The sequence below is a fragment of the Flavobacterium sp. HBTb2-11-1 genome, assembly GCF_009826975.1.
GTDB lineage: Bacteria > Bacteroidota > Bacteroidia > Flavobacteriales > Flavobacteriaceae > Flavobacterium.
Genome location: NZ_WUMO01000008.1, coordinates 1 through 57,671, shown reverse-complemented (window position 1 = coordinate 57,671; position 57,671 = coordinate 1). Strand labels below are relative to the sequence as shown.

The window sequence follows — 57,671 nt, the reverse complement described above, 5'->3', positions numbered from 1 at the left end:
TCGTCAGTTTGAAATCTGGAACTATCAAAGCTTGGAAAGACGGAAATTGGAGCAACGAATATAATGTTGATGTCGTATTAGATCAGGCAAATGAAGCCGATTACGATGCTTTGGTTCTGCCTGGAGGAGTAATAAATCCTGATTTATTAAGAAGGGAAGAAGCTGCGGTAAATTTTGTACGTTCCTTTTTTGAAAGTAAAAAACCGGTAGCCGCAATTTGTCACGGACCTCAAATTCTGGTGGATGCTGATGTTTTAGAGGGTCGAAAAGTAACATCGTTCTTTTCTGTTAAAAACGATTTGAAAAATGCCGGAGCACAATGGGAAGACTCAGAAGTAGTTGTGGACAACGGACTAGTTACCAGCCGAAACCCAAATGATTTACCCGCTTTTAATAAAAAAATGGTGGAAGAAATTAAAGAAGGCATACACGAGCGTCAGAGAGCGTAAAAAGTTGTTTTCTTTTAGATTTATCAAATTATAAAAAATGCAGGATCATATTTTGGTCTTGCATTTTTTTATAATGGCTAGTTTAATTTCTTATCCCCAATTTTGTCATTTCGAGGAACGAGAAATCTTCGCAAGTAGCTCTACAAAGATTGTAGATTTAGATTGCGGGCTTCGACTTCGCTAAGCCAGACAAATCTTTGTAATTTTTTTTCATGCAGTTTGTCATTGCGAGGAACGAAGCAACCACATTTACAAAATCAGACTTTGTGTCTTATGATTAGCGAGATTACTTCGTTCCTCGCAATGAGAAAACTGCGATAAATGCCTGCTGAAATATAGATTTCTTATATTTGATAAAAGGAATATAATAATTGAAAGAAAAATCTTTCTTTTTAAAAAGTTTTCTTACATTTGAAGTTCTTAAATCTTCACATTAAGACAACATAAAATTTGCCCTCGTGCTATGTAGTAAAGATCCGAAAGGACTTTGACGCCGTGAAGAAGCGTAAGACTGCTAAGGTATGAGGGTTTTTTCTTAAATTCTTCACTTTATGAAAAACAACACCCTTTCCAAAGAAGCCGAAACAAGGCTGATTGATTTTTTTAACCATATTATAGATCCCGAAGATATGGCTAAAATCTTAAGACAAGTAAATTGCATTTTAGCTCTCGGCGTGATGCGACAACACGAAACCCTCCAAATTGGACTTTTAAATTTTGAAGACAATTATTATTGGCTCAATGAATTGGCGGAGATTTTGAATCCCTATTTGAGTGAGGAGTAAGGTTTATAAAATGGAAAACCTCGATTTTTTTTAAAATCGAGGTTTTATTTTTTAATATAATCTGTTAGTTACTTTGCGGGCACGGATTGCAAATCCGCGCTATCGTTGCGGAGATATATCTGCGCAATCGGGTACAATCCACGCTATCGGGTTTATGACTAAATTAAGTCCATTTTATGGATTTGCCAAAATCATTTAAATGCAAACTATTTTCCATTAAGGCAATTGCCCAAGTCATTTGTAGTAGCTGTTAGTTACCGTTTTTATTTTTTGTTTTTTCCAGAAATTCTTTTACTTTTTCTAAAGATTCTTTTGTTTTTGTTAGGTCTAACAGAATTGGATAAAAAGTCTTTTTAAATTTTATATCGATTTTTCTTAAATAATCAGTAATTATAAACTTACTTAGCATCATAGTTGGAGGTGTTAAACCTAGGAAAAGAACTAAGAATAGTGCTAATGTTTCTTCCTTGCTATTGGTTTCAAAATGAGTAAAAACATATTCTCCGTAGATTGGTTTTAATTCATCAGGAAGCTGTTTCGAAATTGAATTAGAAGAAAAATCAGGTGTATACATTAATATCCCATTATCCAGACTAACAATTAAATCGGGAAGTTCGTCACTTTTGTATTCACCGTTTTCAACTTTTTTTCGTATAAATTCAATTGTTTTTTTGGGATCAGCAGATTTATGACTAAAAATTATAGATGGAATCTTTTTATAATAATCAGATTTTTTTTGTTTATTAGTCAATTGGCTTAAGTCCAAGATGTCAGTTTCTCGAGATAAATTTTTAACGGATCGAATTTGAGACAGACCTCTATTAAATTCACCTTTATCTGTTAATACTGTTATATCTGGTTTTACCTCGATAGCCGCATAAACCCCTTCAGCAAGCATAACTTCACGCACTGGAGTATTAAGTGCTGGATGATTTGGAGCCAGAACAACACAATCTATATTATTTGATTGACTATCTAATGAATAAATGATTCCTTTCCTAACTTTGTAATCGGATGGTAAATATCTTTCAATAAATTGACTAACGGTTAGTTCTTTAGAATCGCCTGTGTTGGTTCGATCTTTCTTAAAAACATCAATAGTTGGAGTTTCAACTATTTCTATTGCACGAAGATTTTCTAAAATTGTTCCAAAGACTGCGTTCATAGTTTCTTGTGTTTAAATGATAACTGACTTATATACACTCGCTATAAAGTAGCAACAATTTATTCAAATTTGTTTGTATTAGCGAATGTTTATTTCTTACTTATAGTTTTTCAAAAATATTAATTTATCAATTCAAACAGCCAAGTATTTTTACCCAATTTATAAAACAAAAAAAGGACAGCTCCCCACAAATCAGAGGGAACTGTCCTAAGGCAAATTTTTAGATTTGCATTCCTAAGAATGCGTACAGTTTTTGGTAATCACTAAATTGAAGACTAAAACGCAGGTTATCAATGCCGATATAGTATGAAAACAGTCTAATTTTTATTTGACTGTATTGAATACATAATCGGTATTATTCGTTTATTACATCGCCTTCCTTAGTTTCTTCGCTGGCAATTTTTACCAGTTTATCATTTGGAGTCAAATCGCCGAAAATTTCAATTTTATCTTCGATTTCTCTTCCTTTTTTAATGTCAACTCTTGTCGCTTTGTGGTTTACAACTTTTACTACATATAAACCTTCCGCAGAATTCACTACTGCCGATTTTGGTACTACAAATGTGCTGTCTTTCGCGTTAAGCGGTAACAAAACTTCGGCAACCATTCCTGGCAATAAATTTCCTTTGGTGTTGTGCACGTCCATTTCGACTCTTTCAGAACGTAATTTTAAATCTAAAGCGCCAGACATTCTGGTAATTTTTGCTGTAAAAGTTTCTGGTAACGATTTTACATTAAAACTCATTTCGTCGCCCGGGTGCAAATATCCTGTGTACAATTCTGGTACAGAAACCGCCAAACGTAATTTACTTTGCTCCTGAATCGTCAATAAAGGTAAATCTGAACCTTTTCCTTGCGGACCAACAAATGTTCCTAAATTGACATTTCTTGCTGCTACAACACCGTCAAAAGGAGCACGGATTTCTAGATAACCTCTCATAATCGAGATTTCTTTGTGAGCCGCAATGGCAGCTTGATATTGTGCGTAATCAGAATTCTTTTTTCCGCTTGCCATTTCTAAATCGTTTTTAGAAATCGTTCCTTCCACTTTGCTGGTTTCGTACAAACGGTTGTAAGTGCTTTTGCTGGTTGCATAAATCGCTTCCATCGATTTCAATCTCGATTCGGCTGCAGCCAATTGCGAACTGATTTCTGGCGCTTCTAAAACAATTAAAAGCTGTCCTTTTTTTACTTTAGAACCAATATCAACTTTTAAGGTTTTTACGAAACTGCTCACTTTTGCATACAAATCAACTTGTTGGAAACCTGTTAATTCGGCAGGCAAACGCAATTCTGTTGTTAGTTTTTCTTTCGCTAAAAGGAAAGTTTCTACTTTAGGTTCAATTTCTGCTTTAACAGGTTCTTCTTTTTTAGAATTACAGCTGTTAAGGAAAAATACTGCTGCTAGAAACAGCGGGCTATATTTTATAATTTTAGTGTTCATTTTTTGGTTTTATATAATGAATATGTTTTTAATTCTTTGGGAGTAATTATTTTATCACATAGAAACATAGCTTTTCTTTGTGCATAAAAGGCGTTTCACTTTTTTAAATGCATCCCGATAGCTATCGGGACTATGTGTGAAAACTAGTTTTTTCTTTTACCTTTTTTTAAAAACTAAAATCTATGTTTCTATGTGTTAAAAAAATAATTACACTCAACGAGTTAGGACTTTCCAACTTTCGACTTACTCAATGATGAGATATAATGGATGCTTTCTTCGTCTTCAGGATCTAAAGAAACAGATTGTGTCGATGTTTTTTCTTGTGCCCACGCAAATATCTGCGGAAGGATCAATAATACGGCAAAAGTAGAAAATAATAATCCACCAATAACCGCTCTTCCTAACGGAGAAACCTGATCGCCTCCTTCGCCGTGTCCAATTGCCATTGGCAACATACCCATAATCATCGCAACAGAAGTCATGATAATCGGACGAAGACGCAACGCAGCAGCTTCACGAGCCGATTCTAAAGCGTTTCCGTTTATTTTTCGGAGCTGTTCGGCATTGGTAACCAATAAAACGGCATTTGCAATAGAAACCCCAACCGACATGATGATTCCCATATACGATTGTAAGTTCAATGTTGAACCAGTTAAAGTCAGCATTAATAAAGATCCTAAAACTACGGCAGGAACTGTTGTTAAGATTACCAGCGAAACCTTGAACGATTGGAAATTAGCGGCCAGCATTAAGAAGATTACAAACACAGCGACCAATAATCCTGTTTGTAAGCTGCTTAATGTCTCTGTCAATACAGTACTTAGTCCGATTGGCGTGATAAACAAACCACGAGGTAATTCGCCCAATGAACTAATTGTTTTGCTCACATCTTTTGATGCCGTCCCCAAATCGGTTTTATAGATGTTTGCCGTAACGGTAATGTATGGCATGGCCCCTAAATTGTCATTTTCTCCGCTTACAAATCCCGGTGTAATTTTGGCAACGTCACTTAAAACCGGACGGAGCGAATTTTTCAGAACCGGAATTTCTCCAATATCGGTTTTGCTTTTCATTTTATTTAATGGCACTTGAACCTGAACAGAATATGATAATCCTGCTTTTTCGTCTACCCAGTTATTTTTTTCTGTATAACGTGAAGATGAGGTCGAAGCAACAAGCGAACGAGAAATATCATTCATATCAACTCCCAATTCGGCAGCACGGGTTCTGTCAATATCAATATTCATTGCTGGATAATGAATTGGCTGACCAATTTGAACGTCTCTGAAATACGAAATCGCTTTTAGTTTATCTACGATTTGAGTCGCGTACAATTCGTTTTTCTTTTTGTCTTTTCCAGCCACACGAATCTCAATTGGAGTAGGAGAACCTTGGCTTAAAACTTTATCCGTCAATTCGATTGGCTCAAAAGAAAGTTTAGTATCTGGAAGCAATTTTTTAAGTCTTGCTCTAAATTCATCTTTAAAGTCATCCATATCTGCCTCATAATCTTTTAAACTCACTAGGAAAACTGCTTCGTGAGAACCAGCCATGAACAGGTAAATCGGGTTGATCGAGAATAGAGAAGGGTGCTGTCCCACATAAACAGATGAGATTCCGATATGCTCTTTTCCGACCATTTTCTCCAATTCTTTTAAAACAATTCTAGCTTGTTCTTCTGTTCTTTCTAGACGCGTTCCGTCAACAGCACGCATTCTCAATTGAAACTGACTTGAATTGGTTCTCGGGAAAACGTCTTTTCCGATAAAAGTAATAAATACAATAGCCAGTGCAGTTGCAGAAATCAGATATGTGATACTCGTTATTTTTTTGTGAACAAACAAACGGTCTAATGTTCGCATGAAACGAATTTTGAAGCGTTCGAAAGCGCTGATTTTTCCGTTGTTATTGGTATCTTCTCTTTCTACATATACTTTTTTCTGAGTAATCAGATTTTGTTCAGATTCTGGTGTTAAACCGCAGTCATTGAACTCCGCTTCATCGTCTGTAATTTCTGGTCCGTGATCGTGTTTTTCATGTCCTTTCATCATCCAGTTGGCCATTACAGGCACAAAAGTTTGAGATAATAAGAACGAAATCACCATTGAGAAACCAATTGCTAAAGCCAAAGGCAAGAACAACGCTCCCGGAATACCCACCATGGTAAATGCTGGAGCAAATACGGCAAGGATACAAAGTAAGATCAATAATTTCGGTAAGGCGATTTCTTTACAGGCGTCCCAAATGGCGAGTGCTTTTGGTTTTCCCATATCGAGATGCTGGTGAATGTTTTCGATCGTTACGGTACTTTCGTCAACCAAAATACCAATTGCCAAAGCCAATCCCGAAAGAGACATTAAGTTAATCGTCTGTCCGAATAATTTAAGGAATAAAACTCCCGAAATAACCGAAATCGGAATGGTCATAATTACGATTAAAGCCGCACGACGGTCACCCAAGAATAATAAAACCATTAAACCTGTTAAAACCGCACCAATGATTCCCTCAGTAATCAAACTTTTAACCGAGTTGATTACATAAACGGATTGGTCAAATTCATAAGATAATTTTACGTCTTCAGGAAGCGTGCTTTGAATTTTAGGCAATTCTGATTTTAATTTCTGAACCACATCCCAAGTCGAAGCGTCTCCTGCTTTTGCAATACTAATGTAAACCGAACGTTTTCCGTTTACCAATGCATAACCCGCTGTAATATCGGCACCGTCTTTTACCGATGCAACATCGCCTAATTTTAAGTTTTGAACACCGCCTTTGAATAACGGAATCTGTTCAAAATCTTTAATTTCTTTAATCGTATTATTGGTTGGCGTAATATAGTTTTTGTCGCCCATACGAACGTTTCCTGATGGAGCCGTCTGGTTGTTTAAACGAATCGCTTCTACGATTTGGTCTGGCGTCATATTGTGCGAACGCAATAAATCTGGATCTACGTTGATCTCAATAGTTCTCGGGCTTCCTCCAAATGGTGCTGGAGATAATAAACCAGGAATCGAAGTAAACGAAGCACGAACATAAACGTTGGCCAAATCTTGCAATTCGTTGTTTGATCTGATTTTACTGCTCAAAACCAATTGTCCGATTGGCAATGAAGAAGCATCAAAACGAATGATAAACGGAGGTTGTGTTCCTGGAGGGAACACCGCTTGGATTCTGTTTGAAAGCGCACTTAACTCGGCAGCTGCCTGCGCCATGTTGGTTCCTTCATAATAGGTTAATTTCATAATCATTAACCCCTGAATATTTTTAGTTTCTACCGATTTGATACCGTTTGAGAAAGGTAAAACGTTTACGTAGTTTTTGGCAAAATAAGCTTCCATCTGGTCTGGCGTATAACCTCCAAACGGGTGCGCGATGTAGATAACCGGCAAATTCATTTTTGGCAAGATATCTACCTTAATGTCTTTGATGGCACCAATTCCGAAGAAAAATAGACCCGCAACCAGTACTAATATGGAAATGGGTTTGCGGAGTGCAAAACGTATTAAATTCATTAGGATTTATAATTAAAATTCATTTATAAATAAGTCAAAATTTCCTGTTGCAGCTACTTTCAATAAGTACGACTGCCACACATTATTATTGACAATATCTCGATCGATTTCAGCTCGGTTCAGCGTGTAAATGGTTTGCGTTAAATCGGTTAGATCGGTTAAACCATTTTTATATAATGCCGATTTCTGAATGTAAGCTCTTTGTGCGGCATCAACCTGAATCGGCGCTTCGGCATAATTCTCCAAAGTGATTCTGATTTTATCTTCGGCGAAAGCCAGTTGAGACTTCAATTCTCTATCAGCTTGATTGTATTCTTCCTGCAGAGCTTGAGATACAAATTTCTGAGCGCTTACCTGTTTGCTTGAACGGAAAGGTGTGGTTAAATTCCACGTAATTCCAACTCCAACTAAATAGTTCGTGCGGTCTGGATTTACGCCATCCCAATAATTTCTCGTAAAGGCGTTTTGATTGGTGGCATAAGAAGAATCAAATCCTGAGGCTCTGGTTTGCAAAACTCCAAAAGCGCTCATCGTTGGATAATAAAATCTCTTATACAATTTAACCTGCTGATTGCTGTAATCGATTTTGGTTTTATAGAATTGTAACAATGGGTGAAGGCTATCTGTTGCCGTTTCTTTGGTCACCAATTCTTTCGGAATCTGTGTTACAAATAAGGTGTCTGTAACGAAATCCTGTGGTGCAACGCCCATTAAATCGACTAATTTGTTGTTTTGTTCTTTAACAAAGTTTCTAGCTAAGTTTAAAGCAATTTTAGCTTTAGAAACTTCGGCTGTAGCCAAGGTAGAATCGACTCCGGCCAATAAGCCGTTTTTAACTCTTGCAACAGCTGTCTTTTTGAAAACTTCTGCACGAGAAAGGTTTTTTTCTTGCGAAATCAACAATCTTTGGCTCGCCAATAAATTCAAATAAGCAGCTGAGATTTTGATTTCCTGCTGGAATTTTTCCTGTGCTAAATCTTTTTCTTTAGCCTGAACATCAATTTTAGATAAATTGATTTTTTCCTGTGTTTTTCCAAAAGTGAAAAAATCCCAGTTCATATTGACTAAATAAAGCGCACCAAATGCCGAATTCCAGTTTTGTTCTGGCAACGGAAGTCCTGATGAAGCAACTCCTAAACCTCCAAATCCGTAAAGCGGTCCGTTTTGTCCGTTTACGGTTCCGTAATCCTGCTGAGCCGATAAATTTAAGTTAGGCAGATAATCGCGTCGAGATTGTTTTAGAGTTTCTTTTGATGCATTGGCGTAATTGTTTTTTGCTCGGATAGAACCGTAGTTTTCAAGTCCTATCTTTATGGCTTCTTTTAAAGACAGGGTTTGAGCGTAGCCGGCTGAGGCAAAAATCAATAAAAATAATAAGGTAATTTTTTTGAAATACATAAACTCAAGTGTGATATAAATATGTTTTTGATACAACAAATTTATTTCTCTTGTACTGATAAAAGTCAGGTTAAGTGATGTACTGCACTAGTAAATGACGAATTGAATTGGTCATTTTTTGAAAAAATTAATTAAATATTTGTTCGTACTTTGTAAACTATTTCACAATTAAGAATGAACAAAAAAATTGATAACATATTGGATAACAGATGGTGGCAGGAGGTTGCCGTTGTCCTTTTTTCATTTACAATTTATACCCTAAAAAATGACTGGATGCTCTTTAGTTCCTTCGTTTCTATTTTGATGGGGATATTTTTTTATTGCATTTTATACATGCATGCGCAGTTTAACCGCTTTTTTTTACTTCCAATTTTATTCAAAGCCAATAAACCTTTCACTTATATTATCCTGACGCTTTTTGGTGTTTTTGTATTCTCGGTCATTTTGTATGAAATTACCATGCTGGATATGTTTGCCAAATGTCATTTGTACCAAAATTCGCATCAGAGAAGTTATGTGTACCAATTGGCGAGTGTTTTAGGAACTTTGGTCTGCATTCTCAGTCCGATTATTGTATTTAAGTTTTATCGTATTCACAGGAAACAAACCGATGCGGCTTTATTGTTCAATCAAATGCAATTAAATTCATTGAAAGGACAATTAAATCCGCATTTTTTGTTTAATACTTTTAATACACTTTACGGCATTAGCCTTCAGTTTCCAGACAGAACACCCGATTTAATTATGAAGGTTTCGCAGTTAATGCGCTATCAATTGGAAAGCAATAGCAAACAATGTGTATCTTTAGAAGACGAATTGGAGTTTATAAACAGCTATGTTCAGCTTGAAAAAGAACGTGTTGGCTATAGATGTGATATTACTTTTGAAAATAAAGTAGATAACGAATACACCTATAAAATTTCTCCGATGCTTCTAATTGCATTTATTGAAAATGCTTTTAAACACGGAACCTGCGCTATTGAAAAGTGTTTTGTGACAATTGCAATTTCTGTAGAAAACGGATTGCTGCATCTTCATGTTGCCAATTCAATTCCGAAGAAAAATGATGTGGTTTCTACCAAAATTGGTTTAAAAAATACTATTGAACGTCTGAATTTAATTTATGGAAAAGACTATAAATTAGATATAAAAGACGATAAACAGACTTATATTGTAGATTTGGAAATACAGCTTAAAAAGTTTGTAGGATGAAAGAAACGAAAAGATGTATTATTGTAGACGATGAACCTGCTGCGCATTATGTTCTGGCTAATTATATCAAACAGAATCCGCAGTTAGAATTGGTTTTTCAAGGATACAACGGCATTGAAGCGATGAATTATCTCAGAGAGAATCCAGTCGATTTAATGTTTTTGGATATCAATATGCCTGAGATTTCTGGAATGGAACTGCTTAAAATTCTTCCGACACATCCTAAAACCATTTTGACTACAGCGTATTCTGAATTTGCTCTAGAAAGCTACGATTACGGTGTAATTGATTATTTGCTGAAGCCCATTTATTTTCCAAGATTTCTAAAAGCAATTGACCGATTTTTTGCAACCGAAAGTGTAAAACAAAAGGCAGAAGAAACGGTAAATTCGGTTAGTGTAAAAGTAGATGGTTATTTGATGGATATTGAATTAGACCAGCTTTTATATGCTCAAAGTTTTGGCAATTATGTAAAACTTCACACGACAAAAAGAACGTATCTGGCTTCGATAACTACAACAGAATTTGAGAAATGCCTTCCAGAAAAGAGTTTTATGCGTATTCACAAATCTTATATCGTGGCGTTGGATAAAATCGATGCAACCGAAAAAGATTTTGTAGTTATTAAAAACGAAAGGATTCCAATCGGAATTACGTACAAAAGAGAGTTGACCGATAGACTAAAAAAGCTCGAATTGTAATTGCAACCATTGATTTTAGAGCGATTTTAGTGCTTAAAAAAAATGTTAAAATCTTCATGTTATCTTAATAAAAAAGTAGTACTTTTAATACGTTATTAAAGTTTAATTTTAAAAAATGAAACTATGAAAAACGTGTTTTTATCTTTTACTTTTTTATGCAGTAGTTTTTTAATAGCTCAAGAGGGAACCAATATGAAAAAAGTAATTACACCGCCAGAAAAGGTTCGATTTGCTTTTGAGAGAGAATATCCCGGAAAAGTGCCGGTCTGGTCTGAAGAATATGTGGGAGATGATGCAGACGAAATTCGATTTGAAGCAAGATACAATGTAAACGATACCACAAAAGCAGTAGCGATTTACGATAATCTGGGAAACATGAAAGCATATGAGCTGCAGATTCCGTTTAAACAGCTTCCGATAAAAGCACAGTCTTATCTAAAAAAGAATTATAAAGCAAAAGCCATTAAAGAAATTGCAATGGTGGTAGACGATAAGAAAAAAACAACCTACGAAGTAGGAGTAACAAAAGACACTAAATTTTATGATATAGTTTTTGACGCAGAAGGAGATTTTGAAGTCTCTGTCGAAAAGAACTAAAAACGCTTACTAATTCAAATATTATTTGAAATGACAAACCCGATGAGTTTTTAATGCTTATCGGGTTTTGTTTTTTTAGTTATTTTGTTTCATGTTTCAGGTTTTAAGTTTAAGCGCAAAGAGCGCTAAGGTTTACGCAAGGTTCGCAAAGTTTTTTACATATAGCTTTGCGAACTTTGCGTTTGTATAACATAAAGCTTAGAAAAAACCTTGCGCTCTTTGCGGTTAAAACACACAAAGAATAATCAACCTGAAACTTGGAATTTGGAATTTCAACTTTAGATTTTTGAAATTTTTACAACATCATTCCACCAGAAGCTTCGATTCTTTGAGCGTTTATCCAGCGAGCATCTTCAGTGCATAAAAAGGCAACCACACCGCCGATATCATCAGGAAGACCAACTCTTCCTAAAGCGGTTACAGAAGCAATCTGCTGATTCATTTGTTCATTATCGCGAACAACTCCTCCGCCAAAATCAGTTTCAATAGCGCCTGGCGCCACGATATTGGCTCTAATTTTTCTTGCACCCAACTCTTTTGCCTGATATTTTGTCAAAGTTTCCATTGCGCCTTTCATAGAAGCATAAGCTGCATAACCTGGGAAAGAGAATCTTGCCAAACCAGTTGAAATATTTATAATTCCGCCACCGTCATTCATTACATTAAGTCCTTTTTGAGTCAAGAAAAACGGACCTTTAAATTGAATATTAGTCAATTGATCAAATTCAGCTTCAGTTGTTCCAATGAACGAATTATGAATTCCGATTCCAGCATTATTAACTAAAAAGTCAAATTTGTCTGTTTTAAAAGTGTCTTTCAAAACTGTTTTTACATTTTCGAAAAAAGAATCAAAAGTTCCTGATTCTGCAACGTTCAATTGTAATGCAGCCGCTTTTTGACCTAAATTTTCAATTTCCAAAACTACAGCGTCAGCTTCTTCTTTTTTGCTGTTGTAGGTAATAATTACGTCAAGTCCTTTTTTTGCAATCGCAATTGCCATATTTTTTCCTAAACCTCTGCTACCGCCTGTAACTAGAGCTATTTTTGTGTTTACTGCCATTTTTTTAAATTATGAGTTATGAGTTATGAATTATGAATTATGAATTATGAATTATGAATTATGAATTATGAATTATGATTTAGTAATTATGAGTTGAAAAAGAAAATGACATTTATAACTCATAATTCCTAACTCATAATTAAGAATGCATTGCATTAAAATGATTTTTCAACTCTTCTGCACTTGCATTTAATCTCGTTTCGCTTGTGCCGAAAGTGAGTTCTTGTTTTCCTTCTTTCAATTGTTCGAAAATAGCTTCGATAAAACTGCTTACGCTCGGATGTGCATCGTGCAAACCTATTCCACCTAAATCTGTGTTTAAGGCTGGCGGGATAATTTCGACTACTTCAATATTTTTTTCTTTTAATAAATGACGAAGCGAAAGTGTAAATGATCTGAAAAATGCTTTTGTAGCTGAATAAACCGGGACTTTTGCAAAAGGAGAAAATGCCAGTCCAGAAGTTACATTCATCACTGTTTTTAAAGAAGGCAACTTAATAAATAACGAAGTTAAATGCAGTGGAGCTTCTATGTTTGTGGCAAGCTCACTTTTCATGTTGTGGTAGAAGTCAGCATCCGTTATGTTCATCCAGTTTTGAATACCAGCATTATTGACTAAAACATTTAAGTCCGGATGATTTGCTGCAATCCATTGATAAAGCGCAATGCGTTCTTCTTCTAAAGACAAGTCACATACTTTAGCAATAATCGACGGAAATTTAGCTTTTACTTCTTCTAGAAGAGAAGCTCTTCTTCCGCAGATAATTACGGTATTGTTTTCTTGAATAAATCGTTCGGCAAGTCCAAGTCCGATACCGCTTGCACCGCCAGTTATTAAAATTTTGTTGTCTGATAAATTCATCTTTTCGTTCTTTTAATTTGATAAGACAAAGGTAGGAGCGAAGTAGATTTAAGGAGTTGTAAATATCAAACCGATGTTTGCGAAATTCAAATCAGGATAGTGAAATTCCAATTTTTAAAATTCCAAATTCCAAAATCTCAGTTTATGTCTTCCTGAGCGAAGTCGAAGGACAGGCTCCGTAAAACATACTGTATGGATTTTGCATGCGATCCTTCGACTTCGCTCAGGAGGACAAGCTTTGAGATAACTATTGGCAACAATCTAAAATCTGCAATCTAAAATCTAAAATATCTAACTCCTAAAAGCAATCGGCGTAAAGGACGTTTGTTTTTTAAAGAAATTAGAAAAATGCGCTAATTCTTCAAAACCAAGTGAATAGGCAATTTCAGAAATATTCCAATCGGTTTGTTTTAAAAGAATTTTGGCTTCGTTTGTTAATCGGTTACTGATTAATTCTGTTGTGGTTTTTCCGGTGCTTTCCTTTAAAACTTTATTTAAATGATTGACATGAACAGATAATCGCTCTGCAAAATCTTTTGCTGTTCTCAATTCTAATCTTTGATTTGGAGATTCTATCGGGAATTGTCTTTCTAACAATTCAGCAAATAAAGATGAAACTCTTGCTGCCGAATTGTGTTTGGAATATAACGCGGTAATAGGCTGTAGTTTTTGTCCGAAGTGAATTAACTCTGCAACATAATTTCGAATTAAATCGTATTTGAAGATATAATCAGAGTTGATTTCTTTTTGTATTTTATTGAAAATCAATTCTACTTCTGAAACTTCTTCGTCTGAAAGCTGAAAAATAGGATAACCAGCGGAGGCAAAAATCGGAAGTTCGTCTAGATCGATTCCGCTTTTGCTTTTAGATAAAAACTCGCTTGTAAAAACACAAAAATGACCGCCTTGATTCGTGTCTTGCGGTAAATAGTTATACGGAATTTTTGGTGTTGCAAATAACAATCCCTGTTTTTCTATTTCGATAACTTTATCTGCGTATTCGGCTCTATTATGGCCTTTTATCAAACTTATTTTGTAGTAGGCTCTTCTGTCATAAGGCATTCCAGGCTTTCCTTTCATGCGTTCGAGAAGTTCTTTTATATCAAAGACATTAAAGTGTCCGATTTCTTTCTGGATGTCGTTTGGCAATAATGAAGTAGGATCAACTGTAGAACCTTCGGTAATATCGTGGTAAAATGAATCTAGGGATTTCATATTGTGATGAATTGCGAAATTCAAATATACGAAAAAATAAGCTTTGTGAGTTTAACCGCAAAGGGTGCAAGTTTTTTTTGATTTAGACAGTCTATAAAAACGCAAAGTTCGCAAAGGTTTGTGTAAAATATTTGCGAACCTCGCGAAAAAACTTTGCGCTCTTTGCGGTTAAAACAAACTCCCCTGTACGAACTCTGGCTTAGGATTGCTTCCGAAAGGAAAAGCATCAATTACAAAAAACTGTTTTACTTTGGGATCGAATTCCCTTAAAACAATTTCATTGCATTCAAATTCAAGATCAATTGTGGTAAAAAGCTCAGAAGCTATTTTAAGGTTTTCGGGTGTTAATCTTCTTCCGATTGACAAGTGCGGATTATCACTTTTTTTGAGTTTTAAAAACTTAAAGGCTTCATGAATCTTTTTCATGATAGGCACTAGATTATTTTTTGAATCTTCGGTTACACCTATAAAAAAAGCGCCGCTATTTTGGAAAGCATCAAAATGATTTAATGATACGGGGAAAGGGAAAAAAGTATCTGAAATTTTAGAAAGCTTTTGTTTAATTGAATCGAACTCAGATTCGTCGATTGTAAATTCACAAATCGTAATATGAGCTTCAGAATTGCAGCTGTTGTACCAATCAATTTTGCTTCTTAAAAAATCTTTCAGCTTTTTAACGGGTTCAACTAAATCTTTTGAATAAAATACAACCGAATATGTTTTTTCCATTTTTAGGATTTTGAATTACACAAATTTAAAATTTAAATTGTGCTGTCAATGCGGCGTAAAAATAATCTTTTCCAGACCCCACTTCTTTTAAAAAGCTGCCCGCATTAAACCAACCCGTTTCTAGTGTAAATCCTAAATGATTATTCATGTCGTAGTTTACATTCGAAATTAATTGCGAACCAATAAAACGTTCCGTTGTGTTTTTTCCGGAATATAAAAGCTGCATGTTAGGGGCGTATATACCGTCACTTAAGGTTTGTCTCCAGAAAATATCGTAATCAATTCCAAGTGTCCATTTTTCCGATAAACTAAAATTAATTGAAGGATGAACATCTATTAAATTAGAAGGGCCAATTAAGGCAACTAATCCAAAATAAGCGCCTCTTGGATATAACGGATTAAAAGTTTGTAAGTGAGCATCTCCCGAACTTTTATCGCCAGAAATGATTTCTGTTTTCAATCCGATTTCAGGCGTATATTTTATGTTTTCGAAGGTATAACAGGCAAAAGATGAAAGTGTCCAGCCTGAAATTGTCTTTTGATTGATGTTTCCAAATTGGTAAACGCCTTCAAAATCGTATTTCCATGTTCCTTTATTTTTCCAGATTCGGGTTCCAATAGATTGTCTGTTTTCTTCACCAATGGCATCATCAAAAACAGATCGGCTTTTCCATAAACCTAAATAATACAGATCGATGTTCTGAATGAAAGGCACTTTGTGAATTACAGTATAACTTCCCCAAAATTTAGCGTTTTCATTAAAACTATCATTAAAAGTTCCTTGTTTATTGGCAATAGGATGCGTGAAAAATGCGTCTGATTGCCAGTTGTTTTTTTTATAAAATAGTTTTACTGCATCAAAAGCAAGTCGACTGTTTGGACCTTCACGCACTGCAATTAAACGCTGTGAACCGTACATCATTTCTTGTCTTCCAGAACGCAGTGTTAATTGCTCATTTTCTTCTTTAATAAAATCAATATCGAGAAAAGCCTGATGAATGTCTAGCTGATTTTCGTCAACTGGACTGGGATCTGTTTTGCCATTTGCTAAACTGCTTTGCAATTCAAAAAAGGTTCTGAAAACTCCTAATTGAACATTTGCATGAAACAGATATCGGGAAAGTAAATAGCCATCGTCATCAGCTTCGTCTCCCCATTTATTATTGACGGTATAAGTGTACTGAAGCCTTGCTTCACCGCCAATTGAGGCATAATATTTATCGTTTTTTCCTAACGGAATATATTTGATTCTCTCGTATAAAGTTTTGGTCGAATCTGCTTTTAGATAAGTGAAATCATCCTCATATCGCAGCCTTTGGAAAACTGGTTTTTGTTGTGCATTTGCAGAAAAAATGATTCCCAAAAGCAACAATAAGAAGAATGTGTTTTTCATTTGAATTAGTTTTTTTGATAACCTCCAAAGTAATTTACTGGACTCCAGTCTGGAATTGCTTTTGGTTTTTCGTTGGCAAAGGTTCTAAAGTCATTATCAGCGTAAACTACTTTTCCGTTTACTACTGTAAGTTTTGATTCGATATTTAAGATTTTTTCTTCAGAAGTCGAGAAGTAATCATCAGAAAGAATAGCGAAATCGGCCAATTTTCCAGATGCCAGCATTCCTCGGTCTTTTTCAATATTGATTAATTGGGCGCTTCCGTACGTGAATAGTTTTAAAGCAGTGTTTCTGTCAACAATATTTTCATCATTCATATATTTTAAGCCACCTAAAGTTTTTCCTGTTGTGAGCCAATATAAACCAACCCAAGGATTGTAGCTTGCTACGCGTGTTCCGTCAGTTCCCATTCCGACTTTAATTCCTAGCTCGAACATTTTCTTTAATGGAACTGTGTTTGAAGCAGCTTTTTTTCCATATCTTTTAATGAAACTTTCTCCTTGATACGCCATCCTATGCTGGATTGCGATTCCGCCATTTAAAGCTTTAATTCGTTTTAAATTTTCTGTAGATACCGTTTCAGCATGATCAAAGAACCATAAAAGTCCGTTTAAAGGTGTTTCTTTGTTGATGTCTTCTATTACGTTTAAAAATCTAGTGATGCTTTCATTATAAGTAGCGTGAATTCTGAAAGGCCATCTATTTTTCACTAATAAAGATAACACTTCTTTTAATTGTCCTTCCATCGCTGGACTTAATTCCGGTCTTGGTTTGTCAAAGTTTTCAAAATCTCCTGCGCTCATTACCAAATTTTCTCCAGCACCCTGAACGTGATATTCTACTTTATCCGAATGATGATCATCATCACAGCCTTCGCCAATTTCAACGGTTTGCATCCATTTGGTGTAATCGTTTAATTCTGTACCTGCTTTTTGCGCAAACAAATAATAAGGCATTCTAACAGTTAAATCGCTGTCTTTGCATAAACCATTGGTTACACCATAATCATCAGGAAAATTTTGAAATCCGCCTCCAGCATCCATAATTGCAGTTACGCCAAGACGATTCATTTCGGTCATAAATTGTTTAGTCGAATTGAATTTTTCTTCTTGCGTCAATTCGGGAAGTTTGGCAAGAGTCGAATATAGAATGAAAGCATTTGGTTCTGCCACCAATAATCCTGTTGGATTTCCGTTTGGATCTTTTTCAATCAATCCTGCATTTGGATTTGGCGTGTTGGAATCAATTTTCAAAGCTTCTAAACCTGCTTTGTTCAAATAAGCATGTCCATATAAATGAAGAATAAATGTTGGAACCTCGCCCGTTGCGTCATTGATTTCTGCTAAAGTTGGAAGTCTTTTTTCTTCAAATTGATAAGCATTCCACCCGCCAACAACACGCACCCATTGTCCTTTTGGCGTTCTCTGTGCCTGTTCTTTCAACATAGCTAAAGCTCTTTTTAGAGAACGAACACCGTCCCAACGCAATTCTGTATTGTAGAACCTTCCGCCTCGGATAATATGCATATGAGAATCGAATATGCCAGGAATAATCGTTCTTCCTTTGGCATCGATTATTGTTGTTTTTTTGTCTTTTAATTTTAAGATTTCACTGCTTTTGCCCGTTTTTAGGATTTTTCCATCTGCAACAGCCATAGCTTCAACAACTGTATTTTTATTGTCCAGAGTATGAATTATGGCATTATGAACAATGAGTGTAGCTTTTTTATTTTGCCCAAAAACAGGGAGGGAAATGATTAAAAGAAAAGCTATTAGTTTGAAAGAGAGTTTCATGATTGTGGTATTTTTGGTTTGGTAGATTTAATTAAAATTGAGAATTAAAAATTATAGGTTAAGTGAAATATCTTTAAAAAAGAGATTCAAACTTTTAGTTTTTCACGCAGGTTTAGCGGATCTAGAAGATTTTTTTAATTTTTAATTCTCAATTTTTTAATTTCTGAAATTATTAGTGTTTCAACATTTCGTGTGCATATTGAACACCTACACCATAAGCTCCGCCGTATTTTTTAACTAAATCGGTTACAGGTACATAAGTTTCCTGACGAGCCCAGTCACGCTGTAATTCTAATAAATATTGCAATGAGGTTATAGGATGTGCACCAGCCTGAACCATACGAGTTACAGCCATTTCATGAGCTTCTTTAGAAACGTCACCGCTTGCATCTGTAATTACATAAACATCATATCCTTCGTTGATAGCTGATAAAACTGGTCCAACAATACAAACACTTGTCCATAAACCGCCAAATACGATTTTCTTTTTACCAGTTGCAATGATTGCTTTGCGTGCAGGAGCGTCTTCCCAAGTATTCATTGTGGTACGGTCAATATAGTTTGAAGTTTTTTGTGGGTAGAATTCTTCAATTTCTCTAAAAACAGGTCCGCTAAAAGATTTTTCGGCAACAGTTGTAACGATAGTCGGTACTTTGAATATTTTTGAAGCCCCAGCTACTAGAGCAGTGTTGTTGCGCAATTGGTCGATTGGAATGTTGCTTACTGCAAATGCCATTTGGCTTTCGTAATCTATTAAAACTAGACTGTGATTTGTAGGGTCTAAAAGTGACGGACTTGGTTTTTGAGCGAATCCGATAAATGTTACTAAAGACAAAACTGCTGTAAGGATTAATTTTTTCATGATAATTTGATTTTGTTGTTAAATAAAGGTTTTAAATATTTTGTATTTGATTTTCAGTGTCTTGCATTCAAAATAAATGCCTTGTTTGTAATGTATTGATTTTAAAAGGTTTTTCAGAAAAGGCAATAGTGATCCTAGCGATATATCGTTATTAAAAATTGGATATTCGTTAAATGATATTCGTTAAGCTTTTAATGAATTTTTAAAAGAGAAAAATAGGGTACCTAAATTTTTCCTTTTAGATGCAATCGATGAAGGATTTCGGACTTTAATAATCCGCTTCCGCCACCAAAATGTTCAATTACTTCTACGTCTGGCTGTTGTTGTAAGCAAAATAAAGTAAATTCTTTTTCGACATGGTCTTCGATTCCGGAGCTCAATAGCACAACGTCGATTTTGTGATTCTGAAAATAGTCCTGAGCTTCTATTTCGTTGCTAAATGCGACTGCATTCCAGTCTTCATAAGCATTTACAAGGCGAAGTAAAATGGCCAGAATCGCTTCGTTTTTTCCAAGTAATAAGAATTCAAGTGTTTTCATTTTCTTTTTAGTTTCTGAGGTTCTGAGGTACTAAGATTCTAAGTTTTTTTATTTTAGAACTTCAGTTTCACAGACCTTGTGATTTTACTTTACAAATTTATTGCTTTCATTATTGCTTCAACTTAATCTAGAACAAGAAAAGATTTTTTTTAAGTTTCTAAGATGCTAAGATGTTCAGATACTAAGTTTTCTTCTTGTTTTTGATTTCAGTTTTTGACAGAACTTGTAATTTATATTGCAAATGTATTAGTTCCCATTTTGCTTCAACTTAATCTAGAATAAGAAAAGATTTTTTTAAGTTTCCAAGATGCTAAGATGCTCAGATACTGAATTTTCTTCTTGTTTTTGATTTCAGTTTTTGACAGAACTTGTAATTTATATTGCAAATGTATTAGTTCCCATTTTGCTTCAACTTAATCTAGAATAAGAAAGATTTTTTTAAGTTTCTAAGACACTAAGATGCTCAGATACTGAGTTTTCTTCTTGTTTTTGATTTCAGTTTTTGACAGAACTTGTAATTTATATTGCAAATGTATTAGTTGCCATTTTGCTTCAACTTAATCTAGAATAAGAAAAGATTTTTTTTAAGTTCTAAGATGCTCAGATACTAAGTTTTCTTGTTTTCGATTTCAGTTTTTAATAGAACTTGTAATTTATATTGCAAATGTATGCGATGAAGACAAAGAGAGCTCTTAATCTAGAATAAGAAATATAATTTTAGAGGCCATCTAGTTTAGAAACTAGTATTTTATTTGACAAATTTACGTTAAATAGAATTTTGTCAATGTTTTGCGGTACAGTAACTTAAGCTTTTAAGTTAAAGTTAAGAATGTTAATTTTTTCACACAATGAGGAAAACCGTAAGGTTATCTATTTTGCGAATTTTAATTTTGGTTTGTAGAAATTTGAAAACGGTGATGGCCTTTACCTTTTTGGGAATCATTTAATTTCTATAAAAAACTGTTTTTGGAGAAACGTTTTTACATTGAAATTTTGACATATTCATTTGATCGTGGGTATTTGTATATAAGTTTGCAATATACATTAATGTCTAATTTTTTTAGGGTTTTAAGATTAAGTCGACGGACGTAATTTTAAGACCCTTTTTTTTACCACAATAATGAAAAGCCAATTAGCCAAAATTGAATACTATCGGTATTGATTTTGAACTTTTGAGGCGAGAAACCGTAATAGCTTTTAAATGCTGCCGAAAAATGCGAAACGTCTTTGTAGCCGCATTTATAGGCCGCTTCGCTTACCGTAGCGGTTTTGCTTTGAAACAATTCTTTAGCATGTTCCATTCTCAATTTTATGATATAGCTTTTGACAGTTGTTCCAAAACAAGCTTTAAAACCTTTTTTGAGCTTGAATTCGTTTAACGAAATAAGTCTCGAAAGTTCAGGTAGAGTAGGTGTATTTCTATAATCGTTTTCTAATATTTCTTTGGCTACCAAAAGTTTGCCGTATTCTTCTTGGTTTATATTTTCGGTTTGCAAAGGTTTAAGAGTTAGAGCCTCAATTTGATGAATAAGAAGTTCCTTGATTTTACTTTCGATATAAATTCTTTTTAATAAGCCTTCGCGAGAACAGTTTTTTATTTCGGATGTTACCCACTGAATTGCAGGTGTAAAAGGAAGGTATTTTGAGGTTAAATAAGTAGATTGTTTATTGAGTATTTTTTTTGAGAATTTCTCATGAAGCTGCCAATCTTCATTAATTATATTATAATAAAATTCTTTGGAAAGAATAATAGACATGTAATTGATGTTTGTGAGGGCTGGTATTGTAAAGAAACCTTTAAAATTATTGGTATAAAAAATATTATGCGTGTTTTTTTTAGAATACTTTTCACTTTCCAATTGATCAATATGAGTTTCAACATTACTGCTATAAATAAAATTCATCACAACCGATTCTTCATCGATTTCAAACATTACGGTTCTAGGAGTTGAATAATACATCTGAGTATCAAGGAGAACTAATCCTTCGGTGATGAGATGACGGCTTATAATTTTTTCAGAATTTCCATTTTGAATGTTGATGTTTTCTTCTTTTAAAATACTTTTTGGATAATAGTTATCTCCAATTTGAATTTTAATGATTGGCGTTTCTGACGTTAAAAGTGTGGCTTTGATTTTCAAAATATAATCCGTTTTTACAAAATAATAATCCGTTTTTCCCTATCTTTTTTCAAGACGTTGATGGTATTTTTGCAGCAAAGTTATTTATAATTAGTCTAATTAAATATATGTCGACTCAAAAATTTTTATTTGCCACTTTATTTTTTCTAACTACGTTCTTATCATTTTCCCAGCAAAATCAAGATTTTACGGTAACTGGCAAGGTGGTCGAAAATTCTGGAGAAACAATACCGTTTGCAACAGTCATTATCGAAAAAACTGGCTTGAGTGTTATTTCGGATGAAAACGGAAATTATATTTTAAAAAATGTACCATCAGGAAAACATACACTGAAAATCTCTGCAATGGGATTTGCGGTTCAGAAAAAACAAATTGAAGTCTCAGGTAATTTAGAGGTTTCAATTACAATGGACAGCCAATTGCAAGAGTTAGAAAGTGTAACAGTTCTAGGAAGATCGCAAACTGACAAGGTAAATAAACAAGCTTACAGTGTAACAGCTATTGATGCTAAAAAACTTCATAATTCAACTCTAGATTTATCGCATGCTTTAGACCGTGTTTCTGGTGTTCGCAACCGTGAAGCGGGCGGAGTGGGTTCAAGATCAGAACTTTCTATTAACGGATTCTCAGGAAATCAGATTAAGGTTTTTATTGACGGAGTTCCGATGGATAATTTTGGTTCTTCTTTTCAAATGAATAACATTCCGATCAATCTAGCCGATCGTGTAGAAGTGTACAAAGGCGTTGTGCCAATTTGGCTTGGCGGAGATGCTTTGGGAGGAGCGATAAACATTGTTACGAACAGCAAACCAAGAACTTTTGTAGATGCTTCGTATTCTTTCGGATCTTTTAATACGCATCGTTCAAGCATCAACGCTGGTTATACTGCTAAGAGTGGTTTTACTACAGAAATTAATGCCTTTCAGAACTACTCTGATAATGATTATTGGGTAAATGTTGATGTGGCCGATTTAAATACGGGAGCTTATTTTCCGAATCAGAGAGTGCGACGTTTTCATGATAAATACCGCAACGAAACAGTGATTTTAAATGTCGGAATAACTGGGAAAAAATATGCCGATAAATTGATGATTGGTTTTACGGGAGGGGAAAATAAAGCCGATATACAAACAGGTGCCAGAATGGTTAGCGTGTTCGGACAGATTTATAGAAAAGGAAGCATTGTGATGCCAACTTTAAAATATCAGGTTAAAGATTTATTTACTAAAGGACTGAATGTTAATGTAACGGGGAATTACAATTTTGGTTACGAACAGAATATCGATACCGTTTTTAGAAGATACAATTGGTTTGGCGATTACAAACAGTATGAAGGGGCTGGGGGAGAAAGAAGCCGTACGCTTCGTAAGTTCTATAACAACAATGGTATTGCAACGGCCAATGCAACTTATTCACTTAACGAGAGACATTCTTTTATGGTCAATAACACGTTTAATACGTTCGATCGTAAAGAAAGTGACGAGTTGGTTCCAGAATCTTTGGTTTATAAACAGCCTAAAAAAACACAAAAAAATGTTTTAGGATTGGGGTATAAATTAGATTATAATGATAAATGGAGCACTTCTGTATTCTTAAAAGATTATTCATTAAAAACTACCTATTCAAGAAGTTATAATCCGTCTGGAAACGCTGGAGATATTGCCTATCAGAAATATGTAGACCATACTTCTACAACGGGTTACGGTGCAGCTACGAGTTATTACTGGAGACGTAATCTGCAGATAAAGGCTTCTTATGAAAAGACTTATAGATTGCCAACTCCAGAGGAAATATTTGGTAATGTAAATGATAATTTAGAAGGAAACCTTTCCTTAAAACCAGAATCAAGCAACAACTATAATTTAGGAGCGAGTTATCAGACTAGTTTCCGCGAAAAAAATGCTTTATCATTTGATGTGAATCTTTTGCATAGAAATGCAGTCGATTTTATTCGTCCGACATTGAATAATAATCAGACGATGACTACCAATGTCAATCAGGGAAAAGTGACCAATTATGGTATCGATGGTGAGATTAGATACTCGTATGGAAGTCGTTTTACGGCTGGTTTCAACGCAACGTACCAGAATATTAGGAACAAAACAATGTACGAGCCAAATCAAAATTATGTGTCTCCTTTTTATAATGACCGAATTCCAAACATGCCATACCTTTTTGGAAATGCAGATGCGACAGTGTTCTTTAATAATGTTTGGAAAAAAGGAAATAATCTGTCTGTTGGCTATAATCTGCTTTATGTCCATACGTATTATTTGTCTTGGCCAAGTATGGGAAGTAAGGACAGTAAACTAGAAATTCCGCAGCAGTTCAGCCACGATTTAAATGCTGTTTATACCATGGCAAATGGGAAATACAATATTGCTTTTGAATGCAAAAACTTTCTTGACAACAAGCTTTATGACAATTTCTCATTACAAAAACCTAGCAGAGCTTTTTACATCAAGTTGAGATATTATTTCAGCAAATCAAATAATTAAATTTTTAATACAAACACCATAATACAATGAAAAAAAGTACAACATTAGCTTTATTATCAGCTGTTTTAGCCTTTACAGCTTTTTCTTGCAGCAGTGATTCAGATAAATCAGGAGGAGAAACTGGCGGCGGAACTGATACAGGAAAAACGAAATATATTATTACTGCAACAACTGGAGCAGCGGGAATTGCAGATTATTTATTAACTGCAGATGATGTGTCTACAGGTTCTATTACCACCACAGGAAACGGATTGGAGCAGGATGGAACATATCGTTATTACATTACAGCGCAAAATAACTTCTTTAGTTTGCTTTACGGACAAGGAAATCCAGGAGCTGTAACAACTTATAATTTAAACGGTGAAGGAAAATTGGTTAAAAAATCTGATTTCCAAGCAGAAACAGTACACGTATTTGCTGCTGTAAACAAAGATATTTTGACGATTAAAGTTCCAAGGAGCGGTGCCTCTATCGCTTCTATGTACAAAATCGACGCTGAAAAATCGCTTATTACTGGCGAAGCACAGCAAGACACTAAAAAATTGGCCGGAAACGGAGAAAGAGCTTTCTTTACTTGGGCGACTCAGGTGGGAGATAAAGTCTATATGCCTTACATGAGTATCAAAGGAGACGGAGTAGACAATTTTGGTACTGCAAATCCAGATAGTACATGGGTTGCAGTTTACAATTACCCAGAATTGAAATTAGAAAAAGTAATCAAAGATAACCGTACCAGTTATTTAGGGGCTTATTTCACAAACGGATTATTCCAAGACGAAAATGGAGATGCCTACGGTTTCTCTGGAGCAATTGCTACTAGCAACGCTGTGATGACTTCTACAAAACCTTCTGCGATTGTGAGAATCAAAAAAGGAACTACAGAATTTGACAAATCTTATTTCTTTAACGTTCAGGAAAAATCTGGTGGATATAAAATTTCTTCTACTACTTATATTTCGAAAGGTAAATTCTTATTGTTAATGTATGGAAATGTGGGTAAAAACAATGGTGCAGTTAAAATGGCAATCGCAGACGTTTACAACCAAACATTTACATGGGTAACTAATGCGCCTGCAACATTGACTTCTGTAACTAGCCGTTATAATATTACTTCAGAAGACGGAAATTCTGCAATTGTAGGTATCAATACTCCTGACGGAAACTGGATTTACTCAATCAACGGTACAACAGCCGTTGCGACAAAAGGTATGAAAGTTGAAGGCGGACAAATTACTGCAATCCAAAAATTAAAATACTAATATTTTTTTACCGTAAGTGCTTTTTTATGAGTACTTGCGGTTTTTTTATTTATCCTATTTATCTATCCAATTATGTTTTCTTCTTCAAAACCAAATAATAAGAAAAAAAGTAAAAAGTCGCTTTTTAAGCGTATTATGGCTTGGCTGCATTTGTGGCTTGGTCTAGCATCTGGAATCATTGTGGTCATTGTCAGTCTTACAGGCTGTATTTATGTTTTTGAAAATGAAATAAAAGATTGTATTGAAGACTGGCGTTTTGTAAAACCTCAGAAAGAAGCATTTTTACTGCCTTCGCAATTAGTCTCGATTGCTGATAAAAAAATGAAAGACAAAAAAGCAACCAGCGTGACTTTTGGCGGAAAAGATGAAGCGGCTATTGTTGGTTATTTTGTGGAGAAAAAAGAAGAGAGTGAAAAGGGAGATCGTAATGAGAAAGGAGAGCATAAAAAAGCAAGAAAAGATGTTGCTAATAATCAAAATGCAAAAGGAAAATCAGAATTAAAAGCTCAGTCCAACGAAAAAGAAAAAGGAAAAGGAAAGGGCGAAAAGCGTAAAGGCGGAAGAAGGCAAGGAACTTTTATAAGTGTTTACATGAATCCGTATACGGGAGATATATTACATGTAAAAACTTTTACTAGAGGAGAATCGCCAGATTTTTTCAGATGGATTTTAAACGGACATCGTGCTTTATGGCTTCCTTATGATATTGGGAGACCCATTGTCGGAGTCGCAGTTTTAATCTTTGTTGTTTTGCTGATCTCAGGTATTGTTTTATGGTGGCCCACAAAATGGATTAAGTCCATTATTGATAAAAGTTTTAAAATTAAATGGGATGCCAGCTTTAAACGTGTCAATTATGACATGCACAATGTATTTGGTTTTTACAGCTGCATTTTTCTGTTTTTTATTGCCGTAACAGGCTTAGTTTGGAGTTTCGGATGGTGGAGCAAATCTTTATATTGGGTAACATCTGGAGGAAAACCTTTGGTTGAGAATCGTGAATCTCCAAAATCTGATATCACCCACGTAACAGCATTTAATATTACAACAGCCGATAAAGTTTTAATGAATCTAAAAAAAGAAAATCCTCAGGCAGCCGGAATTATGATCAGTATTCCTGCGAAACCTGCAGATCCGATTGGTGCTTTTGTTTATAAACAGAGACATACCTTTTATAATATGGACCGATATAGTTTTGATCAGCAGACTTTGAAAGAAATTTCGATTAAAACCCCTTTTTCAGGAAAATATATTGAAGCCAATATTCCAGACAAAATCAGACGTATGAATTATGACATTCACGTAGGAAGTGTTCTTGGACTTACAGGGAAAATTATTGCATTTTTGGCTAGTTTGATTTCTGCCAGTTTGCCTATTACAGGATTTATTATCTGGTGGGGAAAACAGAAATTTGGCAAAAAGAAACCTGCTGCAAAATCAAAAGTGGCAACTAAAGCAATTTCCGTTCCTAAAGTGAAAAATACAACAGAACAAGAAGTTGCTGTTTAAACATATTAAAATTAGTTTTTTAATTCCTTTTTGTTTTTTTTTGATAAAAGGCAAAACTTTTAAAAGTTTTGCCTTTATTTTTTTAATTATATCCGTTTGATTTAAGCCATTCTTCGCAATCTCTAGTCCAAAATTTACTAGTATCAGCAACTCCCAATCCAAATCCGTGGCCACCTTTTTCATATACATGCATCTCAGCTGAAACGCCATTTTTCTTTAATGCCAAATAATAATTAATACTGTTTTCTGGAATTACGACTGTATCATCTGTAGCATGAATTAAGAAAGTGGGCGGGGTTTTAGAAGTGACTTTCTTTTCGTTCGAAAAAGAATCTATTAACTCTTTTGAAGGATTATTTCCAAGCAAATTGGTTTGAGAGCCTTTATGCGTGATTTCGTTTTCCATTGAGATTACAGGATAAATCAAAAGAGAAAAATCAGGACGCGCACTTACTTTGTATGCCGATTCATACACCTTATTATCATAATGAGTTGAAGCAGTCGAAGCCAAATGACCTCCCGCGGAAAAACCTAAAATTCCAATTTTGTTGGGATCAATATTCCATTTTGCTGCATTTTGTCTCACGTAACGAATAGCCTCCTGAGCATCTTGCAGTGGTCCAACACTTTTATTTTTCATAGTGAGATCGGTTGGCATTCTATATTTCAAAACAAAAGCGGCAATACCAATACTATTGAACCATTCTGCCACTTTTGTTCCTTCTTTTTCAAATGCTAAATGCGTGTAACCGCCTCCCGGGCAAATTACCACAGCAGTTTGATTTGGCTTTACTTCTTTCGGAATAAAAATACTCAAAGTGGGTACAGAAACTTGGCTTGTGCTCTGCAATTTTCCGTCTTTTAAGATTTCTTTTTCTTTGTAATCGGTTGCTTTTATTTCATCAGGGATTTTGTTCCAAAGCGGTATAGTCTGATTTTGGGCCCTTATAGAAAATAATCCAGAAAAAAGGAGAAAACTCAAGGTAATTGTTCTTAAAGATTGTGTTTTGGTGTGTTTCACTTTAAATTGTAATTATTTGTTTTGTAAATATTTATGTTTTTGTATTTGAAAATGCAACCGATAAACAGAAGAATTTAAAAATACATAAAATTGGTTTGCTTAAAGTTGGCTTTTGGGACAATTTTACCCCAACAAAAGTATAAATTTCACCTATTGGCTTTTAACAAATATATTGTTTAATGTGTAATTTTGTATTCCTTTTTTTATATAATATGTTTATTTTAACGAACTAAATTATTTTTTTACACAATATTATTTGGATTGTACAGATTAAAAACTATATTTGTGCAATCGATTACATTGTTTTTCTTTGAAGGTGTTAATTTATTGATTATGCTATTTTTGGAAAGCAGTAAATATAGTCTTTTAAGATTGCCAAAAATTATAAAACTATAATACCCACTTACTATGAATCAAACCGAAACCGTTGCAGTAAATCAGAGTCTCAAAACCACAGGGAAATACCGTTGGAGTATTTGTGCATTATTATTTTTTGCAACTACAATTAATTATTTGGACAGACAAGTACTTTCTTTAACCTGGAGTGATTTTATTGCGCCAGAGTTTCACTGGACCAATAACGATTATGGAAATATCACTGCTTTATTTTCTATTTTCTATGCAGTTTCATTATTATTTGCAGGCAGATTTGTAGATTGGTTAGATACTAAAAAAGGATTTCTTTGGGCAATTGGAATTTGGTCTGTTGGAGCTTGTCTTCACGCTTTCTGCGGAATTGCAACTTCAGGAATTATTGCGGGAGAATGGTTTGTGAGTTTTCATGGTTCAAAAGAGATAATCAGTACAATAAGCGATACAGCGTTGGTAATCAATGTAAGTGTGGCTTTATTTATTTTTGCGCGTTTCGTTTTAGCAGTTGGAGAAGCAGGAAATTTCCCTGCAGCAATTAAAACAACTGCAGAATATTTTCCTAAAAAAGACAGAGCCTTTGCAACCAGTATTTTTAATGCAGGTGCTACAGTAGGAGCTTTGGCGGCTCCGGTTACAATTCCTTTTATTGCAAAATACTTCGGTTGGGAAATGTCATTTATCATTATTGGAGCTTTGGGATTTGTATGGATGGGATTCTGGATGTTTATGTACGATAAACCAGAAAGACATTCGAAAGTTACACCAGAAGAATTGGCTTATATTCAGCAAGATGATATTGAAGACAGTAAAATCGGTTTTAAACCAGAAGCTGGAGGTAAAGTGTCTTTAGCAGATTGTTTTAAATACAAACAAACTTGGGCTTTTGCATTTGGTAAATTTATGACAGACGGTGTGTGGTGGTTTTTCTTATTCTGGACTCCAGCGTATTTAAGTTCGGTTTACGGAATGGATTCAACAGAAGCGGCATTGCCATTGTTTGTGCTGTATATGATTACCTTATTGTCTATTATTGGAGGATGGCTGCCGACTTATTTCGTAGAGAAAAAAGGAATGAATCCGTATGAAGGAAGAATGAGAGCGATGTTAATTTTTGCTTTTTTCCCATTGTTAGCTTTAATAGCGCAGCCATTAGGATATATTAGTTACTGGGTTCCAGTAATCATCATCGGAATTGCAGGTGCAGCGCACCAATCTTGGTCGGCAAACATCTTTACAACAGTAGGAGATATGTTTCCTAAAAAAGCAATTGCAACTATTACAGGAATCGGAGGTTTAGCAGGTGGAGTTGGTTCAACTATAATTAATAAGGGATCAGGTGTTTTGTTTGATTTTACCCAGCGAAACTGGAGCTTGGTAGACGGGCAATCTTTATTAGCAAAATATCCACAATTTTTAAATCCAGAAACTGAGAAAGCATTTTTAAAAGAGAGAGGTGTTGCGAATTTAGCCGAGTTTTTGAAATTATTATCAAAATCTGGGGAGACGGTTGTTGATGGTATAAACTCTGGATATATGATTATTTTCTCTATTTGTGCCGTTTGCTACTTAACAGGTTGGATTGTTATGAAAACTTTGGTTCCTAAATATAGTCCAATAACTGATTTATAAAGAGAAGCACACAAAATTGAAATATTTTTTTCATTTCAATTATGGTTATTCCATTTAAAAAATTAATTTTGTGCAATCGATTACATTATTTAAATTATGACAAAATATAGTTCAAGATACGCGTCAAGCCCAGAAGCTGTAAAAAAATATGATACGCAGCAATTGAGAGAAGAATTCTTAATTGATGATTTAATGCAGGAAGATGAAGTGGTTTTGGTTTATTCGCATTATGACAGATACATTGCAGGTTCTGCAGTTCCGGTAAAAGGAGATTTAGTTTTAGAAACAATCGATCCTTTAAAAGCGCCATATTTTTTGGAGCGTAGAGAATTAGGAATTATCAATGTTGGCGGAAGCGGTTCTGTGGTAGTAGAAGGAACAACTTATGAGTTAGGTTTTAAAGATGCTCTATACATCGGAGCAGGAAATAAAGAAGTAGTTTTTAAAAGCGATGACAAAAACAATCCTGCGAAGTTCTATTTAAACTCTGCACCAGCGCACACTAGTTATCCAACCAAAAAAGTAAGCTTAGCTGAAGCTAATAAATTGCAGTTGGGAACAATGGAAACGGCAAATCACCGTACCGTAAACCAAATGATTATTGGAAGCGTGGTAACAACTTGCCAATTGCAGATGGGAATGACAGAATTGAAACCAGGAAGTGTTTGGAATACCATGCCAGCTCACGTACATGATCGTAGAATGGAAGTGTATTTCTATTTGGATATTCCACAAGATCAGGCAGTTTGTCACTTTATGGGACAACCGCAGGAAACACGACATATTTGGATGAACAATCATCAGGCAGTAATTTCTCCGCCTTGGTCTATTCACTCAGGTTCTGGTACTAGCAACTATACATTTATCTGGGGAATGGCCGGTGAAAACTTAGATTACGGAGATATGGATGTTTGTAAAATCACTGATTTAAGATAAAATGACAAATTTATTTGATATAAAAGGAAAAGTTGCCCTTATCACAGGAAGCACGCACGGACTGGGAATGGCAATGGCAAAAGGATTAGGTCAGGCAGGTGCTACAATTGTGGTAAACGGAAATTCTTCTCAGGAAAAAATTGATAATGCTGTAGCAGAATTAAAAGGCGAAGGAATCAATGCAGTAGGCTACAAATTTAATGTAACAGAAGAACAAGAAGTAAAAGAAGCTGTTGCTAAAATTCAAAGCGAAGTTGGGCCAATCGATATCTTAATCAATAACGCTGGAATTATTAAAAGAATTCCGCTTCTGGATATGGAAGTTTCAGATTTCAGAGAAGTAGTCGATATTGATCTTGTAAGTCCGTTTATTGTTTCTAAGCATGTAGCAAAAGGAATGATTGAAAGAAGACAAGGAAAAATCATTAACATTTGCTCTATGATGAGCGAATTAGGAAGAAATACAGTTTCTGCTTACGCTGCTGCAAAAGGAGGCTTGAAAATGCTGACGAAAAACATGGCAACAGAATGGGCAAAATACAATGTTCAGATCAACGGAATTGGTCCTGGATATTTTGCCACAGAGCAAACCAAACCTATTAGAGTTGACGGTCATCCGTTTAATGATTTTATCATTAGCAGAACTCCTGCAGCAAAATGGGGAGATCCAAGCGATTTGGCCGGAGCAGCAATATTTTTATCTTCCAAAGCAAGTGATTTTGTAAACGGTCACATTTTATATGTAGATGGTGGAATCCTTGCCACAATCGGAAAACCTTCAAACGAAGAATAATTTTCAAATTATATTTAAAAAGATATGAGCCAGACTTTCATTAACGATAATTTTTTATTAGAAAATAAATATGCTGAAGAGTTATATCACAATTACTCTAAGAATCAGCCTATTATTGACTACCACAATCACTTAAATCCGCAGTTTATTGCCGAAGATAAAATCTTTGAAAATATTACTCAAGTTTGGATCAATGGTGACCACTACAAATGGCGTGCAATGCGTACTTTGGGAATCAACGAGCAGTTTGTAACAGGAAATGGTTCAGATAAAGATAAATTCTTAAACTGGGGAAAAACTGTTCCGTACACTATGCGTAATCCGTTGTATCACTGGACGCATTTAGAATTGGCTCGTTATTTTGATATTTATGATTTATTGAATGAAAAGTCGGCTGAGAAAATTTATATAGAAACTTCTGAGAAAATAAATTCTCAGGCGTACAGCACGCAAAATCTTCTTAAAAAAGTAAACGCTGAATTGGTTTGTACTACAGAAGATCCAATCGACTCTTTAGAATTTCACCAAAAATTCGCAAATAATTCGACTGGAATTAAAATGAGTACGGCTTTCAGACCTGATAAAGCCATCTTAATTTCTAATGATGGTTATAATGCATATCTGGACACATTAGGGGATGTGTCCGGTATTGCAATTAACACGTATGCTGATTTACAGTCTGCTTTACGAAAAAGAATCGAATTCTTTAATGCAAACGGATGTAAATTAAGTGATCATGGATTGAATCAAATTGATTTTGAAAACTTTACAGAAAGTGAAATCAATGCGATTTTCAAAAAGAAAAGAGAAAATGGAGAGTTGTCTCCAGAAGAGGTTTTAAAATTCCATAGTGCCATTTTAGTTTTCTTATCAGAAACCTATCATGAGTTTGGATGGGTACAGCAATTTCACTTAGGTGCATTGCGTAACAACAACGCTCGTATGCACAGAATCTTAGGCCCAGATACAGGGTGGGATTCTATTGGAGATTATCCTCAAGCACAAAAATTATCTGCTTTCTTAAATGCTTTAGACAGTAAAGATAAATTGACCAAAACGATTATCTACAACCTAAATCCTGCTGATAACGAAGTTATGGCAACGATGATTGGAAATTTCAACGACGGAAGCGTTCGCGGAAAGGTGCAATTTGGTTCAGGATGGTGGTTTTTGGATCAGAAAGATGGAATGACAAAACAATTGAATGCACTTTCAAACATGGGCTTAATTAGCTGTTTTGTTGGAATGCTGACAGATTCTAGAAGTTTCTTGTCTTTCCCGAGACACGAATATTTCAGACGTATTTTGTGTAATCTTTTGGGAGACGAAATCAAACGTGGCGAACTTCCAAACGATATGGAATGGATCGGAAAATTAGTTTCTGATATTTCATACAACAACGCTAAAGAATATTTTAAGTTTTAATTTTTCTAACCATTCAGACATTAAGAAAATTAAGTTTTTGCTCTAATAAGTAGTTACTTAAATAATAAAGATAAGTTAAGCTTAATTTTCATAATCTCTTAATGGTAAAATATAAAAAAGATAGTATGAGTAGAGTAGTTGCATTTGGAGAAATCATGTTGCGTTTATCAACAGAAAGACATTTGCGTTTTTCGCAATCTATAGCATTTGGTGCTACTTATGGTGGCGGTGAATTTAACGTATGTGTTTCTTTGGCAAATTATGGTGTAAATGCTGAATTTGTTACCAGACTGCCTGAAAATGAAATTGGTTTTTCTGCATTGAAAGAAATCAGAAAAATGAATGTTGAATCTAAAAACATTGTTTATGGAGGAGAACGTTTAGGAATTTATTTCTTAGAAACAGGTGCAGGAACGCGCGGAAGCAATGTAGTATATGATCGTGCTCACAGCGCCATGTCGACTATACAAAAAGGGCAGGTGGACTGGGAAAAGGTTTTGGAAGGTGCAGAATGGTTTCACTGGAGCGGCATTACGCCAGCAATTTCAGAAAGTGCGGGCGAAGCTTGTTTAGAAGCAATTAAAGTCGCTCACAAAAAAGGAATTAAAATTTCATGCGATTTAAACTATAGATCAAAACTTTGGCAATATGGAAAAACTCCGAGCGAGGTTATGCCAGAAATGCTGAAATATAGCAATGTAATTTTAGGAGATATTGATACAGCGTATTTCATGTTGGGAATTCCAAAAGTGAATCCGAATTATCAGGATGAAAAATCACTTCCAGCGGTATATGATAAATTGTTCGAATTGATTCCGAGTCTGAAAGTGGCAGCAACAACACTGCGTTATTCTGTTAGCGCTTCGCATCAAAGAATTGGCGGAATTTTATATGACGGAAAAGCGATTTACAGTGCAGCAGTTAAAGAAGTTACGCCAGTTGTAGACCGCGTTGGAAGTGGAGATGCCTTTATGGGCGGATTAATCTACGGTTTGTTGGAATACAATAATAACCAAAGAGCTTTAGATTTTGCAGTTGCAGCTTGTTGTTTAAAACATACAATTGCTGGAGATTACAACTTGGTTACCTTAAAAGAAGTTGAAAATATGATTGATGGTGATGGTTCTGCATTAGTATCAAGATAAGAAATATAAAAATGGCAAAATATTCACGAATTGAAGTAGCTCAGACCATGAAAGAAAACGGGATGGTCCCGTTGTTTTTTCATTCTGATATCGAACTAAGTAAAAAAGTTTTAAAAGCGTGTTATGATGGAGGTTCCAGATTAATGGAATTTACGAGCAGAGGCGATTTTGCTCATGAAGTTTTCGGTGCTTTAAATAAATATGCTTTAGCAGAACTTCCAGGAATGATTTTAGGAGTAGGTTCTATTACAGACGCGGCTTCGGCTTCTTTGTATATGAGTTTAGGAGCAAATTTTATTGTGACTCCAGTTTTTAGAGAAGATATAGCTATAGCTTGTAATCGCAGAAAAGTGCTTTGGTCACCAGGTTGCGGTACTTTGACAGAAATAGCAAGAGCAGAAGAATTAGGCTGTGAAATTGTGAAATTATTTCCAGCTGATACTTACGGACCAGAATTTATTAAAGCCATAAAAGGTCCGTGCCCTTGGACGAATATTATGCCGACAGGAGGAGTTTATCCAACAAAAGAAAGTTTAAGTTCATGGCTGAATGCAGGAGCAACGTGTGTTGGTTTAGGTTCGCAATTAATTTCAAAAGATATATTAGACCAGAAAGACTTCGATGGTTTAAGTGCAAAAGTAAAACAGGTTCTTGACATTATAAAAGATATTAGAAAATAGATTAAGGGGTAATCATGCCTGACTCCTTATTTTATAAGTTTTTTAGATTTTTAGAGATTGTAATTGAACATTACGCTTGAAAAATTTAGCTAGCCATTCCTCACAGCCGGCTTTATTTTATCCAATCGGGTGTAATGTTTCTTTTGCAATTTTAAAGGCAGAAATAGAGAGTTAAGGTTATAAATGGTTATTTATAACAGATTAAAGAAGTAAATCAAAATGGAAAAAATAAACAGATCAAACGCAGGACTTACAGAAAAACTTCCAATTAAAATCGTGCAATTTGGAGAAGGAAACTTCTTGAGAGCTTTTGTTGAATATGCCATTCAGAAATTGAATCAAAATGCTGATTTTAATGCTGGTATTGCAGTGGTGCAGCCAATTGACAAAGGTTTGGTAAACATGATCAATGCGCAGGACGGATTGTATACTTTGTTTATGAAAGGAGTTAAAAAAGGTGAGGAAATTCAGGAAAAAGAATTGATTACTAATATTGTAAAAGCAATTGATCCGTATGCTTCTTTTCAAGATTATTTAGCTTTGGCTAAAGAAGAAGAGTTAGCTTTTATTATTTCTAATACAACTGAAGCGGGTATCGAATATATCGCTTCAGATTTGCCAACCATGCAGCCACCGGTTTCTTTCCCTGCAAAACTAACTGTTTTACTTCACGAAAGATTCAAACATTTTAATGGTGTTGCAGATAAAGGATTGACCATTATTCCTTGCGAATTAATCAATTACAACTCTGATACTTTAAAAGAAATTGTTTTCAAATATAGTGCTGACTGGAAATTAGGAGCAGAATTTGAGGCTTGGTTAACCAACAGCTGTTCTTGGCATAATACATTGGTTGACAGAATTGTTCCAGGTTATCCGAAAGATCAAATTGAAGAATACAATGCACAATTAGATTACAAAGATGATTTGATTGTAAGTGCAGAAACTTTCTTTTTATGGGTTATCGAAGGTGATGATAAATTGAAAGCAAAATTGCCGTTTGACAAAACAGATTTAGATGTAAAAATCATTTCTGATATGCAGCCGTACAGAACTCGTAAAGTGAGAATCCTTAACGGAGCACATACTGCAATGGTGCCATTCTCGTTGCTTTACGGAAACGAAACAGTAAAAGAAACTGTAGATAATCCGTTTACAGGAGATTTTATCAATAAAGCTTTGTTTGAAGAAATCAATGAAACTTTAAACATGGATAAAGCAGAATTGGCGAGTTTCTCAGAAGAGATTTTAGACCGTTTCAGAAATCCATTCATCAAGCATTTATTGTCTTCAATCGCTTTAAACTCGATTTCTAAATTTAAAGTTCGCGTATTGCCAAGTTTAACAGGATATGTAGATGTTCACGGAAAACTTCCGGTTCATTTGACTTTTGCTTTTGCAGCTTTAATTCGTTTCTACAAAGGAACTTGGAACGGACAAGATTTACCGGTTAACGATAGCGAAGACATTACAACATTCTTCAACGGACTTTGGAAGTCTGACGATTACGAAAAAATTGCTCGTTTGACATTGCAAAACAAAAATTTCTGGGATGAGGATTTAACAGAAATTCCTGGTTTAACAAGAGCAATCACAATTGCTTTGGAAGAAATAGATTCAAACGGAATTGAAGCTGGTTTTGCTAAGTTTCAAGAAAGAATAAAATAAGAAAACACAACAAAAAGAACAAAGAACAAAGGTTAATTATGGCAACGCAGAAAAAATTAATAAAAGTTCACCCGACCGACAATGTTGCGGTTGCTTTGGTGGATCTTACTGCAGGCGAAGTGATTGATTTTGAAGGACAATCAATTACAGTAGAGTCTGATGTAAAAATGAAACATAAGATTGCAATGGTTCCTTTTAATGTAGGGGATAGAATCATTATGTACGGTGTTTTGGTTGGAAAAGCAAGTGCAAGAATTGAAAAAGGCGGATTGCTTTCTACTGCTAACGTAAAACACGAAAGTGATAAAGTTACTGGTAAAACGGAAACCATTGGCTGGACAGCTCCTAATGTTGATAAATGGAAAGACAGAACGTGGCAGGGCTATCATAGAGAAGATGGACAGGTTGGAACAGAAAATGTATGGTTGTTTTTTCCATTAGTTTTTTGTGAAAATAGAAACATCGAAATCTTAAAAGATATTTTTGAGAAAGAATTGATGAAACCAAAAGAAAACGATTACCAATTATTGTTGCGTTCTTTGGTAAAATCAGAAACAGGTGGAGCGGGAAATCAAGAAGCTTCAAACGATGCAAACTTGTTCAATAATATTGAAGTTAAATTCATCACGCACCAAGGAGGTTGTGGTGGAATTCGTCAGGATTCTCATAGTTTAGCTAAACTTTTGGCTGGTTATGTAAATAATCCAAACGTGGCTGGAGCAACTGTGTTGAGTTTAGGATGTCAAAATCTTCAGATTTCAATTTTCAAAGAAGCTTTAGATGCGATTAATCCAAACAGTAAAAAACCTGTTTTAATTTACGATCAGCAGTCTATCGGGACAATTGAAACGATGTTAAGCAGTGTGGTAAAAGACACTTTCGAAGCGATTAAAAAAGCAAACGAAATTAAGAGAGAGCCAGCTCCATTATCTAAACTAAGAATTGGTTTAGAGTGCGGTGGATCTGACGGATTCTCTGGAATTTCTGCAAACCCAACATTGGGAGTGTTATCAGATCATTTAGTTGCTTTGGGAGGAACTACAATTCTTTCTGAATTTCCTGAATTATGTGGAGTAGAACAGGAATTAGTAAATCGTTGTATAGATGATAAGGACGGAAAACGTTTCTTAGATTTAATGCAATGGTACGAAAAAACAGTTGTGGATGCAGGTTCAGGATTTGATATGAATCCTTCTCCAGGTAACATTAAAGACGGTTTGATTACAGATGCTATGAAATCGGCTGGTGCTGCTAAAAAAGGTGGAACATCGCCTATTACAGGCGTTTACGATTATGGAGAATATATTAGCGAACCAGGTTTTACATTGTTATGTACACCAGGAAATGACGTAGAATGTACTACTGCAATGGTAGGTTCTGGAGCCAATATGGTATTGTTTACAACAGGTTTAGGAACTCCAACAGGAAACCCGATTGCTCCAGTTGTAAAGATTTCATCAAACACACAGTTAGCAAACAAAATGTCTGACATTATTGATATTGATACTGGTGGAATTATTACAGGTGAAAAAACTATTGATGAGATGGCTGACGAAATGTTAGAATTCATTATTGACGTTGCCAGTGGTAACATTAAAACAAAAGCAGCTATTTTGAATCAAAACGATTTTATTCCTTGGAAAAGAGGGGTGTCATTGTAGTTTTTTAGGTGCTAAGGTTCTAAGGACAAAGTGACAAAGGTTTATATAGAAGACGCACAATATGGTGCGTCTTTTTTTGTGTTAGGTTTATCTATAGAGATGTACAGTAGTTTGTCTCTTGTTTTTAGAGAAAGCCTCGGAGAAGCGAAATATTATAGCAAAAGGTTAACGGCTACAACATAAAGCTCCAGAGGAGCTTGCAAAAAAAAGCCCATTCTAAAAATGAGCTTATATAACTTATATGGTGAAAAAAAAATTAAAAATTAGTTCTCGTAGAAGATTTACGAATATGTAATTCTGGTGCTAGAACTACCTTTTTTTCAATTTTGATCGCATCTGTTTTGTCGACTTGTTCTAAGAAAACGCGGGCAGACATTCTTCCCATTTCAAGCGGTGACTGATCTACAGAAGTAATCGATAATTCCATGAATTTAGTAAAAGGCTCGTTACTGAAACCCGCAACACAAAACTCACTTGGAATGCTGATATTTCTTTCTTTTAATTCTTGTATGGCACCCAATGCAGCAAAATCACTCGAAGAAAAAATAGCATCAGGAGGAGTTTGCAATTGTAAAAGTTTGTCAACCGATTCTTTACCTGCGTCAACGCTACTTTTGGTATAAATAACGTATTCTTCTTTAAAATCAAGTCCGCTGTCTAATAAGGCTTGTTTGTATCCCAAAAATCTATTTTTAAAGATGTCCAACGATTGGTCTCCAGAGAAATGAGCAATGTTTCTGCAGCCCTCATCGATTAAATGTTTTGTGGCCAAATAACCACCTTTGAAGTCATTTATCGTTACAGAACTCACACCGTCAATATGTTTGCTTCTATCAAAAAATATCAGTGGTACATTTTTTTCTAATACATTTCTAAAAGCGCTGTCATTCTCGTCTGAAATTCCGGTAACAGACATCATGATACCGTCGACCTGCGCGTCTACGAGTGTATGAAGATTTTCATTTTCTCTTTTGATGCTTTCATGAGTCTGACAGATAATAACCTGATAACCGTGGGGATAAAGCTCTTCTTCAATTCCTCGAATCACCGAGGCGAAAAAATTGCTATCAATACGCGGCACAATAACTCCGATATTATTACTTCGGCCACTCTTTAAAGCTAGAGCCAATTTATTTTGCTTATAATTCATCGCAGCAGCAGTCTTGATAACTAGCTCACGCGTCGCCTCCTTTATTTTAGGATTATTGTTTAACGCTCTGGAAACTGTTGCAGCTGTGATGTTTAATTTTTCAGCAATATCGTAAATAGTTACTTTTTCACTCATTCAAAAAAAGTTTATCGAATTATTTTTAAACAAAAGTACATTTTTTTTCATTATGCAATGAATATTGTTATCGATTACCATAATTAAAAACTCAAACGTTTTAGATTCTACAATGATAATAAATTATCTAATTTTTTGCATTAAATGTAATTAAAATTTGTAATAAAAATTAAATATATAATTTTTTCCTAAATTAATTTGGTCTCTTAGAACAATTTTTCTACTTTCGTGTAATCGATTACATAAAACATGAAGTTTTTGATATTCAAACAAGAAAAATCTGTGCAAATGATTACAAAGGAGATTGTCGCATTCAAAAAGATTCTTTTTTTAGCCTTTTTAGGGCTTCTGATGCCATCATGTGTAAAACATTCTTCTTCTGTTTCTACTGAAAATCCATGGCAAAAAATGGATTTGGTTATAAGAAGTATTCCTCAAGTGCATTTTTCAGATAAAGTGTATAACATAAACGATTTTGGTGCTGTTGCTGACGGAAAAACATTAAACACTTTAGCATTCCAAAAAGCAATACAAGAATGTGCTGCAAATGGAGGTGGTCGGGTTTTAGTTCCAAACGGAAAATATTTGACAGGCGCAATTCATTTGGAAAGCAATGTTAATCTGCATTTAGAAGATCATGCAGAGATTCTTTTTAGTTTAAATCCGAAAGATTATCCTATTGTTCATACTTCTTGGGAGGGAACTGAAGTAATGAATTATTCTCCGCTCATCTATGCAAAAAACAAAACCAATATCGCGGTTACAGGAAAAGGAACCTTAAATGGCCAAGCGGACAGTACAAACTGGTGGATTTGGTCTGGAGGAAAAAACTATGGCTGGAAAAAAGGAATTCCGTCTCAAAATGATCCTACAAATCGTGAAGTTTTGGTAGATATGGCAGAAAAGGGAGTTCCTGTATCAGAAAGAGTTTTTGGAGACGGACGTTACTTAAGACCTAATTTCATTGAGTTTTTTGAATGTAATACTGCTTTAGTAAAAGATATTAAAATTATCAATTCTCCATTTTGGATTTTGCATCCAATAAAAACAAACAACATGATTATTGATGGCGTAACGGTTAATAGCCATGGCCCGAACAATGATGGTTGTGATCCAGAATATTCACAAAATATTTTAATTAGAAACTGCACTTTCAATACAGGTGATGATTGTATTGCGATTAAAGCAGGACGTGATGGTGACGGAAGAAGAGTAGCTATACCGAGTAAAAATATCATTGTGCAAAACTGTAAAATGATTGACGGTCATGGTGGTGTTGTAATTGGAAGCGAAATTTCTGCAGGAGTAAATAATGTTTTTGTAGAAAACTGTTTGATGGACAGTCCGAATTTGGATCGTGCCATTCGTATAAAAACCAATTCGAGGAGAGGCGGAATCATTGAAAATATCTATGTGCGAAACCTTGAAGTGGGAACGGTAAAAGAATGCGTCTTGAAATTAAACATGTTTTATAATGTATACGGATCTCAGACTGGGAATTTTATTCCAACCATTAGAAATGTTAGCTTAGAAAATGTGACTGTAAAAAACGGTGGTAAATACAGCGTTTGGGCAGAAGGTTACGCAGAATCTCCAGTTGAGAATATTACTTTGAAAAATGTAAAGATTCAAAAGGTTGATTCCCTCTATTTATTAAAAAACGTAAAAAACATAAATTTTATAAATACCTACATCAATGAGAAAAAAGTAGAATCTATTACGAACTAAACACTATCAATTAACCAAACTTTAAACCACATGAGTATTAAACAATTATCTAAGAAAAAAGACAAGTACTTTGTATTTTTCTTTTTCCTGAATTTCTTACTGTGCAGTTCTATACATGCACAGACAACCACAATAGAAGGGAAGATTACCGACGCTACTGGTATGTCACTGCCAGGGGTAAACATTAATGAGAAGGGAACAAAAAATGGAACTTCGACAGATTTTGAAGGAAGTTTTAAGATTAATGTATCAAACAGTAAAGCTATTTTAATAATAAGCTATTTAGGATTTCAGACACAAGAAGTAAGCGTTGCTGGAAAATCAAAAATCAATGTGACACTTGCTGAGCAATCCAATTCATTAAATGAAGTTGTTGTGGTCGGATACGGATCTGTAAAAAAGACCGATCTTACCGGATCTGTCAGTACCATCAGCGCAGCAACTATTACAGAAAGAAATACTACAAGTCCATTAGAGGCAATTCAAGGAAGCACGCCAGGAGTTCAGATTTCATCTGCTTCAGGACGTGCAGGAGACGGATACAAAGTGGTAATCAGAGGGAACAACTCATTAGTGGGTTCATCGCCTTTATATATCGTAGACGGCGTTCCAGTTGATAATATTGACTTTTTGAATCCGCAGGATATTTCTAGAATGGACGTTTTAAAAGATGCTTCTTCGGCTGCAATTTATGGTTCTAGAGGAGCGAGCGGTGTGATTATCGTAACTACAAAAAGTGGTGCTAATGTTAAATCTGGAATTAACGTAACTTTTGATACTTCTTACGGAACTAAAACAGCCACTAGAATGCCAAAAATGATGACTGGAGAAGAGTGGTGGAAATTCCATCAAGTAGCTTATATGAGTGCAACACCTCAAACACAAACGCCAGCGCAATTAGCCGCTTTAGCAGGAAATCAGAGTCCTTTATTGGTTTCTCGTGCCAACAACGGTTATAATTTTGACTGGACAGATGCTGTTCTTAAACCGGGTATGACACAAAACAATTATTTGAATGTTACAGGACGTTCAGATTCTGGTTTGAGCTATAACTTAGGATTTGGCGTTCAAAGCGATGAAGGGCTTATCGAAAATGATTCGACAGATAAATATTCTTTTAAGTTAGGATTGAATCATAAAATCAATGATAAATTTACGACAGGCGCCAATATTACGGTTGCACGTCTTGATACTCAATTAGGAAGTGACTTAGCGATGCAGGATGCTTTTAGATTAAGTCCGCTAATGTCGCCTTGGGCTGTTGATGCACAAGGAAACGAAAAAGTGGGAACGCTATTTTTCCTTCCAGGGAAATTAACTTATCCTGACGGTTCATGGGCAATTAATAAAACAAGTACCGTAAACCCTTTAATGGAAATTGCCAATTCTTCTCAAACAGAAAAAACATGGCAAACAGTTGGAAACGTTTTCTTCCAATATCAGCCTTTAAAATGGCTTTCGTTCAAAACAACATTTGCAGCCGGTATCGAAAATACTGTTACCAGTGCTTCTTATAAAGCGCAAACCAATGCAGGTGTAACCTTAAATGGAAAAAATTCGGCATCAATTAAAAACTTCAACAACTTTAATTACACTTGGGATAACCAAATCGATTTGAAACACACCTTTAAAGAAGTGCATGATTTTAGTGTTTTATTATTGCAGAGTTTGTATTCAAATGTTGATGAAACGTCTTATTTATATTCAAACAATCAGCCTTTTGATGTTGGATCAAATAATATGGGATCTGGAGTTCAGACGAGTTATAACATTAGCTCAGGTTATCAAAAGAATACTTTAAGTTCTTATGCGGTTCGTTTAAATTATACTTTTAAAGACAAATATTTATTGACAGCTTCTACAAGATGGGATGGTTCTTCTGTTTTATCTGAAGGCAATAAATGGCAAAGTTTCCCTTCTGTAGCTTTAGGATGGAAAATCAGCAAAGAATCTTTCTTAGCAAACAGTTCCGTTGTTTCAGATTTAAAACTTCGTGCGAGTTTAGGTTATACAGGAAATGACAACGTTGCGCCTTATACTTCTCAGGCTTTATTAAATCAGCAGACTTTTTATGCAAACGGAGCCAATGTGGTTTCGGGCTGGCAGTCTGAAAATTTAGCGAATCAAAATTTAACTTGGGAAAAAACACGAGAGTTAAACTTTGGTCTTGATTACGGATTCTTAAACAACAGAATTACAGGTAGCGTAGACGTTTATGACAGACTTTCAGATAAATTAATTTATAAACAAGAATTGCCTCTTGAAACAGGTTATAAAAACACATTTGCTAATGTTGGATCTGTTAGCAATAAAGGAGTAGAGGTTTTGTTAACTACAAAAAATATCAAAAGCAAAAATGTAAATTGGGAAACTACTTTTACGTTTACTAAAAACGTAAACAAATTAGAGTCAATTTACAATCAGGATCAAGTAAGTGATATTGGTAATAAATTAATCTTAGGATCTGAATTAAATCCAAACTACAATTATGTTTATGATGGAGTTTGGCAAGAAAGCGAAGCGGCGCAGGCAGCATCTTACGGAATGGCTCCTGGACAGGCAAGACCAAAGGATTTGAACAATGACGGGAAATTCAACCAAGATGATAGAACTGTAATCGGAAACGCAAATCCAGACTGGCAGGGAAGTTTATATTCTAAATTGACTGTTGGCAATTTTGATTTCAATTTTTCAGTTTTAACAAGCCAAGGGCAAACGGTTTTGAGTACTTTCCACCAAAATTTTGCTGATGTAAGTGATAGAGGACGTCAGAAATTGGCAATGGATTATTTTATTCCAACAAACGGAACAGGAATCGCGGCTAATGCAAATAATGAACACCCAAGACCAGGCCCTGTGGCTACTGGAGCAGGAGCTTATTGGACTTCTTTATTTGGGTATTACAGAGACGTTTCTTACGTGAAAATTAAAAATATATCTTTAGGATACACATTGGATTCTGAATTATTGAAAAGGCTTAAAATCAGTAATCTGAGAATTTATGTGAATGTTTTAGACCCATTTGTATTTACAGATTTTGATGGATATGATCCTGAATGGGCTGGCGCTGCTTTTGGAGTAAACCGTCCAGCATCAGTGACTACGCAATTGGGATTAAGTGTTAAATTTTAATAAAGATATCAAATGAAAAAATTCATCATATTATTAGGAATCATTGTGGGAACTTTAAGTTCTTGCAGTAATTATATAGAAGAGGAAAGTTTGTCAAATGTTCCTGCTGACGGAACTTATAAAACAGCTGCTGGTTTTCAATTATTAATAAACACAAATTATGCTTGGCTTAAAAGTATTTACGGAGGAAATCCGTGGCTTTTTGAGGCAGGAACAGACATGTACGCCGAAGGAAGAACTCCAGAGCCTGCAGGTCTAAGCCAGTATACGCTTTTAATTCCGTCTTCAGACAATGTTGCCGATTTGTACAGACCTTGTTATCAGTTAATTCAATCTGTGAATAAAGCAATTTATTATTCAAGTGTAACAGAACAAACTGCCAATTTGAATATGCTATTAGGAGAAGCTAGATTTTTAAGAGCTCAAGCCTATTTCTTATTAGTTCAGACCTATGGAGGTGTGCCAATTGTAAGCGAGAATATTACAACACCTGTTTTGTCTTTTACAAGAAACAGCGCAGAAGAAGTGTATACACAAATTATATCAGATTTAGATTTTGCTTTGGCTAATGTAGGAACTGCTGCTTACAGCACATCTGGTAAAGTAAACAAAAGAGCTGTAAACGATTTATTGGCAAAAGTGTATTTGACAAGAGGGTACGAAACTTTTGGTAAAGCGGACGATTTTTCAAAAGCGGCCGCTTATGCAGATGCAGCAATTGCAGGACAGACTTTAGCAATTGCTTTCGATCAGTTGTTTAAACCAGGAAACGATTTAAATGCTGAAACGATTTTTTCTGTACAATATGACAAGGCTTCAACAAGTACAAGCCCTACAACATTAGGTAACAATCAATTTTACTATTTCAGTTCGTATTTAGGAGGGGCAGAAACAGGAGCGCCATTAAGAAGCTACAATTTGTGTCCTACAGATTACGCTTTAGGTTTATACGAAAAAGGCGATGCGAGATGGAACGCGACTTTTATGACTGAAATTGTAGAAGGGCCAGAAACAACAAACGGAGTTACAAAAACAGTTTTATATTATCCGTACTATAGAAGTTCAAATCCAGCTTCTTTAAAAGTAAGACATTTTTACGAGCCAAAATGGTTTACGCCTGCTGATAAGACAGCTTGGATGACTGCTAATGCTTCTAGACTAGCTTCGACATTTGTATATCATCCTTGGGGAGAATATTCTGCAGCTCATACGTTAATTAAAAACTTAGACTGTTATACTATTCCAGTTAAGAAATTTGACGATCCAGATCCAACAACGCCATCAAGTACAGGGCCTGTAAGTACAAGAGATATTATTGTAGCAAGATTGGGAGAAACTTATCTTGTAGCGGCTGAAGCGTATTTAAAAGCTGGAAACCCAGGAACAGGATTAGAGCGTTTAAACGAGGTAAGAAGAAGAGCAGGAGTTGCTAATGCCACTTTAGCTCAGTTTAATATCGATTATATCTTAGACGAAAGAGGAAGAGAACTATTAGGCGAATACAAACGCTGGTTCGACTTAAAACGTACAGGAACTTTGGTAGCAAGAGCTTCAGCTCATAATTATAAAATTAAAGAAGCAAATTTTGTGGGTGTTGACGGTAAGCTTAAAATATTAAGACCAATACCACAATCTGCTTTAGATTTAAATCAAAATAAAGATTTCCCTCAAAATCCTGGTTATTAGTAATTTGTTAGTTTTTTGAGAACTATGTTTTTTGAAGTAGTTAAAAGGGAGTTTGACTATAGGTCGAACTCCTTTCTTAACTAAAAAGTAAAGAGTAGAAATGCGAAAATTGAAATTAATATTAGTGTTGTTTTTTAATGCAATTGTAATGCAAAGCCAGCAGTACAAGGTCGACACGTCGTATACCATTAAAAGCACTTATGCTAAATTAATTAAGAAATATCCATTTATCACGATTCCAGAAATAAAGTCAAATCCAGCCGTTAAAGAAACATTCGATTTGGTTTACAATCAAGAACAAGATCGCGTTTTACATTTAGATGCTTTTGTTAATACCAAAAAGAAAAAAAATCCTGCCGTAATTATGATTCATGGCGGAGGATGGAGATCGGGAAATAAAAATCAAATGCAGTTTATCGGAAAAGGAATTGCAGCAAAGGGCTATTCTTGTTTTGCTATCGAATACCGATTATCATTAGAAGCAAAATACCCAACAGGAGTTATTGACGTTAAGAACGCGATAAAATTTATCAAAGACAATGCGGCGAAATTTAATGTAGATCCAAACAAAATTGCGGTTTTAGGCTGTTCTTCGGGAGGGCAAATGGCAGCTTTGATTGGTACAACAAATACTAATCCGCTTTTTGAAGATAAAAATTTTAAAAGCCGTTCTTCTTCAAAAGTTCATGCCATAATTGATGTAGATGGAGTCTTGGCATTCAAACATCCAGAATCTTCAGAAGGAGATATGGCAGCATTTTGGCTGGGAGGAAAATCAGATGAGATTCCCCAAAATTGGAAAAATGCTTCAGCACTGAGTCATACGGACAAAAATACACCGCCGGTATTATACATCTGCAGCAGTATTCCGAGATTTCATGCAGGAAGAGACGACATGATTCAGATTTTGAACCAATATAAAATCTATAATGAAGTGCAGACTATTCCAGATTCGCCACATTCATTTTGGTTTTATGAGCCTTGGTTTACGCAGACAATCTCGTACAGCGTACGATTTTTAGATAAAATTTTTAAATAATTTAGAATACAAATGAAAGCAAAAATCACCACAGCAGTTTTATTTTTCGCAGGTTTAACAGCCATAAATGCGCAGAAATATGATATCAAAACCAATAAAACGTATGCCGAAATATCTGCAAAAACAGATGGGAAATGGGAAGGAAGAAAGTACAAAGGCGGTACGGTGTTTAAAAATGTGGACCGATTAAAGTTGGCTCCAGAGCATACTGACCATTCTTTTGACATTCGTTATGAAGGGCCGGGCTGGGAAAACAACAGAATTGGATACCGTTTGTATTTGGATTGGAGAAATGCTATTGATATCTTCGGAAAAAAGACATCAGAAAATATTTTGCCAAAAGTAGGGCAGGACGGTTTCGATTCGTACCATGAAATGAGCGATTGGGGAGCAGATATTTTAAAAGCAGGAAAAGGAATCGGAATTGGTTCTATCGACCGTTATTTAAACAACGAAAAATTGCACTTTCGTGAAGTTGATTCAACCATTGCAACGGTGGCTAATAAAGCTAAGGAGTCTACAGTAAAAGTAAATTATTATGGCTGGAAAACAGCTTCAGATAAAATCGATTTTGTTTCAGAATTGACCATTAAACCAGATCAATTGTATACGCAACATACGATTAAAGCATCGCAAGCAATCAAAGGAATCTGTACTGGAATTGTAAAACAAAAAACAGCTGAATTGCTTAAAAAAGAAAGCAAAAACAAAAAATGGGCATATCTGGCAACTTACGGAGAACAATCTTTGGTTCCAGATAAGTTAGGAATGGCAATTTTTTATGAAATTAGTACTATCGAAAACATAGCAGATACAGATTTAGATTATCTTTTAGTTTTTAAACCAACTACAAAAGCGGTGACTTTTTACCTTTTAGGCGCTTGGGAACAAGAGGTAAACGGAATCAAAACAAAAGAAGAATTTGCTCAATATTTAGATAGACAATTGGAAGTGTTGGATAAAAAAGGCAAAATGTAAATTGTTTTTTGGCACTCCCGATATTATCGGAATAGAAGATTAAAATGATTTAAAAATCTGCTCAATCTGCCGAATCTGCGTGAGAATAATTCTAACACATAGAAACATAGAATTTATTGTATTTTAAAAGAGTATCAAAAGAAGCTCGCTTCTTACACATAGCATACTATGTTTTTTATTGCAAGTGAAACACCTTTTATTAAGTATTCTAAACTATGTGTCTATGTGTTTTAAAAAAAAGTTGAATTTAAATATATGTTGAAATGAAAAATAGTAGAAAGCACAATTACTTCATCTCGGCTCTGATGGTCTTTGTTATGACTATTACGAGTTGTAAAGTCACCTCACAGGAACCTGCAAAAGATATCGTGATTGGAAAAAATGCGAAATGGTCTGATAAAATGGCTTTGACCTTGATGAAACGCCATCCAGAATCGTATATGATTGACGATGCTAAAAAGCCAAAGTGGGATTACGTTCATGCTTTAGTGCTGCATTCAATAGAAGAATTATACAAAAAAAATCCTGATGCGAGATACAAAAATTACGTAAGAAGTTATGTGGATCAGTTTGTACAAACAGATGGAAGCATTACTACGTACGAGTTTGATAAATATAATATTGATTTAGTATTGCCAGGACGCCTTCTTTTTGATGTATATGAAACTTCAAAAGATGAAAAATACTTAAAAGCATTACAGCTAATTCGCAAACAGCTTGCAGAGCAGCCAAGAACTCAAAGCGGCGGATTCTGGCACAAACAAATCTATCCAAACCAAATGTGGTTAGATGGTTTGTATATGGGAGAGCCATTCTACGCAGAATACACAGCTAAATTTGAAAACGGGAAAAGTTTTGATGATATCGCAAAACAATTTGAAATAATTCAATCAAAAGCTACAGATCCAAAAACTGGATTATTGTACCACGGTTGGGACGAAAGCAAACAAATGCCTTGGGCAAATAAAGAAACAGGAAACTCTCCAAACTTCTGGTCTAGATCTTTAGGCTGGTACGTAATGGCGTTGGTTGATGTTTTAGATTATATTCCAAAAGACCATCCAAAAAGAAAAGAGTTGATCAAATATTTAAACAATGCTTCTGAAGCGATTCTTAAATTTCAAGACAGCAAATCAGGTTTGTGGTATCAGGTTACAGACAAAGGCGGTCAAAAAGATAATTATTTAGAAGCTTCTGGTTCGGCTATGTTTGCTTACGCGTATGCAAAAGGAGTAAACAAAGGCTATTTGCCAGCTAAATTTAAAAAAGCAGCCAACAAAGCTTTTGACGGATTGACTACAGTTTTAATCAAAAAAGTAGACGAAGATGGCGGAATCACTTTAACCAACTGCTGTCAAGTGGCAGGTTTAGGAGGAAATCCTTACCGTGACGGATCTTACGAATATTACGTAAACGAAAGAAAAAAAGACAACGATCCTAAAGCAACAGGGCCTTTTATTTTGGCAGCTATTGAGTTGAACAGATAATTGATAATTGAAAATTGAAAATTGAAAATTGATAATTGTCAATTGTTAATTATCAATTGCAATGCCTTGTCTTGCTGAACGGAGTCGAAGCATCGCAAAGTAACTCCTCAAAGAAAAGCAAATTTAGAACCCGACAGGTTTTTAGAACCTGTCGGGTTTAAATAAAAAGTATAGTTAAAAATGAAAAATATTAAAATCATCCTATTCCTTTTCTGCATTATTCCTTTTCAAAAGAATACAGCACAAGTCTGGACGCCAGATAACGGAGACGGAACCTACACCAATCCTGTTATTCATGCTGATTATTCAGATCCGGATGTTGTTCGCGTAGGCGATGATTATTATATGACAGCTTCATCTTTTAACTGTATTCCGGGCTTGCCAATTTTACATTCGAAAGACTTGGTAAACTGGAAAATTATTGGTCATGCTTTGGTAAAACAACCGCCATTTGAAACGTACGATAGCGTACAGCACGGAAATGGAGTTTGGGCGCCAAGCATTACCTTTCATAAAAATGAATTTTATATTTATTACCCAGATCCCGATTTCGGAATCTATATGATAAAAGCCAAAAAAGCAGAAGGGCCTTGGTCTGAACCGCTTTTGGTTAAAGCCGGAAAAGGTTTGATTGATCCAAGTCCGCTTTGGGATACAGACGGCAAAGCTTATCTGACTCATGCCTTTGCAGGAAGCCGTGCGCAAATTAAAAGTTTGTTAGTGGTCTGCACCATGAATCCAGAAGGAACCGTTGTGAATAATGACGAAGTAATGGTGATTGACGGACATAAAGGCGAAGAAACTATTGAAGGCCCAAAATTTTACAAGCGAAATGGATATTACTATATTTTTGCTCCCGCAGGTGGCGTTCCAACAGGATGGCAGACGGTTTTAAGGTCGAAAAATGTTTTCGGACCTTATGAAAAAAAGAAGGTTCTAGAACAAGGTTCGACCGCTATAAATGGTCCGCATCAAGGTGCTTGGGTAACGACACAGACAGGAGAAGATTGGTTTTTTCATTTTCAAGATAAAGGCGCTTACGGAAGAATTGTGCATCTACAGCCAATGAAATGGGTAAACGACTGGCCGGTTATGGGAGAAGATTTTGATAAAAACGGAATTGGCGAACCCGTAACAACTTACAGAAAGCCAAATGTCGGCAAAAAATATCCTATAGAAGTTCCGGCAACTTCAGATGAATTTAATGAACCTAAATTGGGATTGCAATGGCAATGGCAGGCCAACAAACAAACCAATTTCGGATTTCCGACAAGTTTAGGATATCTAAATTTGTTTTGCAACACTACAACAGCAAACATTTTTAATGCGCCAAATGTATTGCTGCAAAAATTTCCAGCAGAAGAGTTTACCGCTACAACAAAACTGACTTTTAATTCTAGACTGAAAGGCGAATCAACAGGTTTGATTGTAATGGGATTAGATTACAGTTTTCTATGTTTTAAAAATGTTGATGGAAAACTATACTTGAATCAGAAAACGGGAACTTTTGACAAAACGGTTTCAGAAACGGGAACAAAACCAATTTTAATAGAAAGCAATACGATTTACCTTAGAGTTCAAATAAAGAAAGATGGTATTTGCAGTTTCTTTTACAGCTTAGACGATAAAAATTATCAGTCTATCGGAAATGATTTCAAATCTAGAGAGGGAAAATGGATTGGTGCCAAAGTCGGACTTTTTGCTTTAGGTGAAGAAATAAAAAATGATTCTGGAAATGTTGAAGTAGATTGGTTTCGAATCACGAAATAAAAAAGTGCAAAAAAGGAAGAAAAAGGAGAATTTTTAATTTTTTTCAAAAAAACGGCTTTCATAATTTGATTCTGCTGAACGAAAATTAAAAAGCAATATCAAAACATATTTCGTAAGAAAAAGACTTCTTAAATATGTGTTTAAATGATTTTTCTTACAATTAGGTTAAAAATAAGCTTAATTTTTCACTTTTTAGAAGATAAAATAGTTTCTTACAACAAAGCATTAAAAAACATTAAATGATGCAATTAAAAAAAACAGCTTTAATGCTTATTCTATTTTTAAGCATTGGAATTCATGCTCAAACCACCTACAAAAGATGGCCTGACATTATTCGTAAGAGTGATGCCGCTTGGTTTGCAACAGTTGATGCAAAAAGAATAGCCGAAAACGTATTGCTCTACCAAAGAGATATTGGAGGCTGGCCAAAGAATATTCAGATGCAAGATGAACTGACCGAAAAGCAGAAAAAAGAGGTAATGGCACTCAAAAAAACAGCTGCAGAAACCACAACAGACAACGGAGCAACTTGTCAGGAAATGCTTTTTATGTCTAGAATGTACGCGCAGGTAAAAGACGAACGTTATAAAGAATCTTTCTTAAAAGGATTGAATTATCTGCTTGAAGCGCAATATGCAAATGGAGGCTGGCCACAGTTTTATCCGTTAAAAAAAGGCTATTATACTCATATTACCTACAATGATGATTCGATGGTGAATATTATGAATGTCATAAAAGTTGTAGCAGATGAATCGGATTATTACAGTATAAAACCATCAAAAGAAGTTGTAGAAAAGTGCAAAAAAGCTTTTGATAAAGGAATCGACTGCATTTTAAAAACACAATACAAGCAAAACGGAGTTCTTACCGCGTGGTGCGCACAGCATGACGAAGTTACATTGGCTCCCGCAAATGCTAGAGCTTTTGAATTGGCTTCACTTAGCGGTTACGAATCGGCAAAAATAGTCCTGCTTTTAATGTCGATTGATAAGCCTTCAAGAGAAATGGTAACGGCTGTAAAAAGTGCTGTGGAGTGGTTCGAAAAGACTAAAATCACCAATTTAGAAGAAAAAAGAGTCCTAAATGACGCTGGAAAAATTGTAGATAAAAAAATGATTCCAACAACCAATGCCAAACCCATTTGGGCAAGGTTTATGGATCTGGAAACCAATGAACCTTTCTTTTGCGACCGCGACGGAATCAAGAAAAAAGCATTAGATCAAATAGGAGCAGAAAGAAGAAATGGCTATTCTTGGTATACAGACGCACCGCAGGAAGTATTGAAAAAATTTCCAGAATGGGCAGTTAAAAACGGTACTAAAGTAGGCGCTTCCGAAAAGAAAAATGTAAACTATATTACCGTAGCACAAGACGGTTCAGGCGATTACACTAAAATTCAGGATGCCGTTTATGCAACTCCTGCTTTTCCGTATGAGAAAGTGACAATCTTTGTAAAAAACGGAACGTATAACGAGAAAGTCCGAATTCCAGAATGGAATACCAACGTGGTTTTGCAAGGCGAAAGCAAAGAAAACACCATCATTACCTTTGATGATAATTTTTCGAAAATTGCATTGGGAAGAAACAGCACCTTTTATACGTACACACTTTTGGTTGAAGGAGACGATTTTTCGGCATCAAACCTAACCATTAAAAATACCTCAGGAGAACGCGGACAGGCTATTGCATTGTCGGTTACAGCAAATCGCGCCAAAATAACAAACTGCAATCTGCTTGGAAATCAGGACACTTTATACCTATCAGGAAAAGAAGCCAAACAATATTTCAAAGACTGTTATATCGAAGGCACAACCGATTTTATTTTTGGAGGCGCAACAGCTTTGTTTGAGAATTGTACCATTCACAGCATCAAAAGTTCGTATATCACAGCTGCTTCAACTCCAGAAGGAACGCTGTTTGGATTCGTTTTTAAGAATTGTAAACTCACATCAAATCCAGAAGCAAAAGACGTTTATTTAGGAAGACCATGGCGCATTTATGCCAAAACGGTTTTTATTAATTGTGAAATGGGCAGCCAAATTAAACCAGAAGGCTGGGAAAACTGGTCGAAACCCGAAGCGGAAAAAAATGCCTTTTATGCCGAATACAATTGCACAGGCGAAGGTTTTCAGCCAGCAAAAAGAGTAAAATGGTCACATCAGCTTTCTAAAAAAGAAGCGGCGCAATATTCTATTGAGAACATTCTTAAGGATAAGGTTGGAGCGTGGTATTTTTAGTATTCAGTCGCAGTCTCAGTTTACAGCGCAAACTGCAATACTATGCGGTTAATTTTACCGCAAAGCACACAAAGAATACGCAAAGAACACAAAGTTTTTGTAAAGGAGACAAAGTTCGCAAAGATTTTCACGTAGAGACTCGATTTTTTACTGCAAAATTTTATTTTAACACAAAGTACACAAAGAATACGCAAAGTTCACAAAGATTTGATAAAGAAGACAAAGGACACAAAGCATATCGACAAAACTCTGTGTCCTTTGACAAAGTAAATAAAGAAAAAAACTTAGCGACCTTTGCGGTATAAGAAAAGAAAAAATAAATCTGCATAATCTGCTAAATCTGCGAGAGTAAAATTTTCATGCTCCCGATGGCTATCGGGATAAAAAAGATCAAAGCAGATTAAAAAGATTATTTAGAATTAAATCTGCGTCTATTTGCTAAAATCAGCAAAATCTGCGTGAAACAAAAAAATAATATTTAAAAAATGAATTTAAAATATCTTCTCTTAATACTTATTACTAGCACCTGTTTTGCACAAAACGCAGATTTTCCGTCAGCAAAAGTCGATTCTATTGTAAAGAATATAAAGCTTCCAGAAATTCCTTCCTTTCAAATCAATATCTTAAAATTAGGAGCAAAGGGAGATTCTGTTTCAGACAATAAAAAAGCTTTTGATAAAGCGATGGCATTGTGTAAAAAGAACCACGGCGGAACTATTATTGTTCCAAAAGGAATCTATAAAATAAACGGACCAATTCATTTTGTGAGCAATGTCAATTTGAAGCTGGAAAAAGGTGCAAAAATAAAGTTCAGCGACAATCCAGAAGACTATCTGCCAATGGTTTTAACAAGTTGGGAAGGAACGATGCTGTATAATTACAGTCCGCTTATTTATGCTAACAACTGCACCAATATTGCCATTTCTGGCGAAGGAACAATTGATGGAGAAGGAGGAAAGAAGTGGAAAACCTTTAAAGCAAAAGAAAACGAAGGCAAAAACCGAAGCCGTGACATGAATCATAACAACACTCCATTAAGCGAAAGAAAATTTGGAGAAGGCTACTTTTTAAGACCGCAGATGATTCAGTTTTTAAACTGCAAAAACATTTTAGTCGAAAATATCAGAATCGAAAACTCGCCATTTTGGTGTCTGCACCTTTTAAAATCAGAAAGCATAACCATTCGCGGCATAAGCTATAAATCGCTCAACCACAACAACGACGGAATCGATCCCGAATACGCAAAAGACGTTTTAATCGAAAATGTCACTTTTGATAACGGAGACGACAATGTTGCCATAAAAGCAGGAAGAGACCACGAAGGAAGAGCCAATACAGCCACGCCAAGCCAAAATATTATCGTTAGAAACTGTAATTTTAAAGGACTGCACGGAGTCGTAATTGGCAGCGAAATGTCAGCAGGAGTTCAGAATGTATTTGTAGAAAACTGCAAAACAGCGGGATATTTAAAAAGAGGCATTTATTTAAAAACCAATGCCGATCGTGGCGGATATATCAAAAATATATTTGTTAGAAATATTCAATTAGACCAAGTAGAAGATTGCCTTTACATTACAGCAAATTATCACGGAGAAGGAAAAGGCCATCAATCGGATATATCAAATGTATATTTCTCAAATATAACCTGTAACAAAGCATCAGAATCGGGAATTGTAATTCAAGGATTCGCAGACAAAAAAATCAAGAACATAGCATTAAAAAACATAGAAATAAAAGAAGCTAAAAATGCACTGTCAAACGAAAATGCAGAAAACGTCTTGATGACAGATGTTTTTATAGGCAAACGAGCTGGAGTGCCTACGGCAGTTTCAAAGCATTAGGTTTATCGTAAAGTGTTTTTTTACCGCAAAGAACACAAGGAAAGCGCAAAGTTCGCAAAGTTTTTTGTTCTTTATGTGCTTTGTCAAAGAGGCGCAAAGCTTTGTCTCTTTGCCTTCTTTATTAAACCTTTGCGCACTTTGCGTATCCTTAGCGTACTTTGCGGTAGAAAAAACTTCGCAGTAAAAAGCAAAAACAAAAACAACAGAAAATGAAAAAATGCATCATCCTAACATTCCTTATCTCCGCAGTTTGTTTTGGCCAAAAAACATCCCTGTACTGCATTGGCGACTCCACAATGGCCAATAAAAAAGACCCAGAAAAAAATCCAGAACACGGCTGGGGGCAGGTATTGCAACCCTTTTTCAACGAAAATGTGACCGTAATCAACAAAGCCGTAAACGGACGAAGCACCAGAAGCTTCATAAACGAAAAACGCTGGGATTCTATTTACAATAAACTGAAAAAAGGAGATTATGTCTTTATCGAATTCGGGCATAACGACCAGAAAATAGAAGACTCTGCGCGTTATACAAACCCGCATACAGCTTACAGATATAATCTAATAAAATTTGTAAAAGAAAGCAGAGAAAAAGGCGCAATTCCAGTATTATTAACCTCAATTAGCAGACGTAACTTTAACGAAAAAGGTGTTTTAGTCCCAACACATGGCGATTACCCTTTAGAAACCAGATTGGTTGCCCAAGAATATAATGTGCCTTTTATAGATTTAGAATATTACACCGAGCTGTTGGAACAGTCTTATGGTCCTGAAAAATCAAAACAGCTTCATCTTCATTTCAAAGCAGGAGAAAATGCCTTTTACGATAAAGATAAAGCCGATGATACGCACCTTTCATTATTAGGAGCCAATAAAATTGCTGAAATTGTAGTTAACCAAATTAAGCTCTCGAAAGACCCTTCATTAAAGAATCTAAAAAACGGAATAAAGTAATGATTTCCTAGCTTATCAATTAAAAATTAAAAATCACCCATCAACCGTCAACCATCAACCGTCAACCATCAACCGTCAACCATCAACAATAAACCATCAACAATAAACTATCAACAATTAACTTTTGTCCCAAAATGCCATTATAAAAACTTTTAGAGGCAATTTAGATATTCAGATTAAAAGATATTTGCAACTGTAAAATAATAATCTGGTTGTGAAATTCTCAGGTGATTGTTTACATTTTTTACAAGCCATAACACGAAGGAGAAAATTTCTTATTTTCTCCTTTTTTTTATGCAATTATCATTTATACAGGTGTTTACTGTAAAAATGGCAATTTCAATTGCAATAATTCCCCTTAAACCAAATAGGTAAGTATTTTATTATATATTTTATAACATGTTGCAAAATAAAAGGTTTCATTTTATAAAATGAAACCTAATTAACTGTTTATCAGTGGTATGTATAAAAGAAGAAATTTAACTTTATACTAATAAAATCTCTTTTACGCCTTTAGACTAACACAATAGCCTAGAAAGCTTAGGCTCTTCATCCTTTGCCGATAGTATTAGAATATACTTTACTTCTTCTAAAAGCCCTTAAGTAAAAATACACGCTATTTTTTAATTTTTTATCGGTTGCAAGTGGCTCGAGTAGCCGCTTTAAGGAGATTTCCTAAATCTTTTTTATCTCTATAATGTTGAATTGACAAGAGTAGGATCCAAAATAAATGACTTTTAAATATATTTTGTTTTACGCCTGTATAGTGATATTTTATTTTTTTTCTGCTGGTTCAAATAGTCCAGACCGGTCTTTTGTTTGAGTAATGCATTGATTTATATGGGAATAGATGGTGTTTAGCGTGTTTTTTTAACCATTTTGTTTCAAATTTGAACAAATATGTCTTAATCTATTATTCTAAAACCTTTTACAGGCAAAATGAATTGTAAAATAAAAGGAATTTTGCAGCATAATTTTCTAGTATCAAATTTATTAAAAATAAACAATTAAAAGTAACCAATTCAATACTGTTTTAAATCTTATGTCTTGATTTATTGAATGTTATTGAAATTCTTTTAATT

General features: G+C 35.0%; 41 protein-coding genes (1 of these 41 running past the window's edge). 26 read left to right on the top strand and 15 right to left on the bottom strand.

From position 1 onward, the window contains the following. Both GR162_RS17695 and GR162_RS17690 read left to right on the top strand, forming a co-directional pair. Positions 1-449, top strand: the 3' portion of a protein-coding gene (locus GR162_RS17695) for a type 1 glutamine amidotransferase domain-containing protein (protein ID WP_160783202.1). 100 nt of this gene lie to the left of the window's left edge; 449 of the gene's 549 nt are visible here — the last part of the coding sequence; the start codon falls outside the window, past its left edge; the stop codon is at positions 447-449. A gap of 551 nt (positions 450-1,000) precedes the next feature. Continuing rightward, a complete protein-coding gene (locus GR162_RS17690; protein ID WP_160783201.1) occupies positions 1,001-1,234 on the top strand; it encodes a hypothetical protein in 234 nt (77 codons plus the stop codon). Between the two features lie 250 nt (positions 1,235-1,484). Here GR162_RS17690 and GR162_RS17685 read toward each other — a convergent pair whose 3' ends face one another. The 4 genes from GR162_RS17685 to GR162_RS17670 all read right to left on the bottom strand — a co-directional run bounded on the left by GR162_RS17685 (position 1,485) and on the right by GR162_RS17670 (position 8,753). After that, positions 1,485-2,399 (bottom strand): DUF6602 domain-containing protein, encoded by a 915-nt coding sequence (locus GR162_RS17685; RefSeq protein WP_160783200.1) that lies wholly within the window; start codon positions 2,397-2,399, stop codon positions 1,485-1,487. A 355-nt stretch (positions 2,400-2,754) separates the two neighbouring features. Beyond that, positions 2,755-3,843 carry an efflux RND transporter periplasmic adaptor subunit gene (locus GR162_RS17680; protein WP_008467704.1) on the bottom strand — a complete coding sequence of 363 codons (1,089 nt, stop codon included), beginning with the start codon at positions 3,841-3,843 and terminating at the stop codon, positions 2,755-2,757. Between the two features lie 221 nt (positions 3,844-4,064). Then, entirely contained in the window at positions 4,065-7,355 is a 3,291-nt protein-coding gene (locus tag GR162_RS17675) for an efflux RND transporter permease subunit (protein WP_160783199.1), read from the bottom strand. A gap of 12 nt (positions 7,356-7,367) precedes the next feature. After that, entirely contained in the window at positions 7,368-8,753 is a 1,386-nt protein-coding gene (locus tag GR162_RS17670; RefSeq protein ID WP_160783198.1) for a TolC family protein, read from the bottom strand. 174 nt (positions 8,754-8,927) lie between these two features. On the opposite strand from GR162_RS17670, the gene GR162_RS17665 reads away from it, so the two are divergent. The 3 genes from GR162_RS17665 to GR162_RS17655 all read left to right on the top strand — a co-directional run bounded on the left by GR162_RS17665 (position 8,928) and on the right by GR162_RS17655 (position 11,263). Next, on the top strand, positions 8,928-9,965 hold the full coding sequence (locus GR162_RS17665) for a sensor histidine kinase (protein WP_160783197.1): 1,038 nt from the start codon (positions 8,928-8,930) through the stop codon (positions 9,963-9,965). After that, on the top strand, positions 9,962-10,666 hold the full coding sequence (locus GR162_RS17660; RefSeq protein ID WP_091135279.1) for a LytTR family DNA-binding domain-containing protein: 705 nt from the start codon (positions 9,962-9,964) through the stop codon (positions 10,664-10,666). Before GR162_RS17665 ends, GR162_RS17660 begins: the two co-directional genes overlap by 4 nt. 123 nt (positions 10,667-10,789) lie before the next feature. Further along, positions 10,790-11,263 (top strand): hypothetical protein, encoded by a 474-nt coding sequence (locus GR162_RS17655; RefSeq protein ID WP_160783196.1) that lies wholly within the window; start codon positions 10,790-10,792, stop codon positions 11,261-11,263. A gap of 295 nt (positions 11,264-11,558) precedes the next feature. On the opposite strand, the gene GR162_RS17650 is transcribed toward GR162_RS17655, so the two are convergent. The 9 genes from GR162_RS17650 to GR162_RS17610 form a co-directional block, all read right to left on the bottom strand. After that, positions 11,559-12,323, bottom strand: a complete 765-nt coding sequence (locus GR162_RS17650; RefSeq protein WP_160783195.1) for an SDR family oxidoreductase — start codon at positions 12,321-12,323, stop codon at positions 11,559-11,561. 139 nt (positions 12,324-12,462) lie between these two features. Beyond that, on the bottom strand, positions 12,463-13,185 hold the full coding sequence (locus tag GR162_RS17645; RefSeq protein WP_160783194.1) for an SDR family oxidoreductase: 723 nt from the start codon (positions 13,183-13,185) through the stop codon (positions 12,463-12,465). Between the two features lie 291 nt (positions 13,186-13,476). Beyond that, a complete protein-coding gene (locus tag GR162_RS17640) occupies positions 13,477-14,400 on the bottom strand; it encodes an AraC family transcriptional regulator (RefSeq protein ID WP_160783193.1) in 924 nt (307 codons plus the stop codon). Positions 14,401-14,568: 168 nt separating this feature from the next. Then, positions 14,569-15,129 carry a 2'-5' RNA ligase family protein gene (locus tag GR162_RS17635; protein ID WP_008467693.1) on the bottom strand — a complete coding sequence of 187 codons (561 nt, stop codon included), beginning with the start codon at positions 15,127-15,129 and terminating at the stop codon, positions 14,569-14,571. Between the two features lie 25 nt (positions 15,130-15,154). Beyond that, on the bottom strand, positions 15,155-16,522 hold the full coding sequence (locus tag GR162_RS17630; protein WP_160783192.1) for an alginate export family protein: 1,368 nt from the start codon (positions 16,520-16,522) through the stop codon (positions 15,155-15,157). A gap of 5 nt (positions 16,523-16,527) precedes the next feature. Continuing rightward, positions 16,528-18,315: an amidohydrolase gene (locus GR162_RS17625; protein WP_160783191.1), complete on the bottom strand. Its 1,788-nt coding sequence runs from the start codon at positions 18,313-18,315 to the stop codon at positions 16,528-16,530. A 172-nt stretch (positions 18,316-18,487) separates the two neighbouring features. Next, positions 18,488-19,177, bottom strand: a complete 690-nt coding sequence (locus GR162_RS17620; RefSeq protein ID WP_008467690.1) for a hydrolase — start codon at positions 19,175-19,177, stop codon at positions 18,488-18,490. A gap of 224 nt (positions 19,178-19,401) precedes the next feature. After that, positions 19,402-19,716: a hypothetical protein gene (locus GR162_RS17615; RefSeq protein ID WP_008467688.1), complete on the bottom strand. Its 315-nt coding sequence runs from the start codon at positions 19,714-19,716 to the stop codon at positions 19,402-19,404. Between the two features lie 1,109 nt (positions 19,717-20,825). Then, a complete protein-coding gene (locus GR162_RS17610) occupies positions 20,826-21,857 on the bottom strand; it encodes an AraC family transcriptional regulator (protein WP_160783190.1) in 1,032 nt (343 codons plus the stop codon). A gap of 107 nt (positions 21,858-21,964) precedes the next feature. Between GR162_RS17610 and GR162_RS17605 the strand changes: the two genes are divergently transcribed. The 3 genes from GR162_RS17605 (at position 21,965) to GR162_RS17595 (ending at position 27,123) form a co-directional block, all read left to right on the top strand. Next, positions 21,965-24,355 carry a TonB-dependent receptor gene (locus tag GR162_RS17605; protein ID WP_160783189.1) on the top strand — a complete coding sequence of 797 codons (2,391 nt, stop codon included), beginning with the start codon at positions 21,965-21,967 and terminating at the stop codon, positions 24,353-24,355. Between the two features lie 26 nt (positions 24,356-24,381). After that, entirely contained in the window at positions 24,382-25,614 is a 1,233-nt protein-coding gene (locus GR162_RS17600; protein WP_160783188.1) for a DUF4374 domain-containing protein, read from the top strand. Between the two features lie 72 nt (positions 25,615-25,686). Beyond that, positions 25,687-27,123, top strand: a complete 1,437-nt coding sequence (locus GR162_RS17595; RefSeq protein ID WP_202393963.1) for a PepSY domain-containing protein — start codon at positions 25,687-25,689, stop codon at positions 27,121-27,123. Between the two features lie 82 nt (positions 27,124-27,205). Here GR162_RS17595 and GR162_RS17590 read toward each other — a convergent pair whose 3' ends face one another. Then, positions 27,206-28,144, bottom strand: a complete 939-nt coding sequence (locus GR162_RS17590; RefSeq protein ID WP_160783187.1) for an alpha/beta hydrolase — start codon at positions 28,142-28,144, stop codon at positions 27,206-27,208. Positions 28,145-28,552: 408 nt separating this feature from the next. Here GR162_RS17590 and GR162_RS17585 point away from each other — a divergent pair, with 408 nt between their 5' ends. From GR162_RS17585 to GR162_RS17550, 8 genes are all read left to right on the top strand, one after another. Then, complete coding sequence (locus GR162_RS17585; RefSeq protein WP_066034231.1) at positions 28,553-30,145, top strand: MFS transporter; 1,593 nt, start codon at positions 28,553-28,555, stop codon at positions 30,143-30,145. Positions 30,146-30,241: 96 nt separating this feature from the next. Continuing rightward, positions 30,242-31,081 carry a 5-dehydro-4-deoxy-D-glucuronate isomerase gene (gene kduI, locus GR162_RS17580; protein ID WP_119791757.1) on the top strand — a complete coding sequence of 280 codons (840 nt, stop codon included), beginning with the start codon at positions 30,242-30,244 and terminating at the stop codon, positions 31,079-31,081. Between the two features lies 1 nt (position 31,082). Beyond that, entirely contained in the window at positions 31,083-31,874 is a 792-nt protein-coding gene (locus tag GR162_RS17575) for a gluconate 5-dehydrogenase (RefSeq protein WP_119791755.1), read from the top strand. 24 nt (positions 31,875-31,898) lie between these two features. Further along, on the top strand, positions 31,899-33,299 hold the full coding sequence (uxaC, locus tag GR162_RS17570; protein ID WP_160783186.1) for a glucuronate isomerase: 1,401 nt from the start codon (positions 31,899-31,901) through the stop codon (positions 33,297-33,299). Positions 33,300-33,424: 125 nt separating this feature from the next. Beyond that, positions 33,425-34,444: a sugar kinase gene (locus GR162_RS17565; RefSeq protein ID WP_160783185.1), complete on the top strand. Its 1,020-nt coding sequence runs from the start codon at positions 33,425-33,427 to the stop codon at positions 34,442-34,444. 11 nt (positions 34,445-34,455) lie between these two features. Next, a complete protein-coding gene (locus GR162_RS17560) occupies positions 34,456-35,124 on the top strand; it encodes a bifunctional 4-hydroxy-2-oxoglutarate aldolase/2-dehydro-3-deoxy-phosphogluconate aldolase (protein WP_160783184.1) in 669 nt (222 codons plus the stop codon). 219 nt (positions 35,125-35,343) lie between these two features. Continuing rightward, on the top strand, positions 35,344-36,792 hold the full coding sequence (locus GR162_RS17555) for a tagaturonate reductase (protein ID WP_160783183.1): 1,449 nt from the start codon (positions 35,344-35,346) through the stop codon (positions 36,790-36,792). Between the two features lie 38 nt (positions 36,793-36,830). Then, positions 36,831-38,453, top strand: coding sequence for a UxaA family hydrolase (locus GR162_RS17550; protein WP_008467667.1), 1,623 nt, complete (start codon positions 36,831-36,833; stop codon positions 38,451-38,453). Positions 38,454-38,709: 256 nt separating this feature from the next. Here GR162_RS17550 and GR162_RS17545 read toward each other — a convergent pair whose 3' ends face one another. Next, positions 38,710-39,738, bottom strand: coding sequence for a LacI family DNA-binding transcriptional regulator (locus tag GR162_RS17545; RefSeq protein ID WP_008467665.1), 1,029 nt, complete (start codon positions 39,736-39,738; stop codon positions 38,710-38,712). A gap of 288 nt (positions 39,739-40,026) precedes the next feature. Between GR162_RS17545 and GR162_RS17540 the strand changes: the two genes are divergently transcribed. From GR162_RS17540 to GR162_RS17495, 10 genes are all read left to right on the top strand, one after another. Next, complete coding sequence (locus GR162_RS17540) at positions 40,027-41,466, top strand: glycoside hydrolase family 28 protein (protein ID WP_160783182.1); 1,440 nt, start codon at positions 40,027-40,029, stop codon at positions 41,464-41,466. A 30-nt stretch (positions 41,467-41,496) separates the two neighbouring features. Then, positions 41,497-44,598 (top strand): TonB-dependent receptor, encoded by a 3,102-nt coding sequence (locus tag GR162_RS17535; RefSeq protein WP_160783181.1) that lies wholly within the window; start codon positions 41,497-41,499, stop codon positions 44,596-44,598. A 12-nt stretch (positions 44,599-44,610) separates the two neighbouring features. Next, positions 44,611-46,284: a RagB/SusD family nutrient uptake outer membrane protein gene (locus tag GR162_RS17530; protein WP_160783180.1), complete on the top strand. Its 1,674-nt coding sequence runs from the start codon at positions 44,611-44,613 to the stop codon at positions 46,282-46,284. Positions 46,285-46,384: 100 nt separating this feature from the next. Then, positions 46,385-47,323, top strand: a complete 939-nt coding sequence (locus tag GR162_RS17525; RefSeq protein ID WP_160783179.1) for an alpha/beta hydrolase — start codon at positions 46,385-46,387, stop codon at positions 47,321-47,323. Positions 47,324-47,335: 12 nt separating this feature from the next. Next, complete coding sequence (locus tag GR162_RS17520; RefSeq protein WP_160783178.1) at positions 47,336-48,301, top strand: DUF4861 family protein; 966 nt, start codon at positions 47,336-47,338, stop codon at positions 48,299-48,301. A gap of 263 nt (positions 48,302-48,564) precedes the next feature. Next, positions 48,565-49,788: a glycoside hydrolase family 105 protein gene (locus tag GR162_RS17515; protein ID WP_160783177.1), complete on the top strand. Its 1,224-nt coding sequence runs from the start codon at positions 48,565-48,567 to the stop codon at positions 49,786-49,788. A 180-nt stretch (positions 49,789-49,968) separates the two neighbouring features. Then, positions 49,969-51,558, top strand: a complete 1,590-nt coding sequence (locus GR162_RS17510; protein ID WP_160783176.1) for a glycoside hydrolase 43 family protein — start codon at positions 49,969-49,971, stop codon at positions 51,556-51,558. A 239-nt stretch (positions 51,559-51,797) separates the two neighbouring features. Continuing rightward, positions 51,798-53,795: a pectate lyase gene (gene pelA, locus GR162_RS17505; protein WP_160783175.1), complete on the top strand. Its 1,998-nt coding sequence runs from the start codon at positions 51,798-51,800 to the stop codon at positions 53,793-53,795. A gap of 485 nt (positions 53,796-54,280) precedes the next feature. Next, a complete protein-coding gene (locus GR162_RS17500) occupies positions 54,281-55,636 on the top strand; it encodes a glycoside hydrolase family 28 protein (RefSeq protein ID WP_160783174.1) in 1,356 nt (451 codons plus the stop codon). 209 nt (positions 55,637-55,845) lie between these two features. Further along, positions 55,846-56,589 carry a rhamnogalacturonan acetylesterase gene (locus GR162_RS17495; RefSeq protein ID WP_160783173.1) on the top strand — a complete coding sequence of 248 codons (744 nt, stop codon included), beginning with the start codon at positions 55,846-55,848 and terminating at the stop codon, positions 56,587-56,589. Positions 56,590-57,671: the final 1,082 nt, after the last annotated feature.

What these genes read in the sequence shown, in the direction of transcription:
- GR162_RS17540 (WP_160783182.1), top strand. Translation starts at nt 40,027, where the DNA reads ATGATTACAAAGGAGATTGTCGCATTCAAAAAGATTCTTTTTTTAGCC.
- GR162_RS17660 (WP_091135279.1), top strand. Translation starts at nt 9,962, where the DNA reads ATGAAAGAAACGAAAAGATGTATTATTGTAGACGATGAACCTGCTGCG.
- GR162_RS17690 (WP_160783201.1), top strand. Translation starts at nt 1,001, where the DNA reads ATGAAAAACAACACCCTTTCCAAAGAAGCCGAAACAAGGCTGATTGAT.
- GR162_RS17545 (WP_008467665.1), bottom strand. Translation starts at nt 39,738, where the DNA reads ATGAGTGAAAAAGTAACTATTTACGATATTGCTGAAAAATTAAACATC.
- GR162_RS17495 (WP_160783173.1), top strand. Translation starts at nt 55,846, where the DNA reads ATGAAAAAATGCATCATCCTAACATTCCTTATCTCCGCAGTTTGTTTT.
- GR162_RS17575 (WP_119791755.1), top strand. Translation starts at nt 31,083, where the DNA reads ATGACAAATTTATTTGATATAAAAGGAAAAGTTGCCCTTATCACAGGA.
- GR162_RS17625 (WP_160783191.1), bottom strand. Translation starts at nt 18,315, where the DNA reads ATGAAACTCTCTTTCAAACTAATAGCTTTTCTTTTAATCATTTCCCTC.
- GR162_RS17600 (WP_160783188.1), top strand. Translation starts at nt 24,382, where the DNA reads ATGAAAAAAAGTACAACATTAGCTTTATTATCAGCTGTTTTAGCCTTT.
- GR162_RS17650 (WP_160783195.1), bottom strand. Translation starts at nt 12,323, where the DNA reads ATGGCAGTAAACACAAAAATAGCTCTAGTTACAGGCGGTAGCAGAGGT.
- GR162_RS17635 (WP_008467693.1), bottom strand. Translation starts at nt 15,129, where the DNA reads ATGGAAAAAACATATTCGGTTGTATTTTATTCAAAAGATTTAGTTGAA.
- GR162_RS17555 (WP_160783183.1), top strand. Translation starts at nt 35,344, where the DNA reads ATGGAAAAAATAAACAGATCAAACGCAGGACTTACAGAAAAACTTCCA.
- GR162_RS17615 (WP_008467688.1), bottom strand. Translation starts at nt 19,716, where the DNA reads ATGAAAACACTTGAATTCTTATTACTTGGAAAAAACGAAGCGATTCTG.
- GR162_RS17605 (WP_160783189.1), top strand. Translation starts at nt 21,965, where the DNA reads ATGTCGACTCAAAAATTTTTATTTGCCACTTTATTTTTTCTAACTACG.
- GR162_RS17665 (WP_160783197.1), top strand. Translation starts at nt 8,928, where the DNA reads ATGAACAAAAAAATTGATAACATATTGGATAACAGATGGTGGCAGGAG.
- GR162_RS17675 (WP_160783199.1), bottom strand. Translation starts at nt 7,355, where the DNA reads ATGAATTTAATACGTTTTGCACTCCGCAAACCCATTTCCATATTAGTA.
- GR162_RS17585 (WP_066034231.1), top strand. Translation starts at nt 28,553, where the DNA reads ATGAATCAAACCGAAACCGTTGCAGTAAATCAGAGTCTCAAAACCACA.
- GR162_RS17655 (WP_160783196.1), top strand. Translation starts at nt 10,790, where the DNA reads ATGAAAAACGTGTTTTTATCTTTTACTTTTTTATGCAGTAGTTTTTTA.
- GR162_RS17620 (WP_008467690.1), bottom strand. Translation starts at nt 19,177, where the DNA reads ATGAAAAAATTAATCCTTACAGCAGTTTTGTCTTTAGTAACATTTATC.
- GR162_RS17525 (WP_160783179.1), top strand. Translation starts at nt 46,385, where the DNA reads ATGCGAAAATTGAAATTAATATTAGTGTTGTTTTTTAATGCAATTGTA.
- kduI (WP_119791757.1), top strand. Translation starts at nt 30,242, where the DNA reads ATGACAAAATATAGTTCAAGATACGCGTCAAGCCCAGAAGCTGTAAAA.
- GR162_RS17565 (WP_160783185.1), top strand. Translation starts at nt 33,425, where the DNA reads ATGAGTAGAGTAGTTGCATTTGGAGAAATCATGTTGCGTTTATCAACA.
- GR162_RS17535 (WP_160783181.1), top strand. Translation starts at nt 41,497, where the DNA reads ATGAGTATTAAACAATTATCTAAGAAAAAAGACAAGTACTTTGTATTT.
- pelA (WP_160783175.1), top strand. Translation starts at nt 51,798, where the DNA reads ATGATGCAATTAAAAAAAACAGCTTTAATGCTTATTCTATTTTTAAGC.
- GR162_RS17560 (WP_160783184.1), top strand. Translation starts at nt 34,456, where the DNA reads ATGGCAAAATATTCACGAATTGAAGTAGCTCAGACCATGAAAGAAAAC.
- GR162_RS17670 (WP_160783198.1), bottom strand. Translation starts at nt 8,753, where the DNA reads ATGTATTTCAAAAAAATTACCTTATTATTTTTATTGATTTTTGCCTCA.
- GR162_RS17640 (WP_160783193.1), bottom strand. Translation starts at nt 14,400, where the DNA reads ATGAAATCCCTAGATTCATTTTACCACGATATTACCGAAGGTTCTACA.
- GR162_RS17680 (WP_008467704.1), bottom strand. Translation starts at nt 3,843, where the DNA reads ATGAACACTAAAATTATAAAATATAGCCCGCTGTTTCTAGCAGCAGTA.
- GR162_RS17500 (WP_160783174.1), top strand. Translation starts at nt 54,281, where the DNA reads ATGAATTTAAAATATCTTCTCTTAATACTTATTACTAGCACCTGTTTT.
- GR162_RS17510 (WP_160783176.1), top strand. Translation starts at nt 49,969, where the DNA reads ATGAAAAATATTAAAATCATCCTATTCCTTTTCTGCATTATTCCTTTT.
- GR162_RS17685 (WP_160783200.1), bottom strand. Translation starts at nt 2,399, where the DNA reads ATGAACGCAGTCTTTGGAACAATTTTAGAAAATCTTCGTGCAATAGAA.
- GR162_RS17630 (WP_160783192.1), bottom strand. Translation starts at nt 16,522, where the DNA reads ATGAAAAACACATTCTTCTTATTGTTGCTTTTGGGAATCATTTTTTCT.
- GR162_RS17550 (WP_008467667.1), top strand. Translation starts at nt 36,831, where the DNA reads ATGGCAACGCAGAAAAAATTAATAAAAGTTCACCCGACCGACAATGTT.
- GR162_RS17520 (WP_160783178.1), top strand. Translation starts at nt 47,336, where the DNA reads ATGAAAGCAAAAATCACCACAGCAGTTTTATTTTTCGCAGGTTTAACA.
- GR162_RS17595 (WP_202393963.1), top strand. Translation starts at nt 25,687, where the DNA reads ATGTTTTCTTCTTCAAAACCAAATAATAAGAAAAAAAGTAAAAAGTCG.
- GR162_RS17645 (WP_160783194.1), bottom strand. Translation starts at nt 13,185, where the DNA reads ATGAATTTATCAGACAACAAAATTTTAATAACTGGCGGTGCAAGCGGT.
- uxaC (WP_160783186.1), top strand. Translation starts at nt 31,899, where the DNA reads ATGAGCCAGACTTTCATTAACGATAATTTTTTATTAGAAAATAAATAT.
- GR162_RS17515 (WP_160783177.1), top strand. Translation starts at nt 48,565, where the DNA reads ATGAAAAATAGTAGAAAGCACAATTACTTCATCTCGGCTCTGATGGTC.
- GR162_RS17530 (WP_160783180.1), top strand. Translation starts at nt 44,611, where the DNA reads ATGAAAAAATTCATCATATTATTAGGAATCATTGTGGGAACTTTAAGT.